The 56785-nt window shown below is 65.3% G+C and carries 51 protein-coding genes, 1 tRNA gene, 3 other RNA genes and 1 pseudogene (2 of these 56 only partly in view); 22 read left to right on the top strand and 34 right to left on the bottom strand.

The features are described from left to right. The 5 genes and pseudogenes from J7367_RS02550 to J7367_RS02530 form a co-directional block, all read left to right on the top strand. Window positions 1–715, top strand: a pseudogene (locus tag J7367_RS02550) (efflux RND transporter periplasmic adaptor subunit); it begins 507 nt to the left of the window's first position. A 376-nt stretch (window positions 716–1091) separates the two neighbouring features. Further along, window positions 1092–1781, top strand: a complete 690-nt coding sequence (locus J7367_RS02545) for an ABC transporter ATP-binding protein (RefSeq protein ID WP_005914341.1) — start codon at window positions 1092–1094, stop codon at window positions 1779–1781. Window positions 1782–1793: 12 nt separating this feature from the next. Next, a complete protein-coding gene (locus J7367_RS02540; RefSeq protein ID WP_057660627.1) occupies window positions 1794–2954 on the top strand; it encodes an ABC transporter permease in 1161 nt (386 codons plus the stop codon). 7 nt (window positions 2955–2961) lie between these two features. After that, window positions 2962–4287, top strand: coding sequence for an ABC transporter permease (locus J7367_RS02535; RefSeq protein ID WP_139792745.1), 1326 nt, complete (start codon window positions 2962–2964; stop codon window positions 4285–4287). Window positions 4288–4469: 182 nt separating this feature from the next. After that, window positions 4470–5585 carry an alpha/beta fold hydrolase gene (locus tag J7367_RS02530; RefSeq protein WP_057660633.1) on the top strand — a complete coding sequence of 372 codons (1116 nt, stop codon included), beginning with the start codon at window positions 4470–4472 and terminating at the stop codon, window positions 5583–5585. Between the two features lie 77 nt (window positions 5586–5662). Here J7367_RS02530 and rarD read toward each other — a convergent pair whose 3' ends face one another. Further along, window positions 5663–6571, bottom strand: a complete 909-nt coding sequence (rarD, locus tag J7367_RS02525) for an EamA family transporter RarD (RefSeq protein ID WP_007966951.1) — start codon at window positions 6569–6571, stop codon at window positions 5663–5665. Beyond that, window positions 6568–7512, bottom strand: a complete 945-nt coding sequence (gene yedA / locus J7367_RS02520; protein ID WP_173361951.1) for a drug/metabolite exporter YedA — start codon at window positions 7510–7512, stop codon at window positions 6568–6570. The genes rarD and yedA overlap by 4 nt, the downstream gene beginning before the upstream one ends. A gap of 51 nt (window positions 7513–7563) precedes the next feature. Here yedA and J7367_RS02515 point away from each other — a divergent pair, with 51 nt between their 5' ends. Next, complete coding sequence (locus J7367_RS02515) at window positions 7564–8019, top strand: Rap1a/Tai family immunity protein (RefSeq protein ID WP_022560225.1); 456 nt, start codon at window positions 7564–7566, stop codon at window positions 8017–8019. Window positions 8020–8287: 268 nt separating this feature from the next. Here the strand turns inward: J7367_RS02515 and J7367_RS02510 are convergent, their stop codons facing one another. Beyond that, window positions 8288–9979, bottom strand: coding sequence for a M28 family metallopeptidase (locus J7367_RS02510; protein ID WP_057660634.1), 1692 nt, complete (start codon window positions 9977–9979; stop codon window positions 8288–8290). Window positions 9980–10118: 139 nt separating this feature from the next. Between J7367_RS02510 and J7367_RS02505 the strand changes: the two genes are divergently transcribed. Further along, a non-coding RNA gene (locus tag J7367_RS02505) (sX9 sRNA) lies at window positions 10119–10195 on the top strand. Window positions 10196–10508: 313 nt separating this feature from the next. Here the strand turns inward: J7367_RS02505 and J7367_RS02500 are convergent. The 6 genes from J7367_RS02500 to rocF form a co-directional block, all read right to left on the bottom strand. Next, window positions 10509–11552: an MBL fold metallo-hydrolase gene (locus J7367_RS02500; RefSeq protein ID WP_057660635.1), complete on the bottom strand. Its 1044-nt coding sequence runs from the start codon at window positions 11550–11552 to the stop codon at window positions 10509–10511. Window positions 11553–11581: 29 nt separating this feature from the next. Beyond that, entirely contained in the window at window positions 11582–12871 is a 1290-nt protein-coding gene (locus J7367_RS02495) for a tryptophan--tRNA ligase (protein WP_007966942.1), read from the bottom strand. 172 nt (window positions 12872–13043) lie between these two features. Then, a complete protein-coding gene (locus J7367_RS02490) occupies window positions 13044–13253 on the bottom strand; it encodes a CsbD family protein (RefSeq protein WP_016904514.1) in 210 nt (69 codons plus the stop codon). Window positions 13254–13478: 225 nt separating this feature from the next. Beyond that, the gene (locus J7367_RS02485) at window positions 13479–13613 is read right to left on the bottom strand and encodes an entericidin A/B family lipoprotein (RefSeq protein WP_005914328.1); all 135 of its coding nucleotides are present in this window, start codon (window positions 13611–13613) and stop codon (window positions 13479–13481) included. A gap of 74 nt (window positions 13614–13687) precedes the next feature. Continuing rightward, window positions 13688–13840: an entericidin A/B family lipoprotein gene (locus tag J7367_RS02480; protein ID WP_003486606.1), complete on the bottom strand. Its 153-nt coding sequence runs from the start codon at window positions 13838–13840 to the stop codon at window positions 13688–13690. A gap of 106 nt (window positions 13841–13946) precedes the next feature. Then, complete coding sequence (rocF, locus tag J7367_RS02475; RefSeq protein ID WP_057660636.1) at window positions 13947–14870, bottom strand: arginase; 924 nt, start codon at window positions 14868–14870, stop codon at window positions 13947–13949. A gap of 320 nt (window positions 14871–15190) precedes the next feature. Here rocF and J7367_RS02470 point away from each other — a divergent pair, with 320 nt between their 5' ends. The 5 genes from J7367_RS02470 to tmk all read left to right on the top strand — a co-directional run bounded on the left by J7367_RS02470 (window position 15191) and on the right by tmk (window position 18782). Further along, window positions 15191–15643 (top strand): roadblock/LC7 domain-containing protein, encoded by a 453-nt coding sequence (locus J7367_RS02470; protein ID WP_007974175.1) that lies wholly within the window; start codon window positions 15191–15193, stop codon window positions 15641–15643. 63 nt (window positions 15644–15706) lie between these two features. Continuing rightward, window positions 15707–16066: a hypothetical protein gene (locus tag J7367_RS02465; protein ID WP_057660641.1), complete on the top strand. Its 360-nt coding sequence runs from the start codon at window positions 15707–15709 to the stop codon at window positions 16064–16066. Between the two features lie 96 nt (window positions 16067–16162). Beyond that, window positions 16163–17080, top strand: coding sequence for a hypothetical protein (locus J7367_RS02460; protein WP_057660643.1), 918 nt, complete (start codon window positions 16163–16165; stop codon window positions 17078–17080). Continuing rightward, window positions 17077–17619, top strand: coding sequence for a GTPase (locus tag J7367_RS02455; RefSeq protein ID WP_003486615.1), 543 nt, complete (start codon window positions 17077–17079; stop codon window positions 17617–17619). The genes J7367_RS02460 and J7367_RS02455 overlap by 4 nt, the downstream gene beginning before the upstream one ends. A gap of 479 nt (window positions 17620–18098) precedes the next feature. Further along, window positions 18099–18782 carry a dTMP kinase gene (gene tmk, locus J7367_RS02450; RefSeq protein WP_057660646.1) on the top strand — a complete coding sequence of 228 codons (684 nt, stop codon included), beginning with the start codon at window positions 18099–18101 and terminating at the stop codon, window positions 18780–18782. Window positions 18783–19086: 304 nt separating this feature from the next. Here the strand turns inward: tmk and J7367_RS02445 are convergent. The 4 genes from J7367_RS02445 to birA form a co-directional block, all read right to left on the bottom strand. Next, window positions 19087–19162 (bottom strand) — tRNA-Thr (locus J7367_RS02445). Between the two features lie 32 nt (window positions 19163–19194). Continuing rightward, entirely contained in the window at window positions 19195–20094 is a 900-nt protein-coding gene (locus J7367_RS02440) for an SPOR domain-containing protein (RefSeq protein ID WP_081027675.1), read from the bottom strand. 9 nt (window positions 20095–20103) lie between these two features. Then, complete coding sequence (locus J7367_RS02435; protein WP_007966936.1) at window positions 20104–20832, bottom strand: type III pantothenate kinase; 729 nt, start codon at window positions 20830–20832, stop codon at window positions 20104–20106. Beyond that, complete coding sequence (gene birA, locus J7367_RS02430) at window positions 20829–21845, bottom strand: bifunctional biotin--[acetyl-CoA-carboxylase] ligase/biotin operon repressor BirA (RefSeq protein ID WP_057660648.1); 1017 nt, start codon at window positions 21843–21845, stop codon at window positions 20829–20831. The genes J7367_RS02435 and birA overlap by 4 nt, the downstream gene beginning before the upstream one ends. A 304-nt stretch (window positions 21846–22149) precedes the next feature. Here birA and J7367_RS02425 point away from each other — a divergent pair, with 304 nt between their 5' ends. Continuing rightward, window positions 22150–22458, top strand: coding sequence for a hypothetical protein (locus J7367_RS02425; protein ID WP_033484865.1), 309 nt, complete (start codon window positions 22150–22152; stop codon window positions 22456–22458). Between the two features lie 8 nt (window positions 22459–22466). Continuing rightward, window positions 22467–23222, top strand: a complete 756-nt coding sequence (locus J7367_RS02420) for a M90 family metallopeptidase (RefSeq protein ID WP_057660651.1) — start codon at window positions 22467–22469, stop codon at window positions 23220–23222. A 137-nt stretch (window positions 23223–23359) separates the two neighbouring features. Here the strand turns inward: J7367_RS02420 and J7367_RS02415 are convergent, their stop codons facing one another. The 9 genes from J7367_RS02415 to katB form a co-directional block, all read right to left on the bottom strand. Beyond that, complete coding sequence (locus J7367_RS02415) at window positions 23360–24544, bottom strand: DUF1501 domain-containing protein (protein WP_057660654.1); 1185 nt, start codon at window positions 24542–24544, stop codon at window positions 23360–23362. A gap of 115 nt (window positions 24545–24659) precedes the next feature. After that, window positions 24660–26240, bottom strand: a complete 1581-nt coding sequence (locus J7367_RS02410; protein WP_057660774.1) for a DUF1800 domain-containing protein — start codon at window positions 26238–26240, stop codon at window positions 24660–24662. A gap of 119 nt (window positions 26241–26359) precedes the next feature. Then, the gene (locus J7367_RS02405; RefSeq protein WP_003489823.1) at window positions 26360–27730 is read right to left on the bottom strand and encodes an ATP-binding protein; all 1371 of its coding nucleotides are present in this window, start codon (window positions 27728–27730) and stop codon (window positions 26360–26362) included. A gap of 74 nt (window positions 27731–27804) precedes the next feature. Next, window positions 27805–28488, bottom strand: a complete 684-nt coding sequence (locus tag J7367_RS02400) for a response regulator transcription factor (RefSeq protein WP_002808458.1) — start codon at window positions 28486–28488, stop codon at window positions 27805–27807. A gap of 71 nt (window positions 28489–28559) precedes the next feature. Further along, window positions 28560–28925 carry a hypothetical protein gene (locus J7367_RS02395; protein ID WP_026006955.1) on the bottom strand — a complete coding sequence of 122 codons (366 nt, stop codon included), beginning with the start codon at window positions 28923–28925 and terminating at the stop codon, window positions 28560–28562. A 276-nt stretch (window positions 28926–29201) separates the two neighbouring features. Further along, window positions 29202–30206, bottom strand: a complete 1005-nt coding sequence (dusA, locus tag J7367_RS02390) for a tRNA dihydrouridine(20/20a) synthase DusA (protein ID WP_057660657.1) — start codon at window positions 30204–30206, stop codon at window positions 29202–29204. Window positions 30207–30659: 453 nt separating this feature from the next. Continuing rightward, window positions 30660–30884: a hypothetical protein gene (locus J7367_RS02385; RefSeq protein ID WP_003489833.1), complete on the bottom strand. Its 225-nt coding sequence runs from the start codon at window positions 30882–30884 to the stop codon at window positions 30660–30662. A 575-nt stretch (window positions 30885–31459) separates the two neighbouring features. Continuing rightward, window positions 31460–32029, bottom strand: coding sequence for an ankyrin repeat domain-containing protein (locus tag J7367_RS02380; RefSeq protein ID WP_057660661.1), 570 nt, complete (start codon window positions 32027–32029; stop codon window positions 31460–31462). Between the two features lie 57 nt (window positions 32030–32086). Beyond that, on the bottom strand, window positions 32087–33592 hold the full coding sequence (katB, locus tag J7367_RS02375; protein WP_174232380.1) for a catalase KatB: 1506 nt from the start codon (window positions 33590–33592) through the stop codon (window positions 32087–32089). 108 nt (window positions 33593–33700) lie between these two features. On the opposite strand from katB, the gene J7367_RS02370 reads away from it, so the two are divergent. After that, window positions 33701–33925, top strand: a complete 225-nt coding sequence (locus tag J7367_RS02370) for a hypothetical protein (protein ID WP_209028895.1) — start codon at window positions 33701–33703, stop codon at window positions 33923–33925. Between the two features lie 142 nt (window positions 33926–34067). On the opposite strand, the gene dinG is transcribed toward J7367_RS02370, so the two are convergent. From dinG to J7367_RS02345, 5 genes are all read right to left on the bottom strand, one after another. Continuing rightward, entirely contained in the window at window positions 34068–36203 is a 2136-nt protein-coding gene (dinG, locus tag J7367_RS02365) for an ATP-dependent DNA helicase DinG (protein ID WP_057660668.1), read from the bottom strand. Between the two features lie 267 nt (window positions 36204–36470). Beyond that, complete coding sequence (locus tag J7367_RS02360) at window positions 36471–36707, bottom strand: hypothetical protein (RefSeq protein WP_022560239.1); 237 nt, start codon at window positions 36705–36707, stop codon at window positions 36471–36473. After that, window positions 36704–37078 carry a hypothetical protein gene (locus tag J7367_RS02355; RefSeq protein WP_057660671.1) on the bottom strand — a complete coding sequence of 125 codons (375 nt, stop codon included), beginning with the start codon at window positions 37076–37078 and terminating at the stop codon, window positions 36704–36706. Before J7367_RS02355 ends, J7367_RS02360 begins: the two co-directional genes overlap by 4 nt. Then, window positions 37068–37919 (bottom strand): shikimate dehydrogenase, encoded by an 852-nt coding sequence (gene aroE / locus J7367_RS02350; RefSeq protein ID WP_057660674.1) that lies wholly within the window; start codon window positions 37917–37919, stop codon window positions 37068–37070. Before aroE ends, J7367_RS02355 begins: the two co-directional genes overlap by 11 nt. 42 nt (window positions 37920–37961) lie before the next feature. Beyond that, window positions 37962–38037: non-coding RNA, sX9 sRNA (locus J7367_RS02345), on the bottom strand. An 80-nt stretch (window positions 38038–38117) separates the two neighbouring features. Here J7367_RS02345 and J7367_RS02340 point away from each other — a divergent pair. Further along, window positions 38118–38999: a PD40 domain-containing protein gene (locus tag J7367_RS02340; protein WP_057660677.1), complete on the top strand. Its 882-nt coding sequence runs from the start codon at window positions 38118–38120 to the stop codon at window positions 38997–38999. 453 nt (window positions 39000–39452) lie between these two features. On the opposite strand, the gene J7367_RS02335 is transcribed toward J7367_RS02340, so the two are convergent. Then, window positions 39453–41987 carry a sulfite reductase flavoprotein subunit alpha gene (locus J7367_RS02335; RefSeq protein WP_057660679.1) on the bottom strand — a complete coding sequence of 845 codons (2535 nt, stop codon included), beginning with the start codon at window positions 41985–41987 and terminating at the stop codon, window positions 39453–39455. A 230-nt stretch (window positions 41988–42217) separates the two neighbouring features. On the opposite strand from J7367_RS02335, the gene J7367_RS02330 reads away from it, so the two are divergent. Then, complete coding sequence (locus tag J7367_RS02330; protein WP_022560244.1) at window positions 42218–42970, top strand: DNA/RNA non-specific endonuclease; 753 nt, start codon at window positions 42218–42220, stop codon at window positions 42968–42970. A 129-nt stretch (window positions 42971–43099) separates the two neighbouring features. Here J7367_RS02330 and J7367_RS02325 read toward each other — a convergent pair whose 3' ends face one another. Then, window positions 43100–44014, bottom strand: a complete 915-nt coding sequence (locus J7367_RS02325; protein ID WP_057660682.1) for a LysR family transcriptional regulator — start codon at window positions 44012–44014, stop codon at window positions 43100–43102. Window positions 44015–44106: 92 nt separating this feature from the next. Between J7367_RS02325 and J7367_RS02320 the strand changes: the two genes are divergently transcribed. Both J7367_RS02320 and J7367_RS02315 read left to right on the top strand, forming a co-directional pair. Continuing rightward, the gene (locus J7367_RS02320) at window positions 44107–45099 is read left to right on the top strand and encodes an SDR family oxidoreductase (protein WP_057660683.1); all 993 of its coding nucleotides are present in this window, start codon (window positions 44107–44109) and stop codon (window positions 45097–45099) included. 66 nt (window positions 45100–45165) lie between these two features. Next, window positions 45166–45242, top strand: a non-coding RNA gene (locus J7367_RS02315) — sX9 sRNA. Window positions 45243–45285: 43 nt separating this feature from the next. On the opposite strand, the gene hemB is transcribed toward J7367_RS02315, so the two are convergent. After that, a complete protein-coding gene (gene hemB, locus J7367_RS02310) occupies window positions 45286–46278 on the bottom strand; it encodes a porphobilinogen synthase (protein ID WP_057660687.1) in 993 nt (330 codons plus the stop codon). A 209-nt stretch (window positions 46279–46487) separates the two neighbouring features. Then, window positions 46488–46730, bottom strand: coding sequence for a hypothetical protein (locus tag J7367_RS02305; RefSeq protein ID WP_017156266.1), 243 nt, complete (start codon window positions 46728–46730; stop codon window positions 46488–46490). Between the two features lie 210 nt (window positions 46731–46940). Here J7367_RS02305 and J7367_RS02300 point away from each other — a divergent pair, with 210 nt between their 5' ends. Continuing rightward, the gene (locus J7367_RS02300) at window positions 46941–47411 is read left to right on the top strand and encodes a hypothetical protein (RefSeq protein WP_007966881.1); all 471 of its coding nucleotides are present in this window, start codon (window positions 46941–46943) and stop codon (window positions 47409–47411) included. Window positions 47412–47509: 98 nt separating this feature from the next. On the opposite strand, the gene J7367_RS02295 is transcribed toward J7367_RS02300, so the two are convergent. Next, the gene (locus tag J7367_RS02295; protein WP_057660692.1) at window positions 47510–49300 is read right to left on the bottom strand and encodes a DUF885 domain-containing protein; all 1791 of its coding nucleotides are present in this window, start codon (window positions 49298–49300) and stop codon (window positions 47510–47512) included. A gap of 302 nt (window positions 49301–49602) precedes the next feature. Between J7367_RS02295 and J7367_RS22190 the strand changes: the two genes are divergently transcribed. Then, the gene (locus J7367_RS22190; RefSeq protein ID WP_244672246.1) at window positions 49603–49764 is read left to right on the top strand and encodes a hypothetical protein; all 162 of its coding nucleotides are present in this window, start codon (window positions 49603–49605) and stop codon (window positions 49762–49764) included. A 462-nt stretch (window positions 49765–50226) separates the two neighbouring features. On the opposite strand, the gene J7367_RS02285 is transcribed toward J7367_RS22190, so the two are convergent. Both J7367_RS02285 and J7367_RS02280 read right to left on the bottom strand, forming a co-directional pair. Further along, complete coding sequence (locus J7367_RS02285) at window positions 50227–52473, bottom strand: S9 family peptidase (protein WP_057660693.1); 2247 nt, start codon at window positions 52471–52473, stop codon at window positions 50227–50229. Window positions 52474–52805: 332 nt separating this feature from the next. Beyond that, window positions 52806–53495, bottom strand: coding sequence for a glutathione binding-like protein (locus J7367_RS02280; protein ID WP_007965057.1), 690 nt, complete (start codon window positions 53493–53495; stop codon window positions 52806–52808). 384 nt (window positions 53496–53879) lie between these two features. Between J7367_RS02280 and J7367_RS02275 the strand changes: the two genes are divergently transcribed. Next, window positions 53880–56785, top strand: partial view of a TonB-dependent receptor gene (locus tag J7367_RS02275; RefSeq protein ID WP_057660695.1) — the 5' portion only. 109 nt of this gene lie beyond the right edge of the window; 2906 of the gene's 3015 nt are visible here — the first part of the coding sequence; its start codon is at window positions 53880–53882; its stop codon lies off the right edge, out of view.

The following is a 56785-nucleotide window of genomic DNA, read 5'->3' as shown; positions in this document are numbered from 1 at the left end:
CGATGCCTTGCGCGCGCAGCTGCAGAACGCCCAGCGCAACGTGCAGGTCGCCTCCGACCAGCTGGCCATTGCCGGTATCCGTTCGGACTTCAATGTGGTGCGCGCGCCGTTTGCCGGCGTAGTGACGGCCAAGGCAGCGCAGCCGGGCGAAATCGTCTCGCCGTTGTCGGCCGGCGGCGGCTTCACTCGCACCGGTATCGGCACCATCGTGGACATGGAATCGCTGGAAATCGAGGTGGAAGTGGGTGAGTCCTACATCGGCCGCGTGCAACCCAAGATGCCGGTGGAAGCGGCGCTCAATGCCTACCCGGAATGGAAGATCCCAGGCGAGGTCATCGCCATCATCCCCACCGCAGACCGCGGCAAGGCCACGGTGAAGGTGCGCGTGGCGCTCAAGGTCAAGGACCCGCGCATCGTGCCGGAAATGGGTGTGCGGGTCAGCTTTCTGGAGCAGGCCAAACCGCAGCAGGCAGCCAGGCCGCAAGGCGTGCGCGTCCCGGCCGCCGCATTGGTGGAGCGCGACACGCGCACGGTCGCGTTCGTGGTCGATGAGCACAACACCGTCAGCGCGCATGCCGTCACCACCGGGGTGATGGGCGAAGACAGGCAGGTGCTCTCCGGCCTGGCTGCGGGCGACAGCGTGGTACTGAATCCGCCGCAAGCCTTGAAGGATGGCGACAAGGTGACCGAAGCAGAGCCGAACGCGACCGAGTAACGCACAACCAAATACAGCGCACGCAGCAACCGCTCAGCGGGCACGGAACAGCGCGTTGATGGAAACGGCCGTGGTGCAGGCGCCTGCGCCGCGCTGCGACAGACGCGGTTGAAATCCAGTCACGCGGTAGCGACTGTGTGCTTGCGCATCTGCAGTCGCGATGTCCGTCAACATTTTCAGCCAGTGTCGTCGCACGCACGTTTCAGGCATCGGCAATGTGCGCCGTACATGGGTCGCCACAGCAGTCGATGCCTTGCCTGCACTCGCCAGATCGCTTCATCGCATTTCAGCTCGCCGTGTTACTGCAGTGCCGCATCACATCCGCAGTCGCTCTGCGCACTGCTTCATCTCTTCCATCGCACCGCCAGGAGTTGCCATGTCCGCTCTCGTCAGTTTGCGCAACATCACCAAGACCTACCAACGCGGCCCCGAGCAGGTGCAGGTGCTGCACGGCATCGATCTGGAAATTGCCAGCGGCGACTTCGTTGCGTTGATGGGCCCGTCCGGGTCGGGCAAGACCACCTTGCTCAACCTGATCGGCGGGCTGGACAACCCCAGCGGGGGCGAGATCGAGATCGAAGGCGAGCGCATCGACCGCATGAGCGGCGGTCAGCTGGCGACCTGGCGCAGTCACCACGTCGGTTTCGTGTTCCAGTTCTACAACCTGATGCCGATGCTCACCGCGCAGAAGAACGTGGAGCTGCCGTTGCTGCTCACCTCGCTCAATGCCGCCCAACGCAAGCGCAATGCCGAGATTGCATTGACCCTGGTCGGCCTGCAGGAGCGCCGCAACCACAAGCCCAGCGAATTGTCTGGCGGGCAGCAGCAACGCGTGGCGATTGCGCGCGCAATCGTCTCGGATCCCACCTTCCTGATCTGCGACGAGCCCACCGGCGATCTGGACCGCCACAACGCCGAAGAAATCCTGCGCCTGCTGCAGGAGCTCAACCGCGAACACGGCAAGACCATCGTGATGGTCACCCACGACCCCAAGGCCGCCGAATACGCCACCCACACCATCCATCTGGACAAGGGCGAGCTGGCCGACGCGCCGCTTGCACTGTAAGGGAGCGCTGCCATGAAGTATCTCTCGCTGGTATGGGCGCAATTGTTCCGCAGCAAGACACGCACCTTGCTGACCTTGCTCTCGGTGGTCGCGGCGTTTTTATTGTTCGGCATGCTCGATTCGGTGCGCGTGGCCTTCACCTCCGGCGGCAGCGTCAGCGGCGTGGACCGGCTGGTGGTGGCATCGCGCCTGTCGATCACCCAATCGTTGCCGATCAATCTGGAAAACCAGATCCGCAGCGTGCCGGGCGTGCGCGATGTGACCTCGGCAATGTGGTTCGGTGGCATCTACCGCGACCCGAAGAACTTCTTCCCGAATTTTTCGGTGGCGCCCAATTTCTTCGATGTGTACAGCGAATATCAGTTGCCGAAGGATCAGCTCAAGGCCTTCCAGAGCACACGCACCGGCGCGATCGTTGGCGAAAGCCTGGCCAAAGAAAATGGCTGGAAGATCGGCGACACCATCCCGCTGCAGGCCACCATCTTTCCGCGCGGCGGCAGCAACGACTGGCCGCTGCAACTGGTCGGCATCTTCCGCATGAAAGACCGCACGGTGGCCGCCAATCAGGAACGCCAGTTGATGATGAACTGGAAGTACTTCGACGAGTCCAACGACTACATCAAAAGCAGGGTGAGCTGGTACACGGTGACGCTGCGCAATGCCGACCAGGCATCGCGCGTGGCGCAGGCCATCGATGCGTTGTCGGCCAACTCCGACCATGAAACCAAGTCGCAGACCGAGTCGGCGTTTCAGCAGGCCTTCGTCAAACAGTTCGCCGATATCGGCCTGATCGTCACCTCGATCATGGCCGCGGTGTTCTTCACCTTGCTGCTGCTGACCGGCAACACCATGGCGCAGGCCGTGCGCGAGCGGATTCCGGAGCTGGCCACGCTCAAGACGCTGGGCTTTCAGGACCGCACCGTGCTGGGCCTGGTGATGGTGGAGTCGATGTTGCTGATCGGCCTGGGCGGTTTGATCGGCATGGGGCTGGCGGCGCTGGTGATCCCCGCGGTCGCCGCGCGCAGCGGTGGCCTGATGCCGACCCAGAGCGTGCCGCTGCAGACCTGGTTGGTCGCCTTCGGGCTGATGGCCGGCATCGGCATCGTGGTAGGTGTGCTGCCGGCATTACGCGCGCAGCGCTTGAAGATCGTCGATGCACTCGCCGGCCGCTGACAGGAGCATGCACATGCAACGCAAATGGAAAGATCGTGGGATCAACGCGCTGTCGGTCGTGCTGCTGGCAATCGGGCTGGCTGCCTGGATCGCATTGCCGTGGTTGGTGCTGCTGCCGATCGGTGGATTGCTGGCGGTGTGGCTGGTGGCCACACGCAGCGGGCGGCTCTCGCTGGCTGCCGCACGCATCGGCATCGCCACGTTGCCGCAGCGCTGGGGGTCCAGCTCGGTGATCGTGGTCGGCATCGCCGGCGTGGTCGGCGTGCTGGTGGCAATGCTGGCGATGGGCCAAGGCTTCCAGGCCACGCTCAACAGCACCGGCGACGAGACCACCGCGATTGTCCTGCGCGGCGGTTCGCAGGCGGAGACCAACTCGGTGATCACCCGCGACCTGGTGCCGCTGATCGGCAGCCTGCCCGGCATCACCGTCGATGCCAACGGCCGCCCGATGCTGTCGCCGGAACTCTCGCAAGTGGTGAACATCGCCTCCCGCTCCGACGGCACCGACGTCAACGCACAACTGCGTGGCGTGGGCGAACAGGCCTGGGCCGTGCATGACAAGGTCAAGATCGTGCAAGGCCGCCGCTTCAACACCGGCCTGCGCGAAATGGTGGTGGGCAAGGGCGCGTTGAACCAGTTCCGCGGATTGGAGCTGGGCAAGACGCTCACGCTTGGCAGCCAGCAATGGACCGTGGTGGGCGTGTTCGCCTCCGGCGATGCGCACGATTCGGAGCTGTGGACCGACGCGCAGACGCTGGCCACCACCTACAACCGGAGCGCCTATCAGTCGATCAGCGTGCGCACCAACGGCAAGGCGGGCTTCAGCGCGTTCAAGACCGCCATGGCCGCCGATCCGCGGCTCAAGCTGGATGTGGAAACCACCCGCGCCTACTACAGCAAACAGGGCGGCGGCTTGAACAAGTTGATCAACATCCTGGGCACGGTGATCGGGGCGATCATGGCAGTGGGCGCGGTATTCGGCGCGCTCAACACGATGTATGCGGCGGTGGCCACGCGCGCGCGCGAGATCGCCACCATGCGTGCGATCGGCTTCCGTGGCACGCCGGTGATCATGGCGCTGATGCTGGAAACCATGCTGCTGGCATTGCTGGGCGGGCTGCTGGGCGGGGCGATCGCCTGGGCAGCGTTCAACGGCTACACCGTCTCCACGCTGGGCAGCAACTTCAGCCAGGTGGTGTTCCAGTTCAAGGTCTCGCCGGAGCTGCTATGGAGCGGGCTGAAATGGGCGCTGGGCATCGGCCTGGTGGGCGGGCTGTTTCCCGCGCTGCGTGCCGCGCGTCTGCCGTTTACCACGGCGTTGCGTGAGGTGTAGGCGGGCCTTGGCCCGCCGGGAATGGGGAATGGGAAGTTGGATGGCGACCGCCGCGGCAAAGCGCACGGCGGCTGCGTCTGAACGCATTGCAGGCTGTCATGGTTTTGTCACCGCAGTGCGGTAGATGCGCGGGCCGGGCAGGCCGTAGTCTACTCTGCCGTTTGCTCCATCGATCGATCGCCATGACGCGCCTGCTTGTGCTGGTCTGCGCCTGCCTGTGGCTGGCCGGCTGCTCCTCTTCTTCGACCTCGCTCAGCGAGCGCCTGGTTGCGCCCGGTGGCACCTCGCCGCTGCTGGACGAAGAACGCATCGCCGCCACCATCGCCACGGTGCCCAACCGCAGCGGCCATGTGGTGACGCGCGATGGCGTGCCGATCTTCTGGCGTGCGATCGACCCGGGTCGGTATGCCATGCACTACCGCTACATGGGGCAGCGCGCCGACCCGGCGCATGCGCTGGACGTGGATTTCAGTTTCAAGGCACCGACTGCCAAGCCGCCAGCGCCGCGCGGCACGGTGGTGCTGCTGCACGGCTGGATGATGGATGGCGACTCGCTGCTGCCCTGGTCGCTGCAGCTTGCGCAGGCCGGCTACCGCGTGGTCACCATCGACCTGCGCAACCATGGCCATTCTGGCGGCGGGCCATCCGGCTACGGCACGCGCGAGTCCGACGACGTCATCGATGTGCTCGACGCCCTGCAGCCGCGCGGCGAAATCCGCGGACCGCTGTATCTGTTCGGTATTTCCTACGGTGCGGCCACCGCGCTGTTTACCGCCGACAAACTCGGTCCGCGCGTGACCGGCGTGGTGGCGATGGAATCCTTCGCCAATGCCGGGCGCGGCATCCGCGACATGGTGCCGCACCTGCTCTCCAGCCAGCCGCACGGGTGGCATGGGCGGGCGGTGGCGGCGTATGCACGCTGGCGCTATGCCGACCAGAATATCGACGCGGTGATTGCAGCAGCCGACACCCAGCTCAAGCTGGACCTGGACCGTGTCGATGTTGCGCACGCCCTGGCCGACACGCGCAGCTGCGTGCTGCTGTTGCACGGCGATGCCGATCAGCACATTCCAGTGGCGCATGGCCGTGCATTGGCCCTGGCCAGCGCGCGTGCGCATTACCTCGAACTGCCTGGCGAAAACCATTTGAGCCTGCCACTACGGCTGGACTTGCTCGGCGGGCCCATCGATCAATGGCTGGCGCAGGTGCAACAAGACCCCAGCCATTGCCCTGCACCGCAGGCGCTGCCCGCGTCCACGCTGGCAGTGGCCAGCCCGTTAGCACCACCGCGCAGTTGAGCGCGGCAATTACGGCACGCTGACGCGAAGTAATCGCACCGATGAATGCCATACGCACTGCGTGCGGTGGCGCTGACTCAGCGCGTCACCGCCGGCTGCCGCGCACGCACCACGCTGTCGCCGACAAACAACAGCAAACCCACCCAGATTGCGGCGAAGCCAATCGCGCGCCCCTGGTCGAACGGCTCGTGGAAGAACCACACGCCCAGCAGCAACTGCAGGCTCGGCGCAATGTATTGCAGGATGCCCACCAACGACAGCGGAATGCGTCGCACGCCGTAGGCGAAACCGATCAACGGCAGCGCCGTCACCACGCCGCCGAAGATCAGCATCGCATCGGTCCGCAGGCTCCAGCCGCTCAGGAAGGCGCCGCCATGGCCCTGCTCGCCCCACGCCGCCAGCAACAACGCCGGCACGAACAGATACACGCTTTCCACGCCCAGCCCGGCCACCGCATCCACCGCCACCAATTTGCGCAGCAGCCCGTAGATACCGAAGGACACCGCCAGCCCCAAGGCAATCCACGGCGGCGCGCCGGCATCGATGGTCAGCCACAGCACGCCCGCTGCCGCGCAGGCCACCGCCACCCACTGGATGCGCCGCAGGCGCTCTTTCAACACCAGCACGCCCAGCAAGACGCTCAGCAGCGGGTTGATGAAGTACCCCAGGCTGGCCTCGATCACATGCCCGGCATTGATCGCCCAGATGTACAGGCCCCAATTGAAGGCGATCGCCACGCTGCTGCCGGCCAGCATGCGCAGCGCGCGGGGCTGCGCGGCGATGCTGCGCCACCAGCGCAGGCCCGAGCTCGCCAGCAGCCAGGCCACCACCAGCACCGTGCTCCACACGATGCGGTGAGCGATGATCTGCAGCGACGGCACCGCCTTGAGCAGATGCCAGTACACCGGCACCAGCCCCCACAGCACGAAGGTGGAGGCGGTGATCAACAATCCGCGGCGCGCGTCCTGCGACGACACCGCGCTCATCGCCGCGCCTTGGCGAAGGTGACCACCAGCACGCCGGCCAGGATCACCGCCATCGCACCGATGTCATGCGCGCTGAAGCGCTCGTGCCCGAGCCAGGCACCCAGGCTGACCGCAATCACCGGGTTGACGTAGGCGTAGCTACCGGCAAGCGCAGGGCGCACGTGATGCAGCAGCCACACGTAGGCGGTGAACGCCACGATCGAGCCGAACACGCACAGGTACGCCACCGCCAGCAGCCCTTGCGGACTCGGCCACACCTGCGGGCGCTCGCCGATCAACAGGCCGGTACTGACCAGCAGCACGCCGCCGCACAGCATCTGCCCGGCGGCGGTCATGAATGGCGAAGGCAGATCGCGGCCGCGCGACCACACCGAGCCGAATGCCCAGCCGATCGGTGCGATCAGCAACAACACCAGGCCACCCGGCGTCGCGGTCAGGCTGCTGCCGGCGTTGAGCCACACCACGCCCAGAAAGCCGATCACGATGCCCAGCCATTCGCCGCCGCTGGCATGCTGCCCGCGCAAGGCGCCAAACAACGCCATCCACAACGGCACCGAGGCCACCGCGGTCGCGGCCAGCCCCGACGACACGCTGCGCTCGGCCAGCACCACCATGCCGTTGCCGAGCAGCAGCAACGCCGCGCCCATCAGCGCCACGTTCTTCCACTGCGCACGCGTTGGCGCCGCCACACCGCGCCAGCGCAACACGCTGTAGAGCACGCTGCCGGCAACGATGAAACGTGCGCCGGACACCATCGTCAGCGGCTGCGCGCCACCTTCCAGCGCGAATCGGATCGCCAGATAGGTCGAGCCCCACACCACGTAGACCAGCAACAAGGCGAGAACGACCAACCCGCTGCGCGCAGGCGCGGCAGCATCGTGAGAGGAAGACATCGGAACAGGGCCAAGGAGTGCAGCGGAAGCTTCAATTCTAGAGCACATGCGCACGCCTACGTCGCACACGGCCGGCAGCCGGCAGCCGCCTAACGCGCTATGGTGCACACCAGCCCGCATCCGAGAATGCATATGCAGCGTCGCCTTACCTGGCTGGCAGCCGCCGCCGCCCTGACCATAGTTTCCACCACGGCACTAGCACGCGCCCCCGAGCCTTGGGAGCTCAGCGGGAGCAAGCTGATCGATGCGGGGCTGGACGGATCATTGGCGCCGGAAATCACCGCGCCGGAGCAACGCGAGTTCAAGGTCCTTGTCTCGGCCAGCCGCGCTGGCGCCTATCTGCTCGGCGTTGCCAGTGCCAGCTACCGCACACAGTGGTGCATGCCGGCAGGCAAGGCAGGCACGCCGGATCTGCAGGCGATCATCGCCGACATCGGCGCGCTGCCCGACGCACGCCAGGACGACGCCGCGCCCGACTTGATCATCGAGGCGCTGGCCAAACGCTATCCGTGTGGCGGAGGTGCCAGAAGCAAGCGTGCCGCTAGCGGCAAGTGACGCAGCGCCGGCAAGCCGTAGCGCACGTCTATCGGCAGCCGCTCAATGCTTGGCATCACTCACAACGCCGGGCATTTGGAGTTGGAGCGGCGACCAAGCCGTAACGAGCAGTCGCCGGCAGGCATCGACGGAACACAGGAGCCGCAGCGTATGCGTGTGCATGCCGCATCGTGCGCCGGCTGCGCCTACCTTGCGGCGAGCGCAGTCGTTTCATCAGCCATTCTTCGCTGCTTTGTCGAGGGCGCACTGCCCTCTCACCGCTACGCGCTTACTTGCGCACCGCCTCGCTCTTGGCACGGATCGCCTTGAATTCCGAGCCATCCTGCCAGCTCGGCCACTGCCGGCCGTTGGCCAGCGCCACGCCCACGTCGTAGACCAGCGTAGTGTCGGCGGCATGGCCGCTGGCATCCCATTGCGGGGTCCAGCGATCACACGGCTGGTGATAGCAGTCGGCGAAATACTTATCGCGCAGTGCCTTGCCTGCCGCGACGCCGCCGTCGAGCATGTCCAGGCCGGGGCCGGCGGTGATCGCCGGCACACCCATGCGCGCGAACGCAAAATGATCGGCGCGGTAGAAGAAGCCTGCTTCCAGATTCGGGTCCGGCGAATAGCTGCGACCACGCGCCTTGGCGGCGGTTTCCAGGTCGCCTTCCAGCGACACCCGCCCACGTCCCCACGAGGCGATGTCGCGGGTCGGACCATCGGGGCTGAACATTTCCATGTTGAGCACGGCCACGGTCTTGTCCAACGGTGCCAGCGGATGCGCGGCGTAGTAGTTGGCGCCGAGCAGGCCCTTTTCTTCGGCAGTCAAGGCAATGAAATACAACGTGCGCTGCGGCTTGGGGCCGGCTGCGAACACGCGCGCCAGTTCCAGCACGCTGGCCACGCCGGTGGCGTTGTCCACGGCGCCGCGTCGAATCGTATCGCCACTGGCATCGGCCTTGCCGATCCCGAAGGCATCCCAATGCGCGGAGAAGATCACCGTCTCATCCGGATGCTGGCTGACGGTGAGCTTGGCCACCACGTTATGCGTGACCACACGCTCGCGCCTGAGCTTGAAATCCACCGACAACGTCGCATCGCCCAGCGCCACAGGCGCGAAGCCGCGCTGCTGCGCACGTGCCTTGGCCTGTTCGAAATCCAGGCCGGCCTGCTTGAACAACGACACCGCCAGTGGACGCTGCATCCAGCCGCGCACCGGCACGTGCTGCGCGCGGGCATCGGCATCGCTGCGCTCGATGTCGAACAACGGCGACATGCCCGAACTCTGCACCGTGCCCCAGCCATACGCCGCCGGCGCTGTCTCATGCACGATCAACACCCCGGCCGCACCGCGCCGCGCGGCCTCTTCATATTTGTAGGTCCAACGGCCGTAATAGGTCACGGCCTTGCCGTCGAACGCGCCCGGCTGCGGCGATTCGAAATCGGCATCGTTGATCAGCACCACCGCAATCTTGCCGCGCAGGTCCACGCCCTTGTAGTCGTCCCATTGGCGCTCTGGCGCACTGATCCCGTAACCGACGAAGACCAGTGGCGCGTTCTTCAACGCGACCGCCTGCTGCGGGCGCAGGCTTTGCAGGGTCACATCGCTGCCATTGACCAGCGCCCGCGTCTTGCCGCCGACGCGCAGGCTTGCGCGCACCGGGCCATCCACCTGCGCGCGCACCAGCGGCACGGCCTGGGTCCAGCCGCCCTGCTCGCCACCTGGCTCCAGGCCGGCCGTCTTGAACTGTTCCACTAGGTAATCGACCGTACGCTGCTCACCGGCGCTGGCCGGCGCGCGGCCTTCAAATGCGTCCGACGCCAGCAGGCGCACATGCCGCGACAATGCCTCGGCATCGATGCCGCCGCCCGGCAGATCGTTGGCGGCCTGCGCCACACCTCCCACAAACAGGCAGGCAGACAACAGCAGGATGCGCATCGGATTCACGGTGAGGCCTTGCAACGGTAGATGACACATAGTTTACAAGCGTGCAGCCAACGCCGGAGCGCCACGATGCGAAATTGCGTTCGGTCGCAGCGACTGCGCGCATGGCAAGAGGGGCTAGCACCACCACTGCGCAGCCGCCAGGCGGGCGCGGCCCGTGCTCGGAATCGGCATGCACTATGCATCCGCTGCGGCTCTGAGCGCGCCGTCCACACCCACCTGACGACGACTCGCCATGTTTCGTTAGCCACTCCAAGAGCGAATGATCTGCGGTTTGGCTGCAAGGCTCTTGCCGGACATCGCGGCACCTTCGAGGTGGCGCGCTCTATGAACTTCCCAATGCAAGCCGAGGACCGTAGAGCTTTGAAGAAGGTCACCGACGCACTGTCTGGCGCGGTGCCCTCGCCGCTTGCGGGCATGGACGTCGCCACCGAGCCCCATGGATGGGTCACGGCGTGTCCCGCAAGCGGTGAGGACACCGCGCGCTCTAACGGCCCGGCGTTCAAACAACGCCACCAATCGCTAAAACGCTTGAGAGAGCTTGCTAGCAGTTCCACGCGCACTAACGCGTACGCACCGCACGATCCAGCCAACAGCCCAGACCTTGCGCGTTGAGCTCGATATCTGTTGCCAGCAGTCGCTCCACGGCGGCATCGTCCAACCGACATCCATGCTGGCGTGCGCGCTCCAGGTACAACGCGGTCAATGCCGCCACCATGCAGCGATGTCTGTCCGGTCGCTGCGCGCAGCCCAGCGCAATGTCGGTCATCGCATGAATCTGCTCGCCCAGCGCCTGCGCCAACGGTTCTGGCGAGGTGACACGGCCGTAATGGGTCAGATACATCGCCTGCGGTGCGGCGTCCATCAGGCGCGCGATCGACTGCAGCATGGCTTCGGGTTCGAACTGCACAGGCGAAGACGTCGGCAGGATGAAAGCGCCGCGCGCGCTGTCCAATTGGCGATACGACAGGCCGAATGTGTCGCCGGTGAACCAGCTGCGGCTGCGCGCATCCCACACGCATAGATGATGGCGCGCATGTCCAGGCGTCTCGATGGTGCGCAGCACGCGCTCGCCCAGCATCACGGTATGACCCTCACCCGCCGCGACCACACGCTCGGCCGGCACCGGCTCGATGATGCCGTAGTTGCGCGCCATGTCCGCCTCGCCATACACCGCGGTGGCACCGGCAATCAGCCGCGCAGGGTCGACCAGGTGCGGCGCACCGCGCGGATGCACCAGCACCTGCGCATGAGGCAAATGCCGCAACAACGCCCCTGCCCCGCCGGCATGATCCAGATGCACATGGGTCAGGATCAACCACTCCACCTGCGCTGGCGACAACCCGGCCGCCCGCACGGCGGCCAGCATCTGCGGTACCGACAGCGAGGTACCGCAATCGATCAGGGCAGCCCGCTGCGCTTCGACGACCAGATACGCCGCATCGAATTGCACGCCACCAAAGCCGGTATCGATGGTGTGGATGTTGAACTCGGCTGTCGCTGTCATTCGCACCCCGCAGCAGCTGTAGGAAATGCAGTGTAGGCCCAAGCCTGGCGTCGCTGTCGTGCATGTCGCAACAGGCACGACCTTACGCACCGCAATCATCCACCTCTACGCCTGCTGCGCAGCGCAGGTCACGCCTCGCGCAAGGCGTCCATCGCAGCAAGAATCACGTCGACATCCACTTGCGCATGCACGCCCGGCAGCTGCAAATCGCTGGCCTGCGCGGCCTGTTTCAGCCGCGCGATCACCTGTCCGGCATCGCGTGGCGAAGCGAAGCCATCGCTCTGCAGCAGCAATGCACCCGCGCCATCGTTCAACTTGAAGTAGAACTGGCCATCGCTTTCACGATATTGCTTGAACATCGGCAGTGCGATCTTTTCGCTGGCCTGCACCGCCGCGGTGGCGGCCTGGCTGGACAGATCGCGCAGGCCCACCGCGTTGCGCAACTCCGCCAGCAGCGGGGTGGCGTAGCGCGCGCGCAGACGCGCGCCGCCGGCGCGAAGAATCGCTTCGATCTTGGCTGGCTCTGCCATCAACGCCTCGTAGCGCGTACGCAGCGGCGCAATCTCTTGATCGATCCGCTCGAACAATTGCTGCTTGGCATCGCCCCAACCGATGCCGTCTGCAAACGCCTGCGCAAAGGCGGCAGATTCCTGCGGCGTGGCAAATGCCTGATACAGCTGAAACAACGCCGACCCCTGCGTGTCCTTCGCTTGGCCCGGGGCGCGCGAATCGGTAAGGATGGAAAACACCAGCTTGCGCAATTCCTCGCGCGGTGCGAACAGTGGAATGGTATTGCCATAGCTCTTGCTCATCTTGCGGCCATCCAGGCCCGGCAAGGTGGACACCTGCTCGTCGATCACCGCTTCGGGTAAGGTGAAAAAGTCGCGCCCGTAGACATGATTGAAACGCTGCGCGAAATCGCGTGCCATTTCGATGTGCTGGATCTGGTCGCGCCCCACCGGCACCCGGTGCGCGTTGAAGATCAAGATATCGGCCGCCATCAGCACCGGATACATGAACAAGCCTGCGGTAACCCCGGCATCCTCGTCCTCGCCATCGGCGCGGTTCTTGTCCACCGCCGCCTTGTAGGCATGCGCGCGATTGAGGATGCCCTTGCCGGCCACGCAGGTCAGCAACCACATCAACTCGGTGGTCTCGGGCACATCGGACTGCCGGTAGAACCACACCTTGTCCGGATCCAGGCCGCAGGCCAGCCAGGTGGCGGCGATTTCCAGCGTCGAACGCTGCGTGCGTGCCGGGTCCTGTGCCTTGATCAGGCTATGCAGATCGGCCAGGAAATAGAAGCTCTCCGCATCGGCGCCTGCACTGGCCTGGATGGCCGGGCGGATTGCACCGACGTAGTTGCCCAGATGCGGGGTGCCGGAGGTGGTGATGCCGGTAAGGACACGGGTGGTCATCTACGTCATGCCAGGGTGGGATAGCCCCCAAGTTTAGCGGTTCCGCACTTTTGCCACTGCCGCAGGCGCGCCGGGGAGTCGGCTCGACGCTTCAACGCAGAACGGGCCGCATCAGGCGGCCCGTCGTCTGCAAGTTGCTCGCCTCGATCGGCGGCAGAATGGCACACCGTCGTCAGGTGTCGTCGCGCAGCGACTTTTCGAACGCGCGCACTTCCGTCTGGGCGCGGTCGCGATCCCAGCCGTAGCGTTCCTGGAGCTTGCCCTGCAGATATTCGGCATTGCCTTCGGCAACCTTGAAATCGTCGTCGGTAAGATCGCCCCACTTGGCCTGGGCCTTGCCCTTCAACTGGGTCCACTTACCGGAAATGATGTCAGTGTTCATGCGATGACTCCGCTGGTGCGGTCGCGATTGACCGTGGCGCCAGCGTGCCCACGCGGGCGTTGGCACTGGATCAAAAGGTGTCAAACCGCTGATCACCGCACTGAACCGTTGCCCACTCCCGTCGCTGGTCTCACTCACATGCCGTGCCGTGTCGCGCCGCGCCTTCCACGTCAGCGCGCACAAAAAACGGGCCTTGCGGCCCGTTTGTTCGCATGCGGCGTCGGATTACTTACGCGCTGCGTCTTCCACCTTCTCGCCAGCGCCCTGCACGTCCTTGCCGGCACCTGCGACGGTGTTGCAACCCGCCAGCATTCCCACCGACAACATCGACAGCACCAGCAGCACAATTGCACGCTTCATAACACACTCCTCATGGGTAAAGCGGCGCGTTGCCGCAGATCGATCAATTCAACAAGACCACGCGATGTGACGGATCAGCACTTACCGTCGCTGCATTTTTCGGCCGTTTTCTCGACCTTGTTGCCCGCACCCTGCATGTCCTTGCCGGCGCCGGCCACGGTGTTGCAGCCCGTCATCACGCCGGCCGAAAACAGGCCCAGCACCATCAGTGTCAGCAGTCGCTTCATCGCTCGTCCTCGTTCAATACGGTGCCAGCTCACCTGGCTTGGCGCCAAATCTGACTGCGCGGCCGTGGATTTGATGTGAACGCGTCGCGGTGCGCTCGGTACGGCATCAATCCCGCATCAGCGTCGACTTTCCGAACAGGCTTTCGACCAGATCCACCGCCAGCTCGGCGGTCGCGTTACGGTTGTCCAGCACCGGGTTGAGTTCGACGATATCCAACGACCCCATGCGCCCGGTGTCGGCAATCATCTCCATCACCAGTTGCGCCTCGCGGTAGTTGGGGCCACCGGGCACGGTGGTGCCCACGCCCGGCGCGATGCTGGGGTCGAGGAAATCCACGTCGAAACTCACGTGCAGGTGCGTATCGGCGCTCATGCCCTGCAATGCCGCTTCCATGGTGCGCTTCATCCCGGCTTCGTCGATGTAGCGCATGTCGTACACATCGATGCGGTGCTGCTTGATCAGCCGCTTCTCCTCCGGGTCCACCGAACGGATGCCGATCTGCCGCACCTGCTCGGGCAACAACGCCGGCGCACTGCCGCCCAGGTGCGTCAGCGCCTCGGGGCCCAGCCCGCACAGGCAGGCCACCGGCATGCCGTGCACGTTGCCCGAAGGGGTCACCTCGCTGGTGTTGAAATCCGAATGCGCATCCAGCCACAGCACCCGCAACGGCCTGCCCTGCTCACGGCAGTACTTGGTCACCGCCGTGATCGCGCCGATGCCCAGGCAATGGTCGCCACCGAGCATGATCGGCATGCGCCCGGCACGCAGTTCGGCGTAGCTGGCGTCCATCAGCGCCTGGTTCCACGCCACCACTTCGTCCAGATGCCGGTAGCCTGCCTGCGGCGCCTGCCAGGGATTGCGCGGACCATCCAGATTGCCCAGATCGCGCACCTCCACGCCGCGGCCGACCAGCGCCTCCTGCAGGCCGGCGATGCGTAGCGCCTCCGGCCCCATGCGCGCACCGCGATGGCCCGCGCCGATGTCGGTGGGTACGCCAATCAGGGAAACCGGCACGTACTGCGTTGCCATGCGTTGCTCCAGTAACGATAAGGCCGTGCAGTCTAGTTGCCCGCCCGCACAGTGACGCGCGGCAGCGCAGCACGCATGTCGCCGGTACTGAACAGTGCGAGCAAACGCGGGGTTTAGATCTGCCTCGTCGCGCCGCTATCGTGACGTGCCAGGGCACTTTGTGGCGCACCGGACTTTGCCGATTCTGCCTGTCTGACCGCCCAGTTAAGCATCACGGGCGGGCGTGACAGCCTGCTCGGATCCGGGTGGTATGGTGCGCCGCCCGGCGCGGCACACCACGCACGTACGCGCTCGGGCCATCACGCAACAGGGGGAGTTTCATGCCGCACAACGCCGTCAACCAGGTCGTCAAGGCTGCCGTAGGCGAAGTCCCGCGGGCATTGCATTTCTACGATCTGCAGCGCATCGGTCACGAATTTGCGCAGACCATCGAACGTGAGCCGGGCATCCGCCTGTTGATGCTCTCCACTGCAGACGGGCGTGCCATTACCGAGCGTTCCAGTCTGGAGGTGGACAGTCGCCGGCTTGCCGCGATGGCCAATTCGTTCCTGACCCTGGGCGAGACCCTGGCGCGCGAATCCAGCCTGAAAGAGGCCGATTACGCGACCATCAGCACGCGTGCCGGGCAACTGGTGCTGATCCGCATCCGCGCCGACAAGCCGCTGACGCTCACCGCAGTGGGCAGTGGCGACATCAATGCCGCTGCGCTGTTGTTCAATGCCCGCGATTGCGCCGGCCGCCTCGCCTCCGTGTTGACCCCGCCGCAAGGCTGAGCACTTGGCACTGTTTGTGCATGCCGCAAGGCACCCATTCCTCATCGTTTGTAAGGACCACACGTGTCAAAACTCAATCTGGAACACCTGCATTCGCTGGCCGGCTTCGTCGGCGCGGCGCTAGTCGATAGCGACAGCGGCATGGCGCTGGGCATGACCGGCGGTACCGAGCTCAACCTGGAATTGGCGGCGGCCGGCAATACCGAAGTGGTGCGTGCCAAGCGCCGTATCGCCGAGCAGCTCGGCCTGAACGACACCATCGAAGACATCCTGATCACCCTTGCACGCCAGTACCATCTGCTGCGCCCACTGGAAAGCAACAGCACGCTGTTCCTGTATGTGGTGCTGGACCGCGCCAAGGCCAACCTGGCCATGGCCCGTCACGAGCTCAAGGCGTTCGAAAAGACTCTCGATTTCGGTTGATGCCGACAGCGCGGTGCCAGCGCATCGCCTGACCCAGCCTGCCGGTGCAGACCGGCAGGCATCTCGTAATCCAATGCGCCGCGACCGCGCCAGCTCATGACCACACCCATCCACGCCATGCGGGTCGCCACGGCCGGCCTGGACCTGCTGCACACCACACGCCTGAAGCTGGCGTGCTCGCTGCTGCTCGCCGAACGCATCGACGTGCAGTTGGGCCAATGGCCGCAGCACGCAGCCGATGTGGTGGTACTGGGCCTGGACAGCGCCGATGGCTTGGCCGCCTGGCAGGCGTTGCAGGGGCAACCGGTGCGTGTGCTGGTGGTGTCGCGCACGCCCATGGCCGGCGCGTGGATCAAGCACGGCGCCACCGTGCGCGAACTCAACGAACACATGCGCCTGCTGTTGTCCTCGCCGCACGCCACCCCGGTCGCGGAGCCGGCATTGCTGCTGCGGCATTGCCGCGGCGAATTCGGTGCCGGCGCAGTGACGCTGCAGCATGGGCAGTTGCACGTGCGTGTGGACCCGAGCAATGGTTGCGTGCAGTTGCCGGCTGGCGTGGCGCTGGCGGAGGTGATCGCCGCGCTGGACCGCTCGGGCTGGCACGTCGTGCCCGACCTCGCCGCGACCGCGTTACCTCAACGTATTTCCTTCGAAGCGCTGTTTTTCGCCCTGCCCGAGCATCTGCGCCAGGCGCTGCCGGCAGTGGAACCCGGCCATGCGCTGCAATTGCGTCAGTGGCCGGAGCTAACTGCAGAAACCAGTTCGCCAGCCCAGTTGCTGGCCATTGCCCACCTGCATGCACGCCCCTGGCGCCCGCAGGCGCTGGCCAATGCTTGCAAGCTGCCGCTGCAAACGGTGGAATGCCTGTTCGCCGCTGCACTTGCCAGCGGCCTCGCCCAGACTGCGGAGATTCCCGTGCCTGCAACGCAGCGTCGCCCAGACGGCGGCAACACGCGGTTCTTTTCCTGGGTCGCACGTCGGTTCGGCCTTTCCCTCTTCCAGGGGCAGTCATGAGTCTTCCAGCCAACAAGCTGGTGTTCGTCGGCGGCATGGGCGCCGGCAAGACCACCGCAGTGCGCTCCATCTCCGATGTGGAGCCGGTCAGCACCGAAATGCCGCTCAGCCAGGACGCGTACGGCGACAAGACCTACACCACCGTCGCGCTGGACTACAGCTCGATCGAGCTGGAAGACGGCGAACTGCTGCACGTCTACGGTGTGCCAGGCCAGAAATACCTGGATTTCATGTGGCCGCTGGTGTGCGACGGTGCGCTGGGTGTGATCGTGCTGACCAACGCACGCGACCCGCAGATGCTCACAGCCACGCTGGAGTTGTTGCGCGAGTTTTCGCAGATCGCACCCGAGGCCAGCCTGGCGGTGGGCATCACCATGACCGATGAAGTCGAGGATTTCCTGGTGCCGCCCTTTCGTGAGGCCCTGGTGGCCGAAGGCTTCCGCGTGCCGGTCATGCGCGTGGATGCGCGCTCGGCCACCCAGATCACCTTCCTGGTGAAGTCGCTGCTGTCCTACCGCTACACCTCGGCGACCAGCTGATCGAAAGCGCGCCTGGCGCGGGCGCTGGGCACGGCAGGCAAGACAAGGAATCTGGTCACGACGGTGCCTGAGAGGGCGTCACGCGGGGGATGCCGCCTCTAGGGTGGCGGCGACGCGTCCGTCTTCCTTGAAGCCAAAAACACGACTCAGTCGCGATGTGCGTGTGCAGTGTGTCTGACTTGTTCAGTATGGCCCGCGGCCAGAAGCCGGGATATCAGGACATTTCCGACATCGCGCAGGACATACCGGCGATAAGAGTTAGGCAATATCCGCCCCGGCGCGCCTCGGATCTTTCGGCTTCACCCCGTCGCGTTGCCGCCGCGCCCCGCCAGGCACGTCACGGCAGCGCTCGCACTGCATCGTCGCGTATCCCACATGTCCTGCGGCTGATTTTCGCCAGCGCGGGTGTCGCGAAGACTGCATGCTCGCCATTGCTGCTGGCGGTAGGGTCCATCGCCACGATCAGATAAAGTAGCGCGATGACAATCGAACTGAAGCCCGGCGGCTTGCTGATCGCCATCGAAGGCATCGACGGCGCCGGCAAGACCACCCTCGCCCGCCGCCTGGTCACCACACTGGAAGCGGCCGGCGCGCGCGTCGTGCTGAGCAAGGAGCCCACCAACGGCCCCTGGGGCACCCAATTGCGCCAGTCCGCCGCCACCGGCCGCCTGAGTGCAGAGGAAGAAGCCGAACTGCTCATCCGCGACCGCCACGAGCACGTGGACACGTTGATCGCGCCCGCGCTGGCACGTGGCGACATCGTCATCCTGGACCGCTATTTCCCATCGATGGTGGCCTACCAGGGCGCGGCCGGTCTACCGCTGGACGAACTCCTGGAGCGCAACGCCTTCGCGCCGCGCCCGGACGTCCTGCTGCTGCTCGACCTGCCCCCGCCCACCGGCCTGGCCCGTATCCGCGCCCGCGGCGATGCGCCAAACCACTTCGAAACCCAGGACAACCTGGAACGCTGCCGCACGATTTTTGCCGCGCTGGAATTACCCGGCAAACACGTGGTGGACGCCAGCGCCGATGCCGACAGCGTGCTGCGCCAGGCCCACGCCATCATCGTGGCCGCGTTGGCCGACCGACTGAGCGGCGATGCAGCACACACAGACACCGGCAAGGCCGCGCTGGAACTGCTCTCGGCCGGCCGCCCGGCCTGAATGCTGCACCTCGCATCGCGCGATCAACATCGCGCGATGACGTGACATGGTGCGAGCCACTTGAAGCGGCTACCAAAACGACGCGAGCAGCCTTCAGGCGAGCGTGGATAGCGCGCTCGGAACCGGAGTGCGACCCATACGCCCGCTCACACAACGCTGAGCACGTTACCGTCTGTTGGGACAGATGGCGGCAAGCAACGCGCCATCGTGCTCGGCAACGAGTTGATGCAAGGATCCCACGCCGCATCGCGTGCTCGAGCTGCAGCAACGTCGACCGTGATTGTCACGATGCATGGATCGAAGATGGTGCCGACACCCGGATTCGAACTGGGGACCTACCGCTTACAAGGCGGTTGCTCTACCAACTGAGCTATGCCGGCGAAGGCAGGCGCGTTGCGCGCCGGTGCGCATTCTAGCGCAGCGCGGCGCAATCTAGCGAACGCTGACGCGTGGCGCCGGCAGCCCCTTGCAGGGCACTGGTGGCCGCACTGGTGCGGACATCGATCCACCACCGCGATTGCCCGTTGCCGCTGGGCACCAGTTGCGCCGGGAATCCTGCGCCGACCAGGCTGGCCTGGCGCCGCTCGGCGCGCTCGCGGCTCTGGTACTGGCCCAGCGCCACGGTGTTGTCCTCGCCCTGCGCGATCACGTAGTAGTCGCCCATCCCGGCCGCGGCAATGCGCTTGACCAAGGCCTGCGCAGCCGCGCGATCGCCCACATTGGGCAACATCACCCGAAACGTGCTGATGCCGGCGTCCTTGTCCTCGCGCACGCTGGCGCGACTGGCCTGCCCACGCACGCGTGCCAGCGCGGCATCGGCATCGGCGCGTGCCGCAAAGGGTCCCAGGCTGGCGCAGCGCTCTGCGGCAGGCGGGGATGGCGTGGGCGATGCTTGTGCAGCCGTCGCGGCGACGCCATTGGCTGGTGTCGCAGCAGCGTTCGCCGCCGCTTCCGATGCACCGCGCGGCGCTTCCGCTGCAGCAGTGGTGGCCGATGTCGGCGCTGCAGACGTGGGCGTGGAGGGACCGGCAACTGCCTGCGGGGTTGGCGTGGGCATGGAGGCAGGCCCAGATGCTGTCGATGTCGATGGCGCCGTCGACGCACTCTCTGCTGCAGACCCCGATCCCGTACGCGCTGCAGCCGGCAGCACAGCCCCGCCAGCACCGGTCACCGTTGGCAGCAACTCCAGCCGCGCCACACCGGTCGGCTGCGGCGGCGCCGACGGTGGTGCCGGTGGCGGCTGCAAGGCCCACCACAACGCCACCCCGGCGTTGAGGACGATCAAAACGACGATGAGCGCACGGACATACATGCCCCGATTCTACGGCGACGACGCGGCGGTCGCCCACGTCGCCAGACCGTCCAGTACCAGGGCGGCGCGGAACGTGGCATCGGGCAGCAGCGGCAGCAACGGCGGCGCGCCACCGCCATGCACCAGCAGCCGTACCGGAACGCCCAGGCTGCGTTGGGCGTGCTGCAGGCTGCGCTCGATCAGCGCCACCGCCGCGCCATCGCAGCCGGAGGTCAAGGCATCGTCGGTGTCGATGGCAAGCTCGACGTAATCGCCGCCGCTGGCCGGCAGTTGCACCGCGCGCGCATGCAGTGCTTCGCGCATGGTGGTGGGCGAGGCGGCGATGCGGCCGCCGTGATGCAGGCCATCGGCGCCGAGCACGTCGATGGTCAATGCGGTGCCCACGCCGGCTACCAGCACCGGCGCGTCGCCACGCGCACCCAGCAACGCCAGAAAGCGATCCACGCCGAAGCGGCTCGGGTCGGCATAGGCGATGCGGATGCCGGCGCATTCGGCGGTGGTTCGCACGATGCGCACCTGCGCAAAGCGCTCCTGCAGGCAGGCGATCATGCGTTGCGTCAATGCCGGCGCGGCCACGCTGGCGACATACGCAATACGCCCGGACGGCAGCGCCGCCAGCGCCGCCGCGTCCATCGCCTCGGCGCCATGCGCCCATGCCTGCACCTGGCCGGCACGGTTGCCGTGCAGCGGCGCGTACTTGAAGCGCGAATTTCCCAGGTCGAACAACCACTCGCTCATGCAGGTCTCACGCTCACTTCTCCGGAGTGGAACAGGCGCACCGTCTCGCCCACTTGCACCCGCAACGCACCATCGGCCGCCAGGCCGAGCGCGACTCCAGTCTGTCGGTTGCCGGCTTCTTCGACCTGCACCGCTCGCCCGCTCAAGACATCCAGGTCTGCATAGCGTCCCAGAAACGGCGCCAGCCCCTGCGCCTCGAACAGGTCCAGTGCCGGCAGCATCCCGGACAGCACCGCTGCCGTCACCCGGTCGCGCGACACCGGGCTGCCAGCCAGGGTATCCAGGTCGACCCACGGCTGGTCGATGCTGGCCGCTGCGGTCGCCGGCATGTGTACGTTCAAGCCCAGCCCGATCACTGCACGCGCGTTGCCGGCCATCTCGCCGCCGCCTTCGATCAACAGGCCGCCCAGCTTGCGCTGCCGCGCCAGCAGATCGTTGGGCCACTTCAGCCCGACATCGGCGAACCCGCAACCGCGCAAGGCTTCGGCCACTGCCACACCCACAGCCAAGCTCAGGCCCGCGAGTTGGCCCAGCCCGCCATTGAAACGGCGCGACGCCGACAGATAAATGTGCGCGCCCAGCGGCGAAGTCCATTGACGGCCGCGCCGGCCGCGGCCGCCGGTCTGGCGCTCCGCCAGCAGCACCGCCACGCCCTGTTCGGGCGCCGGCTGCGCCAGCAAGGTGGTGTTGGTGGATTCCAGCGTCCAGGCCACATCCAGTGCTGTCAGCCCAGCTGCCGCACCGGATGCCATGCCGGCACGGATGCGCGTCGCGTCCAGCAGATCCAACGGCGTGGCCAGGCGGTACCCGTCGCCAGCCCGCCCCTCGATGTCGACGCCGGCCGCTCGCAGATTCTGGATGCGCTTCCACACCGCCGCGCGGGTCAGCCCGGCATCGCGCGCCAACGCATCGCCAGACAGCCGGCCACCGGCAAGTTTGGCCAGCAATGCACGGTCATCCACGGCTGCGGCGGGCGATGCGGCGTGACGTGGCGACGGCGCGGTCTGCAGCATCCGCAAGCAATGCCTGTGCTGCGTAGCCGGTGTGCCGCCGGGGCAACGCGCGTGGCGCAGCATCGACGGGCCAGACCAGGCGTGCGGTCGGCTCTGCGACCGACAGCACCGAGCATGCGCCCTGCGGCTGACCAACGCGCGCGCCAGACCCATCTCCCGCAGCGCCTGCGCCGTACCGACGGCCACCGGCGCCTTTCATCTCACAGTGCATTGCGCGCAAAGTCCCCGAATCCATCCGCCAAAGTATGCGCCAAGCCCTCCCGGGCGCCCAGCGCGGCTTGCGTGAGGGAGTGAAAAGCGCGTTATGATCGGCGACTCACGCCGCTTGCCCTGGATGTGGACGATGCGCCGAATCACGGTTTGCCTGCTGCTGTTGTTGGCTCCGCTTGCCGCCCTGGCATCGGACCAGCTGATCGACGGCGATCATGACAGCTGCATCAGCACCAACTCGGCAGCACGCGGCAGAACACCGGCGCCCGAGGCGGCGCCGGCACGCAACAGCCCGCACAAAGCCACGCCGTCCACCGGCGGCGGCAGCGATGGCGATTCGTTGTTCCCGCGCATGCGCACGATGCCGCGCTGGCACAGTTTCCTGCCGGGCATGTTCCGCTGATCCAGTGGTTGACGCGCTGGCTGCGCCGGCCGCCCCCCGACATTGCTGATGCGCTGTGGCAGCGGCTGTGCGGCAGTTGCGCCTGGGTCGCCGCGCTCGATCCGCCCCGCCAGCACCGTCTGCGTGCATTGACCGCGCAGTTCCTGCAGCAAAAGACCATTTCGCCCGTTGACGGGCTGCAGCTGCAAGCGAACGATCAGCTTGTGCTTGCCGCGACCTGCTGCCTGCCGCTGCTGGAAATCGGCGCCGCCGGCTGGCGCGGCTGGTCGCAGCTGATCGTGTATCCGGATGCGTTCCGCGTGCAGCGCACCCACATGGATGCGGCCGGGGTGATGCATGCCTGGGACGACACCCTGATCGGCGAAGCCTGGGAGCAAGGTCCGTTGATCGTCAGCTGGGCCGATGTGCAAGCCGACCTGGACGACCCGCAGGCAGGCTTCAACGTGATCGTGCATGAGATGGCGCACAAGCTCGATGCACTGGATGGCGCGCTCGACGGCACGCCGCCCCTGCCACGCGATGCGCAACGCGCCTGGGCACGCGATTTCCAGCATGCCTACGATCTGTTTTGCCAACGCGTCGATGCGGGTCAAGACACCGAGATCGATCCGTATGCCGCCGAAGCCCCGGAGGAATTCTTCGCAGTGGTCAGCGAATATCACTTCTCCGCACCGCACGTGCTTTTGCGCACGATGCCGCAGGTCGCCCTGCACCTGGAACGGTTTTACGGGCGCTCACCGTTTGCAGATTCAGTGCAACGTTGATGTGCCGCGTCGCGGAGCGGCGTGCGTGATCGCCGTCGGCAGAGGCAACCTGCAGCCATCGCCCGAAGCAGACGCCGCGGGATCGACACACGCCGGCTGTCGATACCACGCACGTTGCGATCGCTCGCCATGCACACTCACACCAATCCAAGATCGCGTGGCTTGGCACCTGGGAACACCCGCTCCAACTGCGCTGGCGACAGCCCCCACAGACGGCTGAGCATCCCGCCGAACAGGCTGCGGTAATTGTTGAGTACCGGGTAATCGCGATTCTGCAGCAGCTGCGCCTGTTGGACCGCCACCTGTTCGCCAGCGATGCGACCACCGCGCACGCCACCTCCCAGTACCCAATACGTGGTGCCGTGCCCGTGATCGGTGCCCTTGCTGCCATTTTCGCGGAAGGTGCGGCCGAATTCGGAGATGACGACCACCACGGTGTCGTTCCAGGCCGGGCCCAACGCATCGGCATAGGCAGCCAGCCCTTCGCCGAGATTGCGCAGGTTGTTGGCCAGGCCACCTTCCACGCTGCCCTGGTTGGCATGCGTGTCCCAGCCACCGACATCGACGAAGCCCAGGCGATACCGCTCGCGCATCAAGGTGGCCATGCGCCGGGTTTCATCGGCGAAGGTGCGTGCGCTGGCGGCGCCACGGCCGGCCTGCTCCATCTCTTCGCGCAGCTGCGCGGTGACCTGCTGACGCAGCGCCAAGCCCTCGCGCGCAGCGGCCGCCAGCGGCGTGCTGTCGTACATCTGCGACAGGATCTGTGCCTGCCGCGCATCCAGCCCGCCTTTGCCGATACTCCGCAACGACACATTGGGTAAATCGCCACCGCCCTGGAACGTCAGCGGCAACGAATCAGTGAACGCGATGGCTGGCACGCCACTGAGCACCCCCGACAGGCGCGCCATGAACCCGGAGCGGTAATCGCGGTGCGTGCCGGCCTGGCCGGATTCGATATCGTCCTGGGTTTCGAAGTGACTGCGCGACAGGTCGTCGGTGCCGGCAAACGGCACGAAGGCCACTTGCTTGCGTTCCCACAGTGGCAGCAGCGTCTCGCGCACCACCGGGTTGAGACCCCACTGCGCGTTCAGCGCGACAGCACTGTTTGGATTGGCCGGATCCGGCCGCGCAATCGCCAGGCTCGGCCGCGACTGGTAATAAAAATCGCTGCCATGCGGCACCAGCAGATTATTGCTGTCGTAGCCGCCACGCAGAAACACCACCAGCATGCGTGCGCTATCGCGTGGCGCAGCGAACAGACGACCGGCCCACGGCACGCTTGCAGCGGCTGCAGAGGCAAGCAGAAATTGACGTCGTTGCATGGTGTACTCCCGCGGCGGTGACCGCCTGGCATTCGTGGACCGCTGGATCAGCGTTTTGATTCTGCGAACGTGAATCGTGGGCCTTGAATCGGCGCTCCGAATCGGCGCCATGGCCTCAGCGATAGTTGAAGTCTGGCGACGACAGCAAAAACCCATTCCATTCGGCAGGCGAGCGCGCCTGATCCAGCGCCTGCCGTGTGGCAGCCGAGAGCGATGGCGCCAACCAGCGGTACGACGGGCGCGTCTCGATCTGCACCAGCGCAGGAATCGGCGTCTGGTTGTCGCCCTCCAGACGAAACAACTGCTTCGGTCCGCCGCCGATCGAACGCGCCACCTCGAACCTGCGTGCCAACTGCCCGGAACTGGTCCAGGCCTGCGATTGCAGCGACCAACCATCGGGCGTGATGCGACCAAACAACGGTTCACCCAGCTGCTGCACCCAACTGGCCATTGGCGCGGCATTGATCACCGGCTGCCCCTCGTACGCCACCCGCATCGCCGACACCACGAACCGGTTCGGGTCCTTGAACTTGCGCGGTTGCGCCTGCGCAAACTCCGGCGACGCCAGCATGGTCTGCATGACCTTGGCGATATCGCCATCGCTATGCTGGAAGGTATTGGCCATGCGCGTCACCAGCGCAGTGGGCGGTGTGTCGCTGACGAAGTACTCGGCCAGGCGCTGCGAGATGAAATGCGCACAGGCCGGCTGCCGCACCAACAACTGCACGGCGCGTTCGATCTCATCCAGCCCACCGCCGGCAATGCGCTGGCCAAGCAGCATCTTGTCGCCGGGTTGATGACGCGCCGGATTGAATTCGAACAGACCCTTGCGCACCACCTGCGCCTGCCCTGAACCTGCGGGCGGCAACGGCGGTGCGCCGGTGGGCGTGATCGGTACCAGGCCCGCGCCGGTGAGGATCAGCGCCAGTTGCTGCACATCCTGCTGGCTGTAGCCGCCGTGCACGCCCAGCGTGTGCAGTTCCATCAACTCGCGTGCGTAGTTTTCGTTGACCTTGCCCTTGGCGTTCTTGGCGTTGTCCAGGTACTCCAGCATTGCCGGGCTTTCCAGCGTGGCCATCACCAGGTCGGCGAACTTGCCGGTGGCATTGGGGCGGATCGCGTTTTCCATGTAGTCGGCCGCCATCCACTTCACCCGGGCCTTGTCGGCATACACGCTGAAATGGTTGAGCCAGAACCACACCAGTTGCTCGCGCAGTTGATCCGGCGCGTACACCGCGCGCAACAGTTGCGCCTGCCGCGCCTGCACCAGCATCTGACCACCGCGCGCCTGCCACTCCTTGCGCAAGGCAACCTTCTCATCGCCATCGGGCATGGACTGCAGGCGGACCTTGTCGGCTTCGTACTGGGTCAGCAGATCCACCAGCGGGGTATGCAGCGCGTCGAAGCGCTGCAGCTGCGCGCGTACCGGCGCGGGCAACGCAGCGTCGTCGCTGGGCTGCAACAACAGTGCACCAAAGCGCTTGGGCCCCAGCCGTGTCAGTTGGGTCGCGCTGCTGCCATCAACCCCGTAAGTGGCCCGCTGCAGCCAGCGCATCTGCGATGGTGTCAGCGGCGCTTCGGCAGCCGTGCAAGTGAGCGCGCACAGGCTGCCGATCAACAGCGGCAGCACCCGCCATCCTCGCGTGTGTTGCGCGTGCGCGTGCACGCATACGGCCTGGCCAGCTTGCTCGAACATGCAGCCCTCCATCGCAACGGCTTGCCCACTCAGTATGGGTAAGCCAACGCGTGAGGCGTTAAACGGTTGTCGGAACGCCAGCGCACATTGGCCACGGGTTCATCGGGCCCCTCCGGCGGTCACAGTCCCGGCGGCAGGGTCACATCGAAGCGGGCGCCGCCCAGTTCCTGCGAGCGCACCACCTGCAGCTCGCCGCGATAGCCCTTGATCAGGTCCTGCACGATCGACATGCCGATGCCGTGTCCTTGCACGCGCTCGTCGCCACGCACGCCGCGCTGCAGAATCTTGGCCACGTCTTCCGGCGCGATGCCGGGGCCGTCGTCTTCCACCGACAGAATCAAGCCGGCACGACGGCTACCGGTGGTGGGCCCCGGTTTTGCGGTCAGCAACACGCGGCTACGCGCCCACTTGAAGCCGTTTTCCAGCAGATTGCCGAGCAGTTCCTGCAAATCGCCCGGCTCGCCGTGAAAGCGGGCCTCGGGGGAAATATCGAATTCGCACAACACGCCTTTGACCGAATACACCTTCTCAAGACCACGCACGATTTCTTCGGCGGTCGACTCGATCGGCAATGGTGCCGCGAACAATTTGTGCCCGCTGGAAGCCGCACGTGCCAGCTGATACGACACCAGGTCGTTCATGCGCCGCAGCTGCACATCCATTTCTTCGTGCAGATCGCGCTCGGACGCACCGCTATCCAATTGCGTACGCAAGACGGCAATGGGCGTCTTGAGGCTATGCGCAAGGTCGGCCAGCGTATTGCGCTGACGCTCCAGGTTGTCGCGTTCGCTCTCGATGAAGGCATTGATGCTGTCGGTCAGCGGCTCCAGTTCGCGCGGATGCTGCTCGCTCATGCGCTGGATCTCGCCGCGCTGCACCTTCGTCAACTCATTGATGACCCGCCGCAGCGGACGCAGGCTCCATTGCAGAATGAAGGCCTGCAACACCAGCAGCACCACACCGGCGCTGCCAAGGTAGAACCATACCGCACCACGGAACACGCGCAGTTGCGCGCCCATCGAGCGCGCGTCTTCCATCACATAGATGGTGTACGGAATCTCGCCACCGTGTTCGCGTTCGACATAGCTCACGCCCAGCCCGTAGCGATACAGCTGGCCCAGGCTGCCGTCGATCTGGGTCATTTCCAGCGGGCCGATGAATTCTTCCTGGCGCGGCTCCAGCATGCGGCCGTGCGGAATGTTCGGGCCTTCGGCCGACATCGAGGTCCAGCTTTCGTCCGGACGCACGACTTCCACATACAGGCCGCCACCGGGAACATCGAAACGCGGGTCGGGCGGTTGCCCGCCGATATACAGCGACCCGTCGCGCACAAAATCGATATTGGCCGCATACGCGGAGGCGTAGTTCTTCAGCCGCTCGCGTAGGTTCTTCTCGGCGGTGTCGGCAAACGCCACATCCAGCGCGTAACCCGCCAGCGCCAGGAAGGCGACCAGGCTGAGGCTGGCGGCCAGCAGCTGGCGGGCCTGCAATGAGCGCGGCCGCCAGCGTCTATACCACTTGGAGCGGCCCGGCACTTGGTCTTCCTGCTCGTTGACGCGCTGACTCAGCCTTCGGTACGCGGAATGGCGAAGCGATAACCGCGTCCACGCACGGTCTCGATCGGCTTGAGTTCACCATCGGGGTCGAGCTTCTTGCGCAGACGACCGATGAACACTTCCAGCACGTTCGAATCGCGGTCGAAGTCCTGCTGATAGATGTGCTCGGTGAGATCGGCCTTGGAGACCAGTTCACCGGCATGCATCATCAGGTACTCGAGCACCTTGTACTCATAACTGGTCAGATCGACATTGGCGCCGTTGACGCTCACCGTCTGCGCCGCCAAATCCAGCGCGACCGGGCCGCATTCCAGCGTGGGCTTGCTCCAGCCGGCAGCACGCCGCAGCAGCGCATTGACGCGCGCCAGCAACTCTTCGACGTGGAACGGCTTGACCAGATAATCGTCGGCACCCTGTTTGAGGCCTTCGACCTTGTCCTGCCAGCTCGAGCGCGCGGTCAGGATCAGCACCGGAAACTTCTTGCCCTCATCGCGCAAGGCCTTGATCAGCTCCATCCCCGACATCTTGGGCAAGCCAAGGTCGATGATGCCGACATCAAATGGCACTTCACGGCCCATGTAGAGGCCTTCTTCGCCGTCCTGTGCAGCGTCGACCGCAAAGCCTTCGCGCTTCAGGCGCGCCGCAAGGGTTTCGCGCAGCGGAGCTTCGTCTTCGACCAAAAGGATACGCATGCACTCTCCCTAGTTACGTTGTCGGCCAGTGGCCGGGGAATTTATAAGACTGAACGCAGAACTATCTACGTTCAGTGGTTATCGTCGCGTGGTGGCGCGTCGGGCGGTGGCAAGTTACGCGCAGGCGCAGCCTGCGTCTGCTCCGGCTCATACACGGTGTGCACGCGCCCGTCCTTCATGTACTTGACCCGATTGAGATTGCCGCCGTCGAACGGCACCCGCTCGGCGCCCAGAATCTGTCCACCGGTGGACCGTTGTACATGCCGAATGGTGTCCGACAGCGTACGGCTATTGCCGCGCGCCGAAGGCGGCAATGCCTCGCGCCCGCTCTGCACCATCGGATAGCCCTGGCCCCAGGCCGACGGCGCGGCCATGGCAACCCAGAGGGCGACCAGAGCGACTTGGCGAGCGCGGCAGAGCGATTGGGTCACAAACAGATCCTAGCGGGTTGTTCAGGAACATTCAAAATTCGTGAAATCGACCACACACAATTGAGGATCGAGCATCGGAATCGAGGCAAATTCTTGATTTTTCGGGGTGAATCCGATCTGAACTTTTTAGCTTCACGTTAACAGCGTTCAGTGAAATGAATACCGATCAGATCCGCGCGCACGACCAGCGCGCGTTTGTTGCGGACGCGCCTGCTGCAGAAACGACCGGAGATACTCGGACATCCCGGCAGTCCGTTCAGGAATGCAAGCGGTGGGCCAAAGTCAGGCAACGACTCGCCAGGACCGTGTATCGGTGCGCTCCAATGCCTGCTCGACCAGTTCCCAGCCGGCACCCGGACGATGGGCGCCCTCGCTCAGGACCTGCCGGAACGCCCTGCCTCCAGGCTGGCCATGGAACAGGCCCAGCACGTGCCGGGTCATGTGCTTCAAGCCCACCCCCTGTGCCAGCTGTGATTCCACGTACGGCTGATAGGCGCGCAGCAAGGACTCGCGCGGTTGCTCGGGCCGCTGGTTCAAGGCGGCATCCAGACAATGCAGGACGTACGGGTCGTGGTAAGCGGCGCGGCCGAGCATGACGCCGTCGGCGTGCTGCAGATGCGCTATTGCCGGGTCAACGGCCACAATGCCGCCGTTGAGCACGACCGGCAGACCGGGCCGCTCCTGCTTGAGCCGGTAGGCCCAGTCGTACCGAAGCGGCGGCACTTCGCGGTTTTCCTTCGGCGACAAGCCCTTGAGCCAGGCATTACGGGCGTGCACCACCACCATGGCGGCGCCGGCCGCGACCACCTGGTCGACAAAGCGGGCGAACAGCGTGTAATCGTCATCGTCGTCCACGCCCAGGCGGCACTTGACCGTGATCGGCAAGTGGGTGGCCGCGCACATGGCCGCAACGCACTCGGCCACCAGCCCCGGCTCACGCATCAGGCAGGCGCCAAAACGCCCGGCCTGCACGCGGTCGGACGGGCAACCGCAGTTGAGGTTGATCTCATCAAAGCCCCATTCCTGCGCGATTGCCGCCGCCTGCGCGAGCAAGGCAGGATCGCTGCCGCCCAGTTGCAGCGCCAGCGGATGTTCCACCGCATCGAAGCCGATCAAGCGCGCGCGGTCGCCGTGGATCACCGCGTTGGCGTGCACCATCTCGGTGTAGAGGCGTGCGGACGGCGCCAACAGGCGGTGGAAGACCCGGCAATGGCGGTCGGTCCAGTCCATCATCGGGGCAACGGACAGGCGCAGGGAGGCGGCGTAACGATCGGTGGAAGCGGTCATCGACAAGGTAGCCGCAGCGAGCGGCCATGGGAATGCGAAGCAGGATCAACAGCTTACACGGGCCCCGATGAATCTGCGGCAGTGCGGCATGGATGTGGGAACGCCTGCGCCTCAGCCTGGCTGCAAGGTCGCTTGTTCGCGTGCCGGATAATCTAGGAGGACCGGTTGATCGAATCCGAGCGTTAGGCGCAAATGCAGATGCCGCTGGTGACGCGCTTGGGCCGCCAGGATCAAGCTAAGCTCGACCTTCGGACGGGGGCGAATGCCCTGCATTGGCGCTGGCTTGGTTTTCCCTCGCTCGCCGAGGACCGGCCGGAGCGGAGGCATCGCCGCAGGATACGCGGTGCCTGTCTGCGTTCGCCCTGCGGAGCGAACGCGTTGCATCGTCAGTGACGAGCTGAGCTTTCTCGGTCCAGTGCCGCAATCATTGCTGCGTCCGGACGGAAGCGAAACTTACGGGTTACGGACACCGACACGCTCTTCGGCGCTCAGCGGCTTGCCCAGCGCATGGTAGGAGGCAATCAGCGTGATCAGGGCCGTGCCCATGACCGTGTAGAAGCTCCACGACTTGGCCAGCACGTGCACCTGGCCGAACACCAGCGCAACGACGGCGGTGGCAGTGCACAGCACCATGGCCAACAGCGACATCAGGAAAGGGATGGAGGGATCGAGCTTCATGGTCCGGGGGTTCCAAGGTGCGATGCGATAGCTGCAGCATCGGCGTTCCCGGCGCTTTCTTGAACTGTTTTCCGCGGTTTTTTCCGGGCGATTCAAAGCAAGTCAGCAAGCACTCAGTTTTCTGTCAAAACCTTGGCGCGCAAGGGTTTGTGCGTCAGAAAAATCCTGACGCAATGGCGAAAAGATCACCACCACCGTCAGAGATCCAGCGCGGCCGTGGCGGAAAACCGACGACGCTGCCAGGAGCGGTTTGACGCTACCAGACAGTGGCTTGGAGTGCTGCGATGGATGCGGCGATGCCCCTCGACGACGTCGACGTGGCAGGTGCAGCAAGAGCTGGAGGATGCGCAGCGACCAGATAGACGGCGCATCATGCACCCCCAGCCGTGGCGTGCTTCGCCAGAGACGGGACGCGTTGCGACAAGAGCGCGCGTGACCACCTACCTGCCGCACAGCAGCCGTTGGCTACGAGCAGCCGCCCGCTGCTTCTAGCGGGTAAAGCGCAAGCACATACGCGCATCGCGGCCGATGCGGCACGCTGTGAGCAGCAGCCCTGGCAGGCAAGACTGGCGCGCTCAGCGCGCCGGCGCGGTGGCGAATTCGCCGCGTTGCAGCTTGGTCACATCGTTGCCCTGCCCGTCCTTGAGGCTGAGGTCCGCTCCCTTGGCGGCGAGGTCCTTGAGCACGTCGGTGCGTTGGAACAACGCCGCATACATCGCAGCGGTCTGGCCGGCGTTGTTGCGCTGGTCCGGCGCGCAATCGGCCTGCATCAAGCGCTTGGCGATGCCCAGCTCGCCCTTGAAGATGGCGCCCATCAGCGCGGTGTTGCCGCGCTTGTCCTGCGCGCAGGGGTCGGCGCCGGCGCTCAGCAACTGCTCCACCGCCGGCCGCTGGCCGTGGTACGCGGCCAGGATCAAGGCGGTATAGCCCTTCTCGTCGCGGGTATTGAGGTCGTAATGCGAGCGAATGAACTCGGCCAGCATGTCCTGGCGGCCCTCACGCGCGGCGTCGAAGAAATACTCGCGCAGCTGCAGCTTGATCTGCTCAGGCATGGCGGTGGCCGTCGCGCTGGCAGCGGATGCAGGTGACGCAGCGTTGGCAATCACAGACACGCTGCCAAGCATCAGAAACAACAGGGTGCGCATAGGAATCTCCCGAAAAAAGACGACATCGCGGCGCAGCCGCGAGGTCGTCGGGACGGATCAGTCCTGCAGGCTGGAGGCCAGCTGCTTGACCCGCGCCAGGTCGCCCTTGGCCACGCGGGTGACGCCGGTGCCGTACTCGGGGTCGGCCTTGTACAGGAACGACAGCATCAGATGCTTGCTTTCGGTATCGGTGGCGGCCAGCGACTCGCCGAAGCTCTGCACCAGGTCGGCACGGTCCTTCTTGCTGTAGGAGCGATACAACTCGCCGGCCTGCTTGAAGTTCTGCTCGCGGGTGATCTTGGCCTGCTGGGTCGTGCCCGACAACGGCAGCTCGCTGTAGCGCGCAGCGGTGTCCTGCGGACGCGGCTCCAGGCGGCTCGGCTCATAGTTCACGCCACTGGTGGTCTGACCGATGTTGCCCTGCCCATCCTGGTTGCCGTTGTTGACCGCCACACGCGGGCGATTGACCGGCAGGCTCAGCCCATTGGCACCGATGCGATACAGCTGCGTATCGGCGTACGAGAAAATACGGCCCTGCAACAGGCGGTCTTCAGACGGCTCGATACCCGGCACCAGATTGGCCGGCGCCATGGCCACCTGCTCGGTTTCCTGGAAGAAGTTGTCGACGTTCTTGTTCAACACCATCTGGCCGACCTTCTGCTCCGGCACGTCCGGCCAGATCTTGGTGGCGTCGAGCGGGTCGAAATCGAACTTGGCCAGGTCTTGCGGCTTGAGCACCTGCACGTACAGATCCCATTTCGGGTAATCGCCCTTCTTGATCGCACCGACCAGATCGTTGGTCAGGTGGCTGTAGTCCTTGGCCTGCACCGCAGCGACCTGCTTGGGATCGAGGTTCTTGATGCCCTGCAGCGTCTTCCAGTGGAACTTGACGTAGTGCACTTCGCCCTGCGCGTTGACCAGCTTGTAGGCATGCACGCCATTACCGTCCATGAAGCGGTAGCCAGCAGGCGTACCTTCATTGGAGTACAGCAGGGTCAGCGTGCGCGTGGCTTCGGGCACGTGCGAGAAGAAATCGAAGCGACGCGAATCGTCATCCAGATTGGTGCGCGGATCCGGCTTGAACGCATGCACCATGTCGGGGAACTTGATCGCATCGCGGATGAAGAACGTGGGGAAGTTGTTGCCGACCAGATCCCAGTTGCCTTCGCTGGTGTAGAACTTGGTGGCGAAGCCATGCGGGTCGCGCAGCGTCTCCGGCGAGTGGTTGCCATGCACCACCGACGAAAAACGCACGAACACCGGCGTTTTTTCGCCGGCGCTGAACACCTTGGCCTTGGTCAGATTGGAGAGATCGGCAGTGGCGGTGAACTCACCTTTGACGCCAGTGCCGCGCGCATGTACTACGCGCTCCGGGATGCGCTCGCGATCGAAGCGCTGCAGCTTCTGGATCAGCTGCACGTCCTGCAGCAGCGTCGGACCGGTGGCACCGGCTGTCTGCGAATTCTGGTTATCGCCGACCTTGGCGCCATTGTCGCGGGTCAGAACGGATTGGGCGAAGACCGGCGGAGCGATCAACGTCGGGGCTAGCAGGGCTAGCACCATGAGGGGTCCAGGGCGCATGGCGTCGGCTCGTTTGAGGAGGCTGAATCATCGCCAGCAGGCCGAAGCGTGAGAAGTCGTTAGTTATGATCGCTTCGATAGGGGAACATGATGATGACCGCGTTGCGTGATATGCATCGCCAAACCCGCGAGCGGTGCATAGCAAATAACCGCATTATCGAGCGCTGTGTGCGTCATTGCGTTTTGCGCGACCTCAATGCCAATCGCGCAGCCAATGTTGCGCTGCAAGAGTCATGCGCAGTGCGGATGATGCGAGTGGCCATTGCGCATCGCGCGTATGCCGATGCGATGCGACTGGCCATGCTCCCCGTGTAGCTGCACAACGCGACACTGGCTTGCATCGTGCAACACCCAAAACGGCACGCTATATCCGTATCGGCAGCGCATCACCATCGCACGCGAAATTGCACGATGCGATGATGATGATGGCGATGGCGATGGCATCGCCAGGCGATCTTCAACGCCCGATCACCCGCTTGAACGGCGGCAAGGCATCGATGATGCGTTTGCCGTAGCGGCGGGTGAGCAGGCGCGAGTCGAGAATGATCACGCGGCCGTGGTCGCTGGAGCTGCGGATCAGGCGGCCGGCGAATTGGGTGAGCGTGCGCAACGCATGCGGGATGGCGATCAGGTTGAAGGCGTTATGGCCGCGGCTTTCCAGCCATTCGCTCAAGGTGGAGGTTTGCGGATCGGTGGGCACGGCGAAGGGCACCTGGGTGATGACCACGGTGGTGCAGGCTTCGCCGGGCAGGTCCAATCCTTCGCCGAAGGAATTGAGGCCGAACAACACCGAGCCTTCGCCCGCGCCTATGCGGCGCAGATGTTCGGTGATCAGTTGCGACTTGTTGCCCTCGCCCTGCACCAGCACGCGGTTGCGCTGCGCCAGCGGCATCAGGTCGGCCACCTTTTCCATCTTCCAGCGCGAAGTGAACAGCACGATGCTGCCCTTGGCGTTCCAATCCAGTTCGCGCACCAGATACTTGGCCACTTCCTTGGGATGGCCTTCGCGGTCATCGGGAGTCACCGGAAAATTGGGGACGATCAATTCGGCCTGGTTGGGCAGGTCGAACGGCGAGGCCAGCGATGCCATTTCGGCGTGATCGGGCAAGCCGTTGTCGATGGCGAAGGACTGGAAATCGCCGCCACCGGTCAGCGTGGCCGAGGTCATCACCACCGAATCCACCTCGTTCCAGATCATCGTGCGCAGCACCTGCGCGGCCGACACCGGCGAGCAATGGCAGATCAGGTCGCCATCGCGCGAGAGGGTGATCCAGCGCGCCATCGGCGGCTGGCCTTCCTTGTCCTCGCGGCGCCACCCGCTCCATAGATTGTGCTGCTGCTCGGCCATTTCCAAGGCCATGCCGAGACTGCGCTGCAGACGTTCGCGCGCGGAATCGTCCTGTTTTCCCTTCGCAATCGCACTGTGCGCGGCATGCACCCAGTTGAACAGCGCGCGGGTTTCTTCGCCGAGCTCTTCGATGGCTGGGCCCCACTGCGGCGGCAACTTGCCATTGGCCGCGCGCCACAGCGGATCGCGCTCGCCGGGTTCCGGTTTCCATACGCGTTCGACCTCGGCGTGGAAGGCCTTGAGCAGTTTGGACACGCGCGCAGCCACCTCGATGGCTTCGTTGGGCAGCAAATTGCCCAGCTTGTCCTTGTCCACTGCGCGATAAGCAGCCGCGATGAGGATCTGCATGCGCCCGGTACGCCTGGCCATGTCGTCCAGCGGCAGATTGGCTGCGCCCTGGTCGATCGCCACGCCGGCGATGTGGTGGCCTTCGTCGAGCACCAGCAGCATGTCCGCTGGCGGGGCGATCAATGGCTGGCCGTTTTCGGCATCGCCCAGCGACAGTGACGACAACAGCAAGGCATGGTTGGTGACCACGATCTGCGCTTCGCGCACATCGGTGCGTGCCTTGAGCACCGGACATTGCGCTGCGTAGCTGCAGCGGCGCCCCGCACAGCCGGACGCCGGCGTGGTGATGCGCATGCGCAGCGGCACGGAGATCTGTTCTGGCGCATCGTCCAGATCGCCATTCCAGGTGCGGGCGGCGTAGGCCTTGGCCAACCGTTTGGCCAGATCCGCATCGACCGGGCTGAGCGGGCGGTCGTAGAGCGCCTGCTCGTCTTCGAACATGGCGTTCTGACTGGTGTCGCCTTCCAGTTCGGCGGCATTGCGGGTGCACAGGTAGCGCGTGCGGCCCTTGGCCAACGCCACGGTGGCATCCAGCCCGGTGGCCTTGAGGAAGGCCGGGATGTCGCGTTCCACCAGCTGCGATTGCAGCGCCACGGTGCCGGTGCTGATGACCAGTTTTTTCTTGGTGGCCAACGCGATCGGCACGCCGGCGGTGAGATAGCCCAGGCTCTTGCCCACGCCGGTAGGCGCCTCGGCGATGCCGATGCCGCCGGAGGTGGCCAGTGCACGCGAGACCAGGCCGATCATCTGGCTCTGTGCGCGCCGCGTGGCAAAGCCCGGCGTATTGGCCTGCAGCTTGGCGTAGGCGTCGCGGATGCTGGCCTTGATCGGGTCGGTCAGGCGGCGCTGGGTGGGAACGGGCGCCGACGGCGCGGCCGGAGGGGCAACTTCACTCATCGCGCTATTTTCGCACGGACCGGCGCAGTGACTGCGACCGGCGCGCCGCACGGCTGAACAGGTTGCCTGCTTGCAGCGGCGACCCGGCGAGTCCCATGCCGGTGCGACTGCTGAGCGGCCGAGGGCATGGGTCGATTCTCCGATGGTTGCCTGCCAGCACCGGCCGCCTGCAGGCATTCGCCGCCGGGGTAACCTGGAAGGCGGCGCAGTGAATGCCGATGCAGGAAACGCCGCTGGCTTTAAAGCGTAGGCAGCATCAATGCGCGCTCAGTTCCGCCGCCGGCGCGCCGGCCACGCATGGCGCGCCCACACCAAGCCGATGGCCGCCATCGCAATACCCATCAGCAACATGCCGGCGCCCACGCCGTTCGGGCCGAAGCGTTCGTACAACAGGCCACCGCGATTGACTGCCGCCAGTGCCTGCGGATGCAGCAGCGTCCACACGCCCTGCCCGGCGCAGACCAGCCCAACGATCACCAGCAAGATGGCTTTGAGCGGAATCACGGGCGCGGACCAGTGCCAGCGGGCAAACGCTGCAGGCTGGCCGCCAGCGTCCACACCAGCACGCCAATACCAACGGCCTGTACGGCCATCAGCACGAAGTGGGCGACGCTGACCACCATGCTGATCTGACGCACGTTGCCTTGCTGCAGCAACAACATCGGAATCGCCTGGACGGCGACCTCGGCGAACAGGCAGCCCAGCAGCAGCCAGAGCGCGGCCAGCCCGGCGCGCCGCAGCGGGCTATGCGGTGCGCGCCACAACAGGACCAGCCCGAGCAGCACCGCAATCAGCATCGGCACGCGCGACAGCAGGCTGGTGACCAGGGTCAGCAGGACCGCGGTGGCATCGGCGCTACCCACGTCAGTCGGCACTGATCAGCACGGCCTCGCGCGCGCGCAGCGCGGCGTAGACCGGGTCGGTATCCGGGCGCACGCCATGCCACAGCGCGAAGCTCTCGGCGGCCTGCTCCACCAGCATGCCCAGTCCGTCGATGGCGTACCGGCATTGCGCCGCGCGCGCCCAGGCAAGGAACGCAATCGCGGTATCGCCGTAATTTAGATCGACCGCGGCAGTCAGGCTGTTGACCAGGCCCAGTGGCAATGCGAACGCACCGGCATCGCGGTCGCGACCTGCGGCAGTGGCATTGACGATCAGTTCGAAGTCGCCCAGCTCGCGCAGGTCCTCGATGTAACGCGACGTCACCCGCGCCGGTTCGCCCAGCGCATCGCACAAGGCATCGGCGCGCTCGGGCGAGCGGTTCACCACCACCATTGCGGTGATGCCCGCCTCCAGCAGCGCCGGCGCCACGCCACGGGCAGCGCCGCCGGCGCCCAGCAGCAGCACGCGGCGACCACGCAGATCCAGGCCCTGGCGCTCGGTGAGATCGCGCACCAGGCCGGCGCCGTCGGTGTTGTCTCCCTGCCACTGGCCGTCGTTACGCACCAACGTGTTCACCGCCCCGGCCAGCCGCGCGCGATCGCTCAGGCTGCTGGCCAGCCCATAGGCGGCTTCCTTCAACGGCAGGGTGACGTTCGCGCCTTTGCCGCCTTCATCGGCGAAGCGTTGCAGCGCGGCGCTGAAGTCTTCCTGCGGCGCGTCGATGGCGGTGTAGTCCAGCGCAATGCCGGTCTGCTTCCCGAAGTCGGCATGGATGGCCGGCGACAGCGAATGGGCGACGGGGTGACCGAATACGGCATAACGGGATACGGGCATGAAACGCTCTCTGGTTGACTAGACTGTGCGCGAATCTAGAGTGGCCAACAAAATGTAGCGAGCGGTCGCCAGGTGGGCGTGGACGGCGCGCAGGAACCGGAGTGTACGAATGGTACATGCCGATTCCGAGCACCGGCCGCGCCTGCCTGGCGACCGCGCAGTAATTTTGTAAACCGCTCCTTGAGGCAGGAACACCGCATGCACTATCGATGGCCGCTGCTCACGCTGGCGGCAAGTTTACTCTGCGTCCCGTCTGCTTCGGGGCTTGCTGAATTCGGCATCGAGGGCATGGGTGTGGTCTCCACGCCGGCCAACGAGGCGCGCGCCACGCTCAGCCCGGACGGGCAACGCATCGTTTGGGCCAGCGACCGCGCCGGTGGCGCCGGCGGCTGGGACCTGTGGCAGGCGCAGCTGCGCGGCGGGCGTTGGCAGGACGCGCAGACGCTGCCGATCAATACCGCGCAGGACGAGACCACCCCATTCTTCAGTGCGGACGGCCGCTGGCTGCTGTTCGCCTCCACCCGGCCCGGCGGCGCTGGCGGCAGCGACCTGTACCGAGCACCGGTGGATGCGCAAGGCGCCGTAGGCCCGGTGCAATCGCTGGGCGCGGCGATCGACAGCGCCGGCAACGAGCGCGCACCGACGCTGTCGCTGGACGGCACACGCCTGCTGTTCGCCAGCGACGGACATGGCGGTGCTGGCGGCATGGATCTATTCGTCGCGCACTGGGATGGGCAGGCGTTCAGTGCGCCGGTGGCCTTGCTCGACATCAATAGCGCAGCCGATGAGCTGGACGCCGCCTGGCTCGGCGACGGGCGCGCGCTGGTATGGGCCCGCGGGAAGACCGATGGCCCCAGCCAGTTGCTGCTGGCCATCTGCAAGGACGGGCACTTTGCACAAGGCTTGCCGCTGCCGCTGTCGTTCAACGGGCCGCAGGAGCGCACGTTCGGCGCGGTCGTGGATACGGCCAAGCCCGGCGAATTGCTGGTGACCGGTAGTGCCCGCGCGCCGCGCGCAGGGCAGTTGGACATTTACCGGATGAAGGCACCGGCAGCCGATGGCGATGCGAGTTGCCGTTGAGGTGGATTGGGTGCATCGGTCAGATCGAGACGATGTTGTCTGGGCATTCGCCGCAGAGCTGCTGATCGCTTGCAACGAGGTGACCAGCAAACCATGCGATGCGAAGTCTTCATTCTTCAATAAACAACCCGCGAACTGACTGGCGTGGTGCCCTCGCCACTTGCGGGACCGATTGCGGCATGGATGCCGCCATCCAGGCTCCATGGATGGGTTCACGGCATGTCCTGCGAGCGGCGAGGACACCGCGCACTCGACCGAGCAGGCCTTTGACGGCATCCAACAAGTCAAGGCCGACAAACCGCTGCGCAGATGCCATGCGAGCAATGAGCGGCCCACGCTCAAGGTCAGCCGTGTAGTGCGGTCTGCAGCACTGCACTCTCTGCAGCAACTCAACGATCAATCACTGCGCGTCGCTAACGGATATCAGCCGGCATGCCGCAATCATCACCTCACTCAATACACATCGCGTCGATAACGTCCCGCCGCCGTCAACGAGTCCAGACGCGTGTCGCCGAGTACTTCGCGCAACGCCGCATCGACCTCGCGCGCCATGCTGTCCAGACTGCCACAGACGTAAATGACCGCGCCACGGTCGATCCAGTGTCGCAACGTGCCGCCGGCTTCGCGCAAGTGATGCTGCACGTAGCGTTTTTGTGGTTGATCGCGTGAAAACACCCATTCCAGCTGTCGTAGATGCCCACTCGCCTGCCAGGCCTGCAGCTCGTCGGCGAACAGGCGGTCGTGCGCCGCATGCCGTTCGCCGAACAACAACCAGTGCCCATGCACGCCGGCCAGCTCGGCCTCGCGTAGCAGCGCGCGCAAGCCTGCAATGCCGGTGCCGTTACCGATCAAGACCATCGGCATTGTTTCGAGCCGATGGAACCCGGGATTGGTGCGCAACCGTGCGCGGACCGGCGCGCCGATCGCCGCGTGGCAGATCAGCCACCCCGAACCCAGACCAGGACTGCCATCGGCACGCACCGTCAACCGCACCACGACCATCGCGGTGCCGTCGGCCGGTACGCTGGCGAGCGAATAATCGCGGGTAGGCAGCCAGGCGCATGCGTCCAGCCAGGTTTGCGGATCAGGGCGATGGGCAAGCGGCGTTGCGGGCGGCTCGGGCAGTACGCGCTCGGCGGCAACCTGCTGCAATGGCAGCAGCTGCGCATCCACGTGCACCAGCGTGTCCGGCGCCAGGCCCCATGCCGCCAGGCAGTCGCGCACCTGTGCTTGGGCGTGCGCAGGCTGCACTTCAAGGATGTCGCCGGCCTGCCACTGTGCATCCGCAGGTGGCTGCAGATCGATGCGCCAGATCGGCGCTCCCTCGCTGCCCGGGTTCAGATGCGTGCGTGAGGACAGGGTCCATTCGGTCAGTTTGGGCCGTGCCAGCGGCGCCACGCGCATGGGCGCACCGGCGATCTGGCCCAGCTGCGCATGCCATTGCGCCAGCGCCTGCGGATCGACGTTGTCCAGTTCCACCGCAGCAAACAGCGCGCGTGCACCTTGCGCATCCAGCCACTGTTCGACACGCCGCGAGAACCCGCAGAACTGCGCGTATTGGCGGTCGCCCAGCGCCAGCATCGCGTAAGTCAGGTGCGGCAATTCCAGGCCTTGCCGCAGCAGCCCACGCTCGAAACCGCGTGCCGCATCCGGGGGCTCGCCATCGCCAAACGTGCTGATCACAAACAACGCATGCCCGCTGCGTTGCAGGGCCTGTGCATCCAGCTGCGCCAGCGAGCGCACCTGCACCGGCAAGCCGGCAGCCTGCAGATGCCCGGCGGCCTGCCACGCCAGGCGCTCGGCAAAACCGCTCTGGCTGGCAAACGCAATCAACCATGGTGCCGCCTGCGAGGCCGGCGCTGCGCCGTGCAACACCTTGCGCGCAGCGCGCAGCGCGCGTTTTTTGCGGCGCCGATCCAGATACAGCATCCAGCCGGTGACGAAGAACACCGACATGCCCAGGCTGGCCAGCATCACCACCATGCGCCCGGGCAACCCGAAAAAACTGCCCGAATGCAGCGGGAACATGCTCACCGCCAATTGCTGCCCGCGCGGCAGCAGCGCGTAGTCCTGGCGCTGCAGCAGTGCTCCGCTGTCCGGCGCGATATCAAGACTGTTGTAGGCGCGATCGTGAGCCGGATTGTCGGGCAAGAACCGCACATTCAACGGCTGCCCGTCGCGCGTGGGAATGCGCAGATCCAGGGCGGCGCTACGAGTGGCGGGAATGCCATCGAGCGTGCGCTGCACGTGTGCAAGATCGACGGTGGCCGGGCGGCTATCGCCTTTGTCGCCACGTATCGCAGGCGGGCCGCCGAGCAAGGCCACCATGCCATCGCGATACCAGGGGTAGGACCAGGTCAGCCCGGTCAGCGCGACCAGCAAATACACCAGCAAGCACCAGGTGCCGAACACCGCATGCAGGCTCCACAAAAAACTGCGCCCCTGCCGTCGCCATTCCACCACCCACCAGGTGCGCGGGCTCCACCACCGTCGCGGCCAGCGCAGATACAGCCCCGATGCGCAGAAGAACAGCAAGATGAAGGCGCTCGCACCGGTGACCGCCTGCCCGCGTTTGCCGGCCGTCAGGTTGCGGTGCAGGTCTTCGATGAAGGCAAACGCTGTACTCAGCCGCGGCGGCGCGACCCGCTCACCCGTATAGGGGTCGAAGTACACCCGGCCCGCGCCCTTGCCGGAAAGACGCGCTGCAGACGGGCGCGCACCGGTGGGGTCGATCAACAGGCGTGTCACCGCCTGTTTTTGCCCTGCACCGGCTGGCGCCAGATCGAGCCGCTGCAGCAGCACATCCACCGGCAAGGCCCGCTCGCCCGCCGCATGCCGTTGCGCCAGTTGCGCAATGGCCGGGTTGGCCATGCGCACGATCTCGTTTTCGAACGACATCGCCGCGCCGGTCAACCCCATCACCGACAGCACCAGCCCGGCAGTGATGCCGAGCAGCCAATGCAGCTGGAACAGGAGCGTCTTGATCAAGACCTGGCCACGAAACAGGACGGCCGCCCATTGTAGATGAGAATGAGTCTCGCATCCGATCTGCATCGATGCCGCTGGCGTTCCGCATTCCGTTGCACGCCACGCACCGGAAACGGTCCGTCTTGTCGGATGCGTTCTGCCTCGCCGTCATCTGGCGCACATGGCGCGGTCATCGTTCGGACATCGCGCGTTGCCACCTTCCCCACTCCCCTTGGCAAGCGAGCTCTGCAATGTCCTTCCTCCTGCGCGGTTGTGTGGCCCTGGCAGTGTTGTGCACGACCTCCGTGGCGGTCGCCGCCACCAGTTGTCCCACCCTTTACGCGAACGGCACCCCGCCTAGCGTGGGCAGCAGCACGACCCGCACCACCGAGGTCTGCCACACCCAATACGTGCTGCTGGCCTCGGGCGTGACCAAGGACCCGGTGTATTCGGCCGAGCACCTCACCGACCAGCAGGTGGCCGGAGCCGAGGCGATCGGCCGGGTCGGCTCGTTTCACGATGAAACCGGCATTCCGGCCGCCGACCGCTCGAAAAGTTCCGACTACACCAACACCGGCTACGACCGCGGGCACATGACGCCGGCCGGCGATGCATCGACCGAAAGCGCGGAAAAAGAGACCTTTTCCATGGCCAACGTCGTCCCGCAGGACCACAAGCTCAACACCGGCGAGTGGGCGCACATCGAAGAGCAGGTGCGTCAGCTGGCCAAGCAACACGGCGAGTTGTACGTGGTGACCGGCCCGGCGTTCGACAGCGGCACGGCACCGACCATCGGCACCGACAAGGTCGCCGTTCCGGCATATGTGTGGAAGGCGATCTACGAACCGGGCGTGGGCGCCGGCGCGTATCTGTGCGTCAACGACAGCAGCATCAACTGCGACGTGGTGTCGATCGACGACCTGGTCGTGATGACCAACGTCGACCCGTTCCCCTCGCTCAGCGCCAGCGTGAAGTCGCACGCGATCGCGCTGGTGCTGCCGTAACGATGGCTACGCATGCGTGCGGCAGTCGGCTGCGCAGCGTCACGCAGGCGGACATCGCACGCAAACGGCAAGCGGCATCGGCGATCGCAGCGGCTGGATGCCACGCAGGGCGCAGGCACCCGGCCGCTGTCAATTGCTGCCGAGACCAGCGTCCGGCGCGGCACAGTGCGCGGCCAATCCATCTGCCAGGGCCGCGAACACCGCACTGCAGGCAGCGCTGGCGCGCAGGTCTTGATGCATCGTGACCCAGACGTCCAGTGCCACACCGACCTGCTGCGGCAACACCGGCAGCAGGCCCGGCGTTCGCCGTGCCAACATCGCCTGGCAGAAGCCAATCCCGCACCCGGCGCGGATCAGCGCCAGCTGTGCCAGATCGCTGTCGGCCCGTAGCGCGAAGGCCGCAGGTTCCCAGAACGGGAAGCCCTTGCGCGCGCCGCGCAGAAACGGCGTGTCCGTGTCGAAACCTACCAGCGCATGCTGGGCCAGGTCCTCCGGGCGCTGCGGCAGGCCATGCCGGTCCACATAGTCCGGATGAGCGTGGAGCCCGATCGCGACCTTGCCGACGCGGCGCGCCACCAGCAGGTCCTGCTGCGGCCGGATCATGCGCACCGCCACATCGGCTTGGCGGTGCAGCAGATCCTGCACCCGATTGCTCAACACCAGTTCCATGCGCAGCTGCGGATGCGCAGCACGCAACGCAGCCAGGATCGGCGGCAGGATTTCCGCACCGACCACCTCGCTGGCCGAGATCTTGACCGTGCCCTGCACCGCCTCACCATGACGGCTGGCTGCACGCTGCAACGCCGCGGCAATGTCGGCCATCGCCCGTGCATGGCTGCGCAACGCCTGTGCGGCGTCGGTCGGCAGTAGCCCGGTTTGCGAACGGACGAACAGCGGCACCGCCAGCAGGTCCTCCAACGCTGCGACATGCCGACCGATGGTGGGCTGGGTCAGACCCAGCGCGCGTGCTGCCGCCGACAACGAGCCCTCCTCCAGCACCGCAAGGAAGGACCGGTAAAGCTCCCAGCTGATCGTCTCGGCCATACATAAATGTATAGCTGCATGCGCATCTTCGGCAATTTATTCGCAGCCACGGCTTACCCACACTGGCCGCATCTCGACAGCGGAGCGGACCCATGACACAGACAGCGACCGCCCTGGTACTGGGCGCCAGTGGCGGCATCGGCGGCGAACTGGCGCGGCAACTGCGCGATGCAGGATGGCAGGTGCGTGCATTGCAACGCGGGTTGGCGGCCACCGCCGAGCAGCGCGATGGCATCGACTGGCGCCGCGGCGACGCCATGCAACGGCACGATGTCCTGCAGGCAGCGCGCGGTTGTGCGGTGATCGTGCATGCGGTCAACCCGCCCGGCTACCGGCGCTGGTCAGAGCTGGTGCTGCCGATGCTCGACAACAGTATCGCCGCGGCTCGCGCCGAAGGCGCCACCCTCGTGTTGCCTGGCACCGTCTACAACTACGGCCCCAGCGCCTATCCATCGCCGGACGAGGAGGCGCCGCAGACGCCGACCAGCCGCAAAGGCGCGATCCGGGTCGAGATGGAGCGCCGCCTGCAGGCCGCCACCGCGCACGGTGCGCGGGCGCTGATCGTGCGCGCCGGCGACTACTTCGGCCCGCACGCGCGCAACAGCTGGTTCGCGCAGGGGCTGGTCACCGCGGGGCGCCCGGTCACCACGGTGACCCTGCCTGGCGCGCCGGGCGTTGGCCATCAATGGGCCTACCTGCCCGACGTTGCGCAATGCATGCTGCGGCTGCTGCAGCGCCGCGACACGCTGCCAGCGTTCTGCCGCCTGCACATGGCCGGGCACTGGGATGCAGACGGTACGCAGATGGCCGCGGCGATCGGCCGGGTGGTCGTGCGCCACGGCGGCACGCAACCAGCACTGCGCCGCTTTCCGTGGTGGGCACTGCCGCTGGCCAGCCCGTTCGTGCCGCTGGCACGCGAACTGCGCGAGATCCGCCCGCTGTGGCGCAACCCGCTGCGCCTGCGCAATACGCGCCTGCGCGAGGTACTGGGCGAGGAACCGCACACACCCCTGGACGACGCCGTCGAGGCGACGCTCGCCGGATTAGGCTGCCTGCCGACATCGTTGCTGGCACCAGCGCACTGACTGAGAACAGCTCACAGAACGACTGCGCATCCGCCAGGCGGACGCGGCCGGTGCTCAAAATCCGGCATGTACCACCCGTACACTGCAGGTGTGAGCGCGCCGTCCGCACCCACCTGACGACTGCGCGCTACGTTTTGTTAGCCGCATAAGATGGGCCTGCGGTGATATGGCCGCAGGCGCTCGCGCTCAGCGCGTTTCGCGCAACCAACGCGCCACTTGCGGGGCGAAATAGGTCAACACGCCATCGGCACCGGCGCGCTTGAAGGCCATCAACGCCTCGAGCACGCACTTGCGCTCGTCCAGCCAGCCATTGGCTGCTGCCGCCTTGAGCATCGCGTATTCGCCGCTGACCTGATACGCAAAGGTCGGCACGCGGAATTCTTCCTTTACCCGGCGCACCACATCCAGATACGGCATGCCCGGCTTGACCATCACCATGTCCGCGCCTTCTTCCAGATCCAGGGCGATCTCGCGCAAGGCTTCGTCGCCGTTGGCCGGGTCCATCTGGTAGGTGGTCTTGTCGGCCTTGCCCAGATTGCCGGCGCTGCCCACCGCATCGCGGAACGGGCCGTAGAACGCCGAGGCGTACTTGGCCGAGTACGCCATGATGCGCACGTTGAGATGATCGTCGGCATCGAGCGCGCGGCGGATCGCACCGATGCGGCCATCCATCATGTCCGAAGGCGAAATGATGTCCACGCCCGCCTGCGCATGCGACAACGATTGCCTGACCAATGCCTCGACCGTGATCTCGTTGAGCACATAACCCCTGGCGTCGATGATGCCGTCCTGGCCGTGGGTGGTGTACGGATCCAGCGCCACGTCGGTCATGACGCCCAGCTCAGGAAAGCGCGACTTCAACGCACGCACCGCGCGCTGCGCCAGGCCGTCCGGGTTCCAGGCCTCGGCCGCATCCAGGCTCTTGCCGGCCGGGTCGATCACCGGGAACAGGTCGATCACCGGGATGCCCAATTCCAGCGCGTTTTCCGCTTCGCGCAGCAACTCGCCCAGCGACAGGCGTTCCACGCCCGGCATCGACGCAATCGGCGCGCGGCCAGACAACTCGTGCACGAACACCGGCCAGATCAGGTCATCGGTAGTCAGCGTGTTTTCGCGCATCAACCGACGCGAAAACGCATCGTGGCGCATGCGGCGGGGGCGATAGTGCGGGTGGGCCATGACAAGGCTCCTAGAGACAGCGCATCAGTTTACGCCCGCCGTCACGCGCAGGACGCGCTGCGACGCAGTGTCGCAGCGCTGCAACAGCGCGGACTCTGCGTGCGTGCGCCGCACGCAGCGCACCGAACGCTGCCGACACAGGCGCTGCTCGACTCGCGCACGCGACACGCGCAGGCACGCATCCACATCGCCGCCTATCGAAAAGCTTGTTAGATAATCCCGCCGCCCAGGGTCAGGCGCATCACCCCGACTACGATCACCAAGCCGTTGAGCACCAGGCCGGTCTTGGCACGGCCGCGGTTGCCTGCCGAGGTGAACAACAGCGCGATGGCGGCGATCAGCGCGCCCACCGCCGCGAACGGAATCAGGAACCAGTTGCCCCACCCCAGCAGCGGGATGAAGGCCAACACCATCCAGAGCAACGCCACGATGCCCCACAACAGGCTGATCAATCCCACGTGCCACCTCGTCTTGAAGAAAGCACGAGCTTACCGGCGCGGCCGTCCTCGCGCCGTGGGCGGGTGGTCATCATGACCAATGGCGGTTTGGCGGCAGCCTCACACCGGCATGGCTAGGGTGCGCCAAAGTCCGGCGCGATTCAGTCCAGACGCCGGATCATCGCCGGCCACTACCCGGCTTTCATTACCCAAGGGGGGTCCACCATGCACAAGCAATCGCTGATCAGGAACGTGGCCATCGCCGCGGCCACCGCCGCCTTGCTGGCCGGCTGCGCCAGCAGCTCCAAGGTGATGCTGGGCCAGGCGCGCGCGCCGATCGACCCGGCACAGGTGCAGGTGTATTCCAACGCACCGGTCGGCTCGGTGGAAATCGCCCAGCTCGAATCGACCAGCGCTGCCGGCTTCGGCACCCAGGGCCAGACCGACGCCGCCGTCCAACGCCTCAAGCGCGAAGCCGCCAAGCTCGGCGCCAACGGCGTGGTCATCGTCGGCGTGGGATCCGAACGTTCCGGCGGCGGCCTGTCGGTGGGCGGTGGCAGCTATGGCGGCCGCGTCGGCGGCGGCTTAGGGATCGGCATCCCCACCACCCAGAAGCGCGCAGCGGGTGTGGCGATCTGGGTACCGGCGGGGGCGGAGCAGCGCCCGGCACCGGATGTTCCGGCGGCGACGCGGTAAAGCCCGCAAGATTCACCCGCATCAATGCGCCAGGGCGCGATGGATGGCTGTTTGCAGCCTTCCATCGCGCCCTGTGGTTTTGCATCCGCCGGAGCTGGTTAGCGCTTGGCTTGATACGCGGGAATGAACTGCGTCTCCACCGCCTTGGCCAGCTGATCCGGTGGGAGCAGGCCTTGGTCGAGCAGGAAGTTGTTGAAGGCTAGCCGGTCGAACTTCTTGCCCAGGGCCAGTTCGGTGCGCATGCGCAGTTCGAGGATGCGGGTGTAGCCGTAGAAGTAGCTGCCGGCCTGGCCGGGCGCGCGGACGGTGTAGCGGTCCAGTTCCTGGCGGGTCATGGCCGGCGAAAGGCCGACGTCGTCTTCCAGCACCTGGCGCGCGCGTTCTCGGTCGATCAGGCCCAGGTTGAGCATCGGGTCGAGCATGGCACGGGCGGCGCGCAACAGGCGGAACTGCAGGGCGATGAGCTGGCCGTCGAGCGGCTCGTAGGGCACCATTTCCGCTTCGGCATACAGCGCCCAGCCTTCGACGTTGACCGAGTTGAAGGCGAACATGCTGCGCGCCAGCGAGACGCCGCGTTCGACCATGGCGGTGAACTGCAGTTCGTGGCCAGGGCGGCCTTCGTGGGCGCTGAGCGTCCAGGCGGCCGAGCCGAAGTTGAAGTCGTCGTACTGCTCCTTCTTGGCGCCATCGGCGGTCGGGTTGCCCAGCGGCAACACGAACTGGCCCTGCTGGCCGGTATTGCCGATCAACGGGGCCGGCAGGAAGTGCGGGGCCGGTTGCGCGGCGCTTTCGGCGGCGCTGCCCAGGCGCATCTGCATCGGGCGGTTGGGTACATCGACGATGCGCTGCTGGCGGATGATCGGGTCGATCTGATCGATCACGCCGCGGTAGTGGGTTTCCAGCTGGTCGTCGGCGATCGTGTTGCCCTTGAGGGCGCGGATCACCTGCGCATAATTGCCGCCCTGCACGCCCTTGGCCTTGGCCACCAGCGGCGCCAGTTGGCGCATGGCCGAACGCGTCTCCATGAACTCCAGCTGCGCACGCTGGATCAGCTGCTGTGGGGCGATATCGATCCCGACCTGCTTGAGCTGGAAAGCGTAGAGCGGCTCGGGCAGGCGGGTGTCCTTGCGCGCCTTGGGCAGCACGGTGCTGCGGGTCCAGGCGGCGTAGTCCTTGAGTTGCGTTGACATTGCCTTGAGCGCTTCGTCGGCGCCGGCGATCTTGTACTTGGCGAACAGCTCGCCAATACCGGCGACGTAGGTGTCCACATTGGCCAGTGCCTGCTCCACTTCACGCTGGGTGGGCTGCAGCAGGGTCTTGTTGCTCAGCTTTTCCTCATAGCGCTGGCGCGCCAGCGTGGTGGTCGGCGTGCTTCCCGGTACCAGGCCGACGTAGCGCTTGAGGCGGTCCAGCGCCTTGGCGCGGCGCTCGGGCACGGTCTGGTCGGAGAGCAGACCGTTGAGACCACTGAAGACCGCCTCGGGAGCATCGCTCCAGGGCAGCAGATACCGCTCGTTGAGTTCGCTGCCTTCGATGTTCTGCTCGGCCGCACCGATCATGATCTGCAGGTCCTGGCGCACGTTGGCATCGCGCTCGGTGGTCAACTTCGTTTGCAGCGCGGCGCGCGCCTTGCGCATGGCATCGCGATAGCGCGCGGCGTTGTCCGGGCCGAGGTCGACGACCTGGTCGTCGTAGCCGGGCACACCGAAGAAGCTGGCATATTCGGGCTGGAACGGCGCCTGCGCATTGAGCAGGATCTGCGCATAGCCGTTGCTGGTCTGCACCCAGGCCGGGCTGGCGGATAGCTTGGCGGTGCTTTGGTTGGTCTGCGCCTGCAGCGGCAAACAGGTGCCGAGCGCCAGAGCGACGGCAATCACAAGAGGCTTCATCGAGAAGATTCCAACAGGGCGATGCGCGACCGTACGCGGAGCACGCGGCGCCGACAACCTGCCGAAGGTCATCGTGCCTGCTGACACAGTCCATCTCCTCGCCGCACACGAAGAATCGATGCCAGGAGACAGGCGAAGCGATTCATACATTGAGCGGGAAAACAGAAGACTGGCCCCATCACAGATGTGGCGCTACGCACCTGCTTTCACACGCTTACTACAGAGGCCAGCTGCACGCATACCGACTTTGACTTACCATAGATAGAACGTACACTTCAAGAATCAGCACTCAAGGACTTGTCATGAAACGCTGGATAGGGATGTTTGCAGTTCTTCTGTTCACTCAGGCGGGTAGCGCAGCGGGACAAAGTATTTATCGAGAGCTGGCATGCCGCAGCAATGACCCCTTTGTTTTTTTGTACCCAGGGGTGCAAAGACGAGGACAAAAACTGGACGCCGATTGACCCGATCTCCGGAACCTGGCTCGCTGTGCCAGGCTACTGCCCATGGCCAACGAGCACGGGGCCCTGTTGCGTCGGGAATGTCTGCTTCAAGGTGTGGACACAAACTGCCGTCACCGCAGTCGGCCAGTACATGAATATCTGTCCCTATGCGAAGAAGCAGGGCCAGTGGAAAGGAAAGCAACGGCCTGAGAAAGTTCCGTTTGACCATTAACCGGCGCCTTCCGGATACCGCTTGGTTCGAAGTGCAGTAAGCGCGGGTGTCTTGCGAGCGCTGCACTCTCACCACGCTCAAGTCTGCATCCAGACACGAGCGCTGCTTTATACAACGGTCACCCGGCTTCAACACTATGTATGAAGCCGTCTATTATTTTACTGAATAGAAAGTTTGAATCTCTGACCAAGGAGTAGTGGTCATTCCCTTTTTTTCCGCAGCTTTCGTCAGTCTTGAACAGACATATTCAATCAGACATCGGGGCCCCAAGATGATCCCAAGCAGCGTTTAATAAACGCTTCGGCAGTCTTGTAACGATGCAGTGCCGCGGCGCCCGACAACCCATGCTTCGCGCCGGGATACGTCATCAATTCGAATGGGGTGCCGCGTTGCTGCAGCGCGCTCATCAGCGCGGTGGAATTGGTGAACAGCACATTGTCGTCGGCCATGCCGTGGATCAGCAGGAGCTTGGCGCGCAGGCCATCCAGATGCGTGGCGATGCGTGCGTCGCGGTAGCCTGCGGCGTTGCGAGCCGGCAGATCCATATAGCGCTCGGTGTAATGCGTGTCGTACAGGCCCCAATCGGTGACCGGTGCGCCGGCCACGCCGCAGGCATAGGCGTCGCTGTGCTTGGCCAGCAGCATCAAGGTCATGTAGCCGCCATTGGACCAGCCCTGCACGCCGATGCGCTTGGCATCCACCCAGGGCTGTTGCTTGAGCCAGGCCACGCCTTGCAACTGGTCGTCCACTTCCACCGTGCCCTGCCTGCCGTACAGCGCGCCACCGAACGCGCGCCCGCGCCGCGGAGTGCCGCGATTATCCAGCGAAAACACCACATACCCGCGCTGGGCCAGGTACTGGTCGAACAAGGCATCGCCGCGGCTGGGCCAGGCATCGAGCACGGTCTGCGCTGCCGGGCCACCGTACACGTAAACGATGACCGGGTAGCGCCTGGCCGGATCGAAGTGCTCCGGCTTGGTCAGCCGGTAATGCAGCGGCGTCTTACCGTCGGCGGCGGTGAGCGTGCCGAATGCGATCGGGCGCTGCGCATCGCGGTAGTTGGCGTACGGATGCTGCGGATCGCTCAGGTCGTTCTTCAGCAGTGTGGCGATCTTTTCGCCACTGGCGCGGAACAACTCGATCTGCGGCGGCGTAGTGGTGTTGGACCAGGTATCGACGTACACGCTGACGTTGTTGGCAAAACTGGCTGCGTGCGTGCCGTTGGTGGCGGAACGCTTTTCGATTGTGCCGCCGGCCAGGGGTATGGCGTAAAGATGCGTTTGCGTAGGCCCGTCCTTGCTTGCGGCGAAATACACCGTGCCGGCCTGCTCGTCGACGGCGAGCAGGGCATCGACCACCCAGTTGCCGGAGGTCAGCGGCGTCAGCGTGCGGCCGTCTTCGGATGCAAGATACAAATGCGCGTAGCCGCTGCGTTCGGAGTTCCAGACAAAGCGGCCGTCCTTGAGAAACCGCAGGTCGTTGTGGAGCGGCACCCAGGTGGGCGAGGTTTCGGTGATGAGCGTGCGCTGCGCACCGCTGGCCAGCGTGGTCTCGATCAGCTCGAGGGTTTTCTGGTCGCGCGACTGCCGCTGGAAGGTCAGGCGCTGTGCATCGCGCCAATCCACGCGCGCCAGATAGATGTCCGGGTTCCTGCCCAGGTCGATCCAGCGTGGGGTCGCCTTGGCGCGCGGTGCGATCACACCCAGCTGCACCGCTACATTCGGCTGATCGGCCTGCGGATAGCGCTGGCTGATCACCTCGGTGTGGTCGGCATACACTTCCGGGCGCTTTTGCACTGGCACCTGCGCTTCGTCGATGCGCGCAAAGGCGATCGCCGAGTCGTCCGGCGCCCACCAATAGCCGGTGTGACGATCCATTTCTTCGTCGGCGACGAATTCGGCCACGCCATTGCCGATGGTCTCGCTACCATCGTGGGTGAGCTGCAGCGCATTGCCACTGGCCAACTCGATCACCCACAGATTGCGCTCACGCACGAAGCTGACGAAGCCGCCCTTGGGTGAGAGCTTGGCGTCGGTGGCGAAGCCTTCGCCGTGGGTGAGTTTGCGTACCGCAGCCGCGCCAGTCTTGCGCAGGTCGTACAAATACAACTCGCCACCAAGCGGGAACAGCAGCGCATGCGCGTCCGGCGCCCATTGGTAATCGACGATGCCGGTGAACGCGGCGATGCGCTGACGTTCACGGCGGGCTTTTTCGACATCGCTCAGGACCTCGGTGCCGGGCAGCACGACCTTGGAATCGACCAGCAGGCGCGTCTGGCCGCTGGCGATGTCGTATTCCCACAGATCTAGCTGATTGCGATCGCTGTCCTTGCCGCGCAGGAAGGTCACGCGCGAGCCATCCGGTGCCACCTTGGGCTTCATCAACGTGGGACCGGAAAGCGGCAACGGGCCGGTGATGGCCTCCAGGGTGAGTTTTTCGGCGTGGGCCATGGGAATGGTGCTGAGCATGAGGGCAAGGGTGACCAACAGGGCGCGCATCGATGATCCGGTCTGACGACTGCGCACAGGATGCGGGGGTGTTGTGGATTTGAGAAGCGCGGCGATCCTGGCGTTGGCCGCTCAGGCGTGCGCGCGTTGGGATTGATGGTGCCGGGGATGCGCATGCATCGCGAGATGTCTGTGGACGGTGGGGACTAACGCGTCGCTACGTATGGCGAGGGAGCGCAATTGGGGTCGCTGTCAGTCTCCGGCGATGCCGTACCCTCACCCCAACCCCTCTCCCGTGGGAGAGGGGCGCATGCCGCCCCGTTGATGTGCCGCGCGCATTTGATGCGCGTGTACTGTTACGCATCCGCGCCTAAGACGTTGCTTCAACGCTTGCCGAACAGGTGCTTGCGCTCTTCATCGCTGAGCGGCTGGCCCGCATTGGGATTGACCTGCTCCTTGAGCGCGTAGGCGCGCTGGGTCGCCGGGCGCGCGGCGATGGCGTCGTGCCAGCGCTTCAGATGTGGGAAGGCGGCGTAGTCGGGCTTGAGGTCGCCATACACTTCGATCCACGGATAGCTGGCCATGTCGGCAATGCCGTAGTCGTCGCCCGCCAGGAAGGCGTGGTCGGCCAGGCGCTTGTCGAGCACGCCATGCAAGCGGTGCACCTCGGCGTTGTAGCGCTCGATCGCGTACGCAATCTTTTCCGGTGCATAGACGTTGAAGTGACCCATCTGGCCGCTCATCGGGCCCAACCCGCCCATCTGCCAGAACAGCCACTCCAGTGCAGCGATCCGGCCGCGGGCATCGCGCGGCAGGAAGCGGCCGGTCTTCTCGGCCAGATACAGCAGGATCGCGCCGGACTCGAACACGCTCTGCGCACCGCCGCCATCGGCCGGTGCATGGTCGACGATGGCCGGCATCTTGTTGTTGGGCGAGATCTGCAGGAATGCCGGTTCGAATTGTTCGCCCTTGCCGATGTTGACCGGCTTGAGGGTGTACTGCAGCCCGGCCTCTTCCAGAAACAGCGTGACTTTGTGCCCGTTCGGCGTGGGCCAGTAGTACAGATCGATCATCGTGCGCTCCAGTCAAAAGGTGGGGTCGTTGCGGCAGATATGACAAGGCGGCTGCCCAGCATGCAGGCGTCGAACTCGCAACGCAGTTGCGCCTGACGAATCCGCTTGCCGGTTGCGCAATCAAGGCTCGCGTCCGCTAGGTCGGTGCCATCGCATCTCGAGGGACGCCGCCATCCTGGCGCGATGGTAAGGCCAAGCGTTTGCGCACGGATGCTTTGCACGCCTCGCTCGGTGGAACGATGTGTGACGCAATAGGGTCGCGGCCGATGCTGCAGTGCAAATTGACTTCGTTAAGGCTGCACTAACAAATGCTCGATTGTTCCATTGACCTTTGCCTGCCCCGCCTGGGGTCGGCCTTATCTTCTGTTTGGGGAAGCAACTACCGTGAGAGAGACTCGCACCCTGCCGCGCACGCGGCGCTTGACGTCTGCCCTGCTGTTCGCCTTGTCGACTCCGCTGGCCGCGCAGACCGCGCCGGCGCCGCAATCGGCATCCACTGTCCCAGGTTCCAGTCAGGCCGACCCCGCCACCCTCGATACCGTCCAGGTCAGCGGTATTCGCGGCAGCCTTACCTCGTCCATGAACGTCAAACGCGATGCGCAAGGCATCGTCGACGGCATCGTGGCCGAAGACATCGGCAAGTTCCCCGATACCAATCTGGCCGAATCGTTGCAGCGCATCAGCGGTGTGTCGATCGACCGCTCGCTGGGCGAAGGCTCGCGCGTCACCGTGCGCGGCGTCGGCCCGGAATTCAACCTGGTGCTGTTGAACGGCCGCCAGATGCCGGGCGCCAGCATCGAAGAATCCAATGCCTCCAACTCGCGTGCATTCGACTTCGCCAACCTGGCGTCCGAGTCGATCACCGGCATCGAGGTGTTCAAGACCAGCCGTGCCAGCACGCCCACCGGCGGGATCGGCGCGACCATCAACATCAAGACCGCCCGGCCGCTGGATAACCCCGGCATGCATGCCAATGTGGGCCTCAAGGGCGTGCACGACTCTTCCAACGAAAACCTGCCCGACCGCCTGCAGGGCGATTCGCTGACGCCGGAAATCTCCGGCATCTTCAGCAACACCTCGGCCGACGGACGCTTCGGCGTGTCGCTGAGCGGCAGCTACCAGGAACGCGACTTCGGCTACAGCCAGGTCGGCGTCCCCAATGGCTGGCGCGCATTCCGTGGCGATTCCACCGCCTACGGCACCATTCCGCAGCCGGGCACACCGGGTTCTGAAAACATCGTCAACCGCCCCGGTCCGAACGATATCTATTCGGTGCCGCAGAACCTCAACTACCGCGTGGTCGGCGTCGAACGCCAGCGCACCAACGGCCAGTTGACGCTGCAGTACAAGCCGCTGGACAACATCACCACCACGCTGGATTACACCTACTCGGAAAACAAGATCCAGCAGCAGCGCAACGAGATGTCGGTGTGGTTCAACTACGGACCGTCCGCCAGCGCCTGGACCAAGGGACCGGTCGCAGGTCCGATTACCTATTCTGAAATCGTCAATCCGCCCACCAGCGATCTGGCTACCGCCGGCTCCCAGGCCGCCACGCGCAACCAGAACAAGTCGCTGGGTTTCAATGTGGATTGGGCGGTGAACGATCAGTTCAAGCTCAACTTCGACATCCACCGCTCCACCGCCGAAGCCGGCGCGGACAGCCCGTATGGGTCGAGCAACTCGCTGGGCGTATCCGGCTTCTACCGCGGCACCTCGGTGGTGGATTTCAGCAAGGATTTCCCGGTGTTGCAGCAGCAGCTTGGCTTCGGGCTGAATGGCCTGGACCCGTCGCGCACGCTGGTCACCGGCTCGGCGTTTCGCAATAGCTACATGAAATCGGAAATCGATCAGGCGCAGGTCAACGGCGACTTCACCTTCGAAAACTATTCGCAGTTGAAGTTCGGCATCGGCAGCACCGAGGTCAAGAATCGCTCGGCATTTTCCAATGTGCAGCGCGACACCTGGGGCGGCAACGGCACCGCGGCCGATTATGCGGACGACCTGTGGATTCCCAGCTCGTTCGCGCAGTACTTCGATGCGATCGACGGCAGCGGCAATCCGGCGCAGTTCAACCAGCTGTTCCTGTTCGACTTCGAGCGCGTGCGCCAGGCCGCTGCGCAAGCCGCTGGCGATGAGTCGCTGTACCGCATCTCGCCGGTGTTCACCACCGACCGCCGCGTGACCGAAAAATCCAAGAACGCCTACCTGCAGTGGGGCAATAGCTGGGACGATCTGCGCGTGCCGATCAGCCTGGCCGCCGGCGTGCGTTACGAAGAAACCAAGGTCCAGGCACAGGCGCTGGTGCCGGTGGCCGTGGGCATCGACTGGGTTGCCAACAACGAGCTGCCGATCCGGCTGGCCGACTCGGCGTTCTCCGGTGGCAGCGGCAAGTACGAATACTGGCTGCCCAGCCTGGACCTGAGCTTCAAGCTGCGCGAAGACCTGGTGCTGCGCGGCAGCTACGGCGAGACCATCGGCCGGCCCGGCTGGGGCGACATCCAGGGCGGGCAGACGCTCAACCAGATCGGCCGCATCGAAGGCGGCTCCGGCCAGGAAGGCAATCCCGGCCTCAAGCCATTGCTGTCGCACAACATCGACCTGTCGCTGGAGTGGTATTACGGCGAGGCGAGCTACGCCTCGGTGGGGTTCTTCCGCAAGAACATCGACAACTACGTCGGCGTCACCACCCGCAACGACACCTCGCTCGGCCTGCACACGCCGGTGGGCGGCGCCTACTGGAACCAGGCGCTGGCCAATGGCTGCGCCACCGCCGACCTGACCTGCATCCGCAACTACATCTTCCGCAACTTCGCCGGCCAGCCCGGCGTGGCCCGCGGAACCGACGACACCAATGGCAATGCCACCGGTACGATCAGTGGGCAGCCGGGCGACCCGATCGCCAACTTCTCCATCACCGCGCCGGCCAACCAGCGGTCGGCCTCGCTGGATGGTTGGGAATTCAACGTGCAGCACATGTTCGGCCAGAGCGGCTTCGGCGTGTCGGCCAACTACACCAAGGTCGACTCCGGGCTCACCTACAACAACTACGTGATCGGCGAGCAGTTCGCGCTGGAAGGGTTGAGCGATTCGGCCAACCTGGTCGGCTTCTACGAGAAGGGACAGTGGCAGGTTCGTGCGGCCTACAACTGGCGCGACGAGTTCCTGGCTGCGCGCTTCGACGGCAGCGGCCTGCCCAACCCGGTCTATACCGAAGCCTATGGTCAGCTGGATCTGAACATCGGCTACAAGTGGACCGACAACCTGTCGCTGAGCCTGGAAGCGATCAA

This window comes from Xanthomonas sp. D-36-1, assembly GCF_017746155.1.
GTDB lineage: Bacteria > Pseudomonadota > Gammaproteobacteria > Xanthomonadales > Xanthomonadaceae > Xanthomonas > Xanthomonas cissicola.
This window is presented reverse-complemented; position numbering and strand designations above follow the sequence as displayed.

What these genes read in the sequence shown, in the direction of transcription:
- J7367_RS02545 (WP_005914341.1), top strand. Translation starts at nt 1,092, where the DNA reads ATGTCCGCTCTCGTCAGTTTGCGCAACATCACCAAGACCTACCAACGC.
- J7367_RS02540 (WP_057660627.1), top strand. Translation starts at nt 1,794, where the DNA reads ATGAAGTATCTCTCGCTGGTATGGGCGCAATTGTTCCGCAGCAAGACA.
- J7367_RS02535 (WP_139792745.1), top strand. Translation starts at nt 2,962, where the DNA reads ATGCACATGCAACGCAAATGGAAAGATCGTGGGATCAACGCGCTGTCG.
- J7367_RS02530 (WP_057660633.1), top strand. Translation starts at nt 4,470, where the DNA reads ATGACGCGCCTGCTTGTGCTGGTCTGCGCCTGCCTGTGGCTGGCCGGC.
- rarD (WP_007966951.1), bottom strand. Translation starts at nt 6,571, where the DNA reads ATGAGCGCGGTGTCGTCGCAGGACGCGCGCCGCGGATTGTTGATCACC.
- yedA (WP_173361951.1), bottom strand. Translation starts at nt 7,512, where the DNA reads ATGTGCTCTAGAATTGAAGCTTCCGCTGCACTCCTTGGCCCTGTTCCG.
- J7367_RS02515 (WP_022560225.1), top strand. Translation starts at nt 7,564, where the DNA reads ATGGTGCACACCAGCCCGCATCCGAGAATGCATATGCAGCGTCGCCTT.
- J7367_RS02510 (WP_057660634.1), bottom strand. Translation starts at nt 9,979, where the DNA reads ATGTGTCATCTACCGTTGCAAGGCCTCACCGTGAATCCGATGCGCATC.
- J7367_RS02500 (WP_057660635.1), bottom strand. Translation starts at nt 11,552, where the DNA reads ATGATTGCGGTGCGTAAGGTCGTGCCTGTTGCGACATGCACGACAGCG.
- J7367_RS02495 (WP_007966942.1), bottom strand. Translation starts at nt 12,871, where the DNA reads ATGACCACCCGTGTCCTTACCGGCATCACCACCTCCGGCACCCCGCAT.
- J7367_RS02490 (WP_016904514.1), bottom strand. Translation starts at nt 13,253, where the DNA reads ATGAACACTGACATCATTTCCGGTAAGTGGACCCAGTTGAAGGGCAAG.
- J7367_RS02485 (WP_005914328.1), bottom strand. Translation starts at nt 13,613, where the DNA reads ATGAAGCGTGCAATTGTGCTGCTGGTGCTGTCGATGTTGTCGGTGGGA.
- J7367_RS02480 (WP_003486606.1), bottom strand. Translation starts at nt 13,840, where the DNA reads ATGAAGCGACTGCTGACACTGATGGTGCTGGGCCTGTTTTCGGCCGGC.
- rocF (WP_057660636.1), bottom strand. Translation starts at nt 14,870, where the DNA reads ATGGCAACGCAGTACGTGCCGGTTTCCCTGATTGGCGTACCCACCGAC.
- J7367_RS02470 (WP_007974175.1), top strand. Translation starts at nt 15,191, where the DNA reads ATGCCGCACAACGCCGTCAACCAGGTCGTCAAGGCTGCCGTAGGCGAA.
- J7367_RS02460 (WP_057660643.1), top strand. Translation starts at nt 16,163, where the DNA reads ATGACCACACCCATCCACGCCATGCGGGTCGCCACGGCCGGCCTGGAC.
- J7367_RS02455 (WP_003486615.1), top strand. Translation starts at nt 17,077, where the DNA reads ATGAGTCTTCCAGCCAACAAGCTGGTGTTCGTCGGCGGCATGGGCGCC.
- tmk (WP_057660646.1), top strand. Translation starts at nt 18,099, where the DNA reads ATGACAATCGAACTGAAGCCCGGCGGCTTGCTGATCGCCATCGAAGGC.
- J7367_RS02440 (WP_081027675.1), bottom strand. Translation starts at nt 20,094, where the DNA reads ATGTATGTCCGTGCGCTCATCGTCGTTTTGATCGTCCTCAACGCCGGG.
- J7367_RS02435 (WP_007966936.1), bottom strand. Translation starts at nt 20,832, where the DNA reads ATGAGCGAGTGGTTGTTCGACCTGGGAAATTCGCGCTTCAAGTACGCG.
- birA (WP_057660648.1), bottom strand. Translation starts at nt 21,845, where the DNA reads ATGCTGCAGACCGCGCCGTCGCCACGTCACGCCGCATCGCCCGCCGCA.
- J7367_RS02425 (WP_033484865.1), top strand. Translation starts at nt 22,150, where the DNA reads ATGATCGGCGACTCACGCCGCTTGCCCTGGATGTGGACGATGCGCCGA.
- J7367_RS02415 (WP_057660654.1), bottom strand. Translation starts at nt 24,544, where the DNA reads ATGCAACGACGTCAATTTCTGCTTGCCTCTGCAGCCGCTGCAAGCGTG.
- J7367_RS02410 (WP_057660774.1), bottom strand. Translation starts at nt 26,240, where the DNA reads ATGTTCGAGCAAGCTGGCCAGGCCGTATGCGTGCACGCGCACGCGCAA.
- J7367_RS02400 (WP_002808458.1), bottom strand. Translation starts at nt 28,488, where the DNA reads ATGCGTATCCTTTTGGTCGAAGACGAAGCTCCGCTGCGCGAAACCCTT.
- dusA (WP_057660657.1), bottom strand. Translation starts at nt 30,206, where the DNA reads ATGACCGCTTCCACCGATCGTTACGCCGCCTCCCTGCGCCTGTCCGTT.
- J7367_RS02385 (WP_003489833.1), bottom strand. Translation starts at nt 30,884, where the DNA reads ATGAAGCTCGATCCCTCCATCCCTTTCCTGATGTCGCTGTTGGCCATG.
- J7367_RS02380 (WP_057660661.1), bottom strand. Translation starts at nt 32,029, where the DNA reads ATGCGCACCCTGTTGTTTCTGATGCTTGGCAGCGTGTCTGTGATTGCC.
- katB (WP_174232380.1), bottom strand. Translation starts at nt 33,592, where the DNA reads ATGGTGCTAGCCCTGCTAGCCCCGACGTTGATCGCTCCGCCGGTCTTC.
- J7367_RS02370 (WP_209028895.1), top strand. Translation starts at nt 33,701, where the DNA reads ATGATGACCGCGTTGCGTGATATGCATCGCCAAACCCGCGAGCGGTGC.
- dinG (WP_057660668.1), bottom strand. Translation starts at nt 36,203, where the DNA reads ATGAGTGAAGTTGCCCCTCCGGCCGCGCCGTCGGCGCCCGTTCCCACC.
- aroE (WP_057660674.1), bottom strand. Translation starts at nt 37,919, where the DNA reads ATGCCCGTATCCCGTTATGCCGTATTCGGTCACCCCGTCGCCCATTCG.
- J7367_RS02340 (WP_057660677.1), top strand. Translation starts at nt 38,118, where the DNA reads ATGCACTATCGATGGCCGCTGCTCACGCTGGCGGCAAGTTTACTCTGC.
- J7367_RS02330 (WP_022560244.1), top strand. Translation starts at nt 42,218, where the DNA reads ATGTCCTTCCTCCTGCGCGGTTGTGTGGCCCTGGCAGTGTTGTGCACG.
- J7367_RS02325 (WP_057660682.1), bottom strand. Translation starts at nt 44,014, where the DNA reads ATGGCCGAGACGATCAGCTGGGAGCTTTACCGGTCCTTCCTTGCGGTG.
- J7367_RS02320 (WP_057660683.1), top strand. Translation starts at nt 44,107, where the DNA reads ATGACACAGACAGCGACCGCCCTGGTACTGGGCGCCAGTGGCGGCATC.
- hemB (WP_057660687.1), bottom strand. Translation starts at nt 46,278, where the DNA reads ATGGCCCACCCGCACTATCGCCCCCGCCGCATGCGCCACGATGCGTTT.
- J7367_RS02300 (WP_007966881.1), top strand. Translation starts at nt 46,941, where the DNA reads ATGCACAAGCAATCGCTGATCAGGAACGTGGCCATCGCCGCGGCCACC.
- J7367_RS02295 (WP_057660692.1), bottom strand. Translation starts at nt 49,300, where the DNA reads ATGAAGCCTCTTGTGATTGCCGTCGCTCTGGCGCTCGGCACCTGTTTG.
- J7367_RS22190 (WP_244672246.1), top strand. Translation starts at nt 49,603, where the DNA reads ATGAAACGCTGGATAGGGATGTTTGCAGTTCTTCTGTTCACTCAGGCG.
- J7367_RS02285 (WP_057660693.1), bottom strand. Translation starts at nt 52,473, where the DNA reads ATGCGCGCCCTGTTGGTCACCCTTGCCCTCATGCTCAGCACCATTCCC.
- J7367_RS02280 (WP_007965057.1), bottom strand. Translation starts at nt 53,495, where the DNA reads ATGATCGATCTGTACTACTGGCCCACGCCGAACGGGCACAAAGTCACG.